Annotated in this window: 53 protein-coding genes and 1 tRNA gene; 21 read left to right on the forward strand and 33 right to left on the reverse strand. The window is 64.6% G+C overall.

Annotation, left to right across the window (positions count from 1 at the left end; genetic code table 11):
* Positions 1–171 precede the first annotated feature (171 nt).
* Together BTH42_RS26935 and BTH42_RS26940 are read left to right on the forward strand one after the other, a co-directional pair.
* Entirely contained in the window at positions 172–1,215 is a 1,044-nt protein-coding gene (locus BTH42_RS26935) for a rod shape-determining protein (protein WP_075304228.1), read from the forward strand.
* Between the two features lie 5 nt (positions 1,216–1,220).
* Positions 1,221–1,757, forward strand: a complete 537-nt coding sequence (locus tag BTH42_RS26940; protein WP_075304358.1) for an SLATT domain-containing protein — start codon at positions 1,221–1,223, stop codon at positions 1,755–1,757.
* Between the two features lie 153 nt (positions 1,758–1,910).
* Here BTH42_RS26940 and BTH42_RS26945 read toward each other — a convergent pair whose 3' ends face one another.
* Positions 1,911–2,621, reverse strand: coding sequence for a YceH family protein (locus BTH42_RS26945; protein WP_075304229.1), 711 nt, complete (start codon positions 2,619–2,621; stop codon positions 1,911–1,913).
* A 180-nt stretch (positions 2,622–2,801) separates the two neighbouring features.
* Positions 2,802–3,197 carry a PaaI family thioesterase gene (locus BTH42_RS26950; RefSeq protein ID WP_075304230.1) on the reverse strand — a complete coding sequence of 132 codons (396 nt, stop codon included), beginning with the start codon at positions 3,195–3,197 and terminating at the stop codon, positions 2,802–2,804.
* A 153-nt stretch (positions 3,198–3,350) separates the two neighbouring features.
* On the opposite strand from BTH42_RS26950, the gene BTH42_RS26955 reads away from it, so the two are divergent.
* The gene (locus tag BTH42_RS26955) at positions 3,351–3,581 is read left to right on the forward strand and encodes a BON domain-containing protein (RefSeq protein ID WP_075304231.1); all 231 of its coding nucleotides are present in this window, start codon (positions 3,351–3,353) and stop codon (positions 3,579–3,581) included.
* A gap of 76 nt (positions 3,582–3,657) precedes the next feature.
* Here BTH42_RS26955 and BTH42_RS26960 read toward each other — a convergent pair whose 3' ends face one another.
* Complete coding sequence (locus tag BTH42_RS26960; protein ID WP_075304232.1) at positions 3,658–6,051, reverse strand: phosphoketolase; 2,394 nt, start codon at positions 6,049–6,051, stop codon at positions 3,658–3,660.
* Positions 6,052–6,278: 227 nt separating this feature from the next.
* Between BTH42_RS26960 and BTH42_RS36135 the strand changes: the two genes are divergently transcribed.
* Together BTH42_RS36135 and BTH42_RS26965 are read left to right on the forward strand one after the other, a co-directional pair.
* Positions 6,279–6,407, forward strand: coding sequence for a hypothetical protein (locus BTH42_RS36135; RefSeq protein ID WP_256702309.1), 129 nt, complete (start codon positions 6,279–6,281; stop codon positions 6,405–6,407).
* A gap of 198 nt (positions 6,408–6,605) precedes the next feature.
* Positions 6,606–7,136 (forward strand): ankyrin repeat domain-containing protein, encoded by a 531-nt coding sequence (locus BTH42_RS26965; protein ID WP_075304233.1) that lies wholly within the window; start codon positions 6,606–6,608, stop codon positions 7,134–7,136.
* Between the two features lie 46 nt (positions 7,137–7,182).
* Here the strand turns inward: BTH42_RS26965 and BTH42_RS26970 are convergent, their stop codons facing one another.
* Both BTH42_RS26970 and gnd read right to left on the reverse strand, forming a co-directional pair.
* Positions 7,183–7,881 (reverse strand): HAD family hydrolase, encoded by a 699-nt coding sequence (locus BTH42_RS26970; protein ID WP_075304234.1) that lies wholly within the window; start codon positions 7,879–7,881, stop codon positions 7,183–7,185.
* Between the two features lie 13 nt (positions 7,882–7,894).
* A complete protein-coding gene (gene gnd, locus BTH42_RS26975; protein ID WP_075304235.1) occupies positions 7,895–8,941 on the reverse strand; it encodes a phosphogluconate dehydrogenase (NAD(+)-dependent, decarboxylating) in 1,047 nt (348 codons plus the stop codon).
* 355 nt (positions 8,942–9,296) lie between these two features.
* Between gnd and BTH42_RS26980 the strand changes: the two genes are divergently transcribed.
* The 3 genes from BTH42_RS26980 (at position 9,297) to BTH42_RS26990 (ending at position 11,562) form a co-directional block, all read left to right on the forward strand.
* Positions 9,297–10,640: a sugar efflux transporter gene (locus tag BTH42_RS26980; protein WP_075304236.1), complete on the forward strand. Its 1,344-nt coding sequence runs from the start codon at positions 9,297–9,299 to the stop codon at positions 10,638–10,640.
* 140 nt (positions 10,641–10,780) lie between these two features.
* Positions 10,781–11,419 (forward strand): alkyl hydroperoxide reductase, encoded by a 639-nt coding sequence (locus tag BTH42_RS26985; RefSeq protein ID WP_075304237.1) that lies wholly within the window; start codon positions 10,781–10,783, stop codon positions 11,417–11,419.
* 66 nt (positions 11,420–11,485) lie between these two features.
* Positions 11,486–11,562: transfer RNA gene (locus BTH42_RS26990), tRNA-Gln, on the forward strand.
* A 114-nt stretch (positions 11,563–11,676) separates the two neighbouring features.
* Here the strand turns inward: BTH42_RS26990 and BTH42_RS26995 are convergent.
* The 3 genes from BTH42_RS26995 to BTH42_RS27005 form a co-directional block, all read right to left on the reverse strand.
* A complete protein-coding gene (locus BTH42_RS26995) occupies positions 11,677–12,129 on the reverse strand; it encodes a universal stress protein (protein WP_075304238.1) in 453 nt (150 codons plus the stop codon).
* 54 nt (positions 12,130–12,183) lie between these two features.
* Entirely contained in the window at positions 12,184–12,369 is a 186-nt protein-coding gene (locus BTH42_RS27000) for a hypothetical protein (RefSeq protein ID WP_075304239.1), read from the reverse strand.
* A 127-nt stretch (positions 12,370–12,496) separates the two neighbouring features.
* A complete protein-coding gene (locus tag BTH42_RS27005) occupies positions 12,497–13,927 on the reverse strand; it encodes a transglycosylase SLT domain-containing protein (protein WP_372237292.1) in 1,431 nt (476 codons plus the stop codon).
* 507 nt (positions 13,928–14,434) lie between these two features.
* Here BTH42_RS27005 and BTH42_RS27010 point away from each other — a divergent pair.
* Entirely contained in the window at positions 14,435–15,391 is a 957-nt protein-coding gene (locus BTH42_RS27010) for a transporter (RefSeq protein WP_256702313.1), read from the forward strand.
* Positions 15,392–15,460: 69 nt separating this feature from the next.
* Here the strand turns inward: BTH42_RS27010 and BTH42_RS27015 are convergent, their stop codons facing one another.
* From BTH42_RS27015 to BTH42_RS27025, 3 genes are all read right to left on the reverse strand, one after another.
* Complete coding sequence (locus BTH42_RS27015) at positions 15,461–16,882, reverse strand: DUF2252 domain-containing protein (protein ID WP_075304360.1); 1,422 nt, start codon at positions 16,880–16,882, stop codon at positions 15,461–15,463.
* 157 nt (positions 16,883–17,039) lie between these two features.
* Positions 17,040–18,764 (reverse strand): SulP family inorganic anion transporter, encoded by a 1,725-nt coding sequence (locus BTH42_RS27020; RefSeq protein ID WP_075304241.1) that lies wholly within the window; start codon positions 18,762–18,764, stop codon positions 17,040–17,042.
* A gap of 296 nt (positions 18,765–19,060) precedes the next feature.
* Positions 19,061–20,617 (reverse strand): alpha/beta hydrolase, encoded by a 1,557-nt coding sequence (locus tag BTH42_RS27025; RefSeq protein ID WP_075304242.1) that lies wholly within the window; start codon positions 20,615–20,617, stop codon positions 19,061–19,063.
* Between the two features lie 118 nt (positions 20,618–20,735).
* On the opposite strand from BTH42_RS27025, the gene BTH42_RS27030 reads away from it, so the two are divergent.
* Positions 20,736–22,118, forward strand: coding sequence for an NAD(P)/FAD-dependent oxidoreductase (locus BTH42_RS27030; RefSeq protein ID WP_075304243.1), 1,383 nt, complete (start codon positions 20,736–20,738; stop codon positions 22,116–22,118).
* A gap of 49 nt (positions 22,119–22,167) precedes the next feature.
* Here BTH42_RS27030 and BTH42_RS27035 read toward each other — a convergent pair whose 3' ends face one another.
* Complete coding sequence (locus BTH42_RS27035) at positions 22,168–22,872, reverse strand: hypothetical protein (RefSeq protein WP_075304244.1); 705 nt, start codon at positions 22,870–22,872, stop codon at positions 22,168–22,170.
* Between the two features lie 233 nt (positions 22,873–23,105).
* Entirely contained in the window at positions 23,106–23,447 is a 342-nt protein-coding gene (locus BTH42_RS27040) for a DUF2628 domain-containing protein (protein ID WP_075304245.1), read from the reverse strand.
* A 257-nt stretch (positions 23,448–23,704) separates the two neighbouring features.
* Here BTH42_RS27040 and BTH42_RS27045 point away from each other — a divergent pair, with 257 nt between their 5' ends.
* The 3 genes from BTH42_RS27045 (at position 23,705) to BTH42_RS27055 (ending at position 25,558) form a co-directional block, all read left to right on the forward strand.
* Positions 23,705–24,025: a thioredoxin family protein gene (locus BTH42_RS27045; protein ID WP_075304246.1), complete on the forward strand. Its 321-nt coding sequence runs from the start codon at positions 23,705–23,707 to the stop codon at positions 24,023–24,025.
* A gap of 12 nt (positions 24,026–24,037) precedes the next feature.
* Complete coding sequence (locus BTH42_RS27050) at positions 24,038–24,457, forward strand: secondary thiamine-phosphate synthase enzyme YjbQ (protein WP_075304247.1); 420 nt, start codon at positions 24,038–24,040, stop codon at positions 24,455–24,457.
* A gap of 81 nt (positions 24,458–24,538) precedes the next feature.
* The gene (locus BTH42_RS27055; RefSeq protein WP_075304248.1) at positions 24,539–25,558 is read left to right on the forward strand and encodes a class I fructose-bisphosphate aldolase; all 1,020 of its coding nucleotides are present in this window, start codon (positions 24,539–24,541) and stop codon (positions 25,556–25,558) included.
* On the opposite strand, the gene BTH42_RS27060 is transcribed toward BTH42_RS27055, so the two are convergent.
* The 3 genes from BTH42_RS27060 to BTH42_RS27070 form a co-directional block, all read right to left on the reverse strand.
* A complete protein-coding gene (locus BTH42_RS27060; RefSeq protein WP_256702315.1) occupies positions 25,559–25,924 on the reverse strand; it encodes an alpha/beta hydrolase fold domain-containing protein in 366 nt (121 codons plus the stop codon).
* 89 nt (positions 25,925–26,013) lie between these two features.
* The gene (locus BTH42_RS27065) at positions 26,014–26,298 is read right to left on the reverse strand and encodes a hypothetical protein (protein ID WP_075304361.1); all 285 of its coding nucleotides are present in this window, start codon (positions 26,296–26,298) and stop codon (positions 26,014–26,016) included.
* Positions 26,299–26,435: 137 nt separating this feature from the next.
* Entirely contained in the window at positions 26,436–28,580 is a 2,145-nt protein-coding gene (locus BTH42_RS27070; RefSeq protein WP_178392245.1) for an ATP-binding protein, read from the reverse strand.
* A gap of 296 nt (positions 28,581–28,876) precedes the next feature.
* On the opposite strand from BTH42_RS27070, the gene BTH42_RS27075 reads away from it, so the two are divergent.
* Positions 28,877–30,535, forward strand: a complete 1,659-nt coding sequence (locus BTH42_RS27075; RefSeq protein ID WP_083654937.1) for an FAD-dependent oxidoreductase — start codon at positions 28,877–28,879, stop codon at positions 30,533–30,535.
* A 54-nt stretch (positions 30,536–30,589) separates the two neighbouring features.
* Positions 30,590–30,763 carry a hypothetical protein gene (locus tag BTH42_RS35635; RefSeq protein WP_178392246.1) on the forward strand — a complete coding sequence of 58 codons (174 nt, stop codon included), beginning with the start codon at positions 30,590–30,592 and terminating at the stop codon, positions 30,761–30,763.
* A 70-nt stretch (positions 30,764–30,833) separates the two neighbouring features.
* On the opposite strand, the gene BTH42_RS27080 is transcribed toward BTH42_RS35635, so the two are convergent.
* The 4 genes from BTH42_RS27080 to BTH42_RS27095 all read right to left on the reverse strand — a co-directional run bounded on the left by BTH42_RS27080 (position 30,834) and on the right by BTH42_RS27095 (position 34,504).
* Positions 30,834–31,010 (reverse strand): DUF2934 domain-containing protein, encoded by a 177-nt coding sequence (locus BTH42_RS27080; RefSeq protein ID WP_075304251.1) that lies wholly within the window; start codon positions 31,008–31,010, stop codon positions 30,834–30,836.
* A gap of 128 nt (positions 31,011–31,138) precedes the next feature.
* Positions 31,139–33,355: a glycogen debranching protein GlgX gene (gene glgX, locus BTH42_RS27085; RefSeq protein WP_075304252.1), complete on the reverse strand. Its 2,217-nt coding sequence runs from the start codon at positions 33,353–33,355 to the stop codon at positions 31,139–31,141.
* A gap of 232 nt (positions 33,356–33,587) precedes the next feature.
* The gene (locus tag BTH42_RS27090; protein WP_256702319.1) at positions 33,588–34,043 is read right to left on the reverse strand and encodes an RES family NAD+ phosphorylase; all 456 of its coding nucleotides are present in this window, start codon (positions 34,041–34,043) and stop codon (positions 33,588–33,590) included.
* 20 nt (positions 34,044–34,063) lie between these two features.
* Positions 34,064–34,504, reverse strand: a complete 441-nt coding sequence (locus tag BTH42_RS27095; RefSeq protein WP_178392247.1) for an antitoxin Xre-like helix-turn-helix domain-containing protein — start codon at positions 34,502–34,504, stop codon at positions 34,064–34,066.
* Between the two features lie 266 nt (positions 34,505–34,770).
* On the opposite strand from BTH42_RS27095, the gene BTH42_RS27100 reads away from it, so the two are divergent.
* Positions 34,771–35,208, forward strand: a complete 438-nt coding sequence (locus tag BTH42_RS27100) for a PRC-barrel domain-containing protein (RefSeq protein WP_075304363.1) — start codon at positions 34,771–34,773, stop codon at positions 35,206–35,208.
* Between the two features lie 161 nt (positions 35,209–35,369).
* Here the strand turns inward: BTH42_RS27100 and BTH42_RS27105 are convergent, their stop codons facing one another.
* The 8 genes from BTH42_RS27105 to BTH42_RS27140 all read right to left on the reverse strand — a co-directional run bounded on the left by BTH42_RS27105 (position 35,370) and on the right by BTH42_RS27140 (position 44,641).
* The gene (locus tag BTH42_RS27105) at positions 35,370–37,631 is read right to left on the reverse strand and encodes a xanthine dehydrogenase family protein molybdopterin-binding subunit (protein WP_075304254.1); all 2,262 of its coding nucleotides are present in this window, start codon (positions 37,629–37,631) and stop codon (positions 35,370–35,372) included.
* Positions 37,628–38,635, reverse strand: a complete 1,008-nt coding sequence (locus tag BTH42_RS27110) for a xanthine dehydrogenase family protein subunit M (RefSeq protein ID WP_075304255.1) — start codon at positions 38,633–38,635, stop codon at positions 37,628–37,630. The genes BTH42_RS27105 and BTH42_RS27110 overlap by 4 nt, the downstream gene beginning before the upstream one ends.
* On the reverse strand, positions 38,632–39,225 hold the full coding sequence (locus BTH42_RS27115; RefSeq protein ID WP_075304256.1) for a (2Fe-2S)-binding protein: 594 nt from the start codon (positions 39,223–39,225) through the stop codon (positions 38,632–38,634). Before BTH42_RS27115 ends, BTH42_RS27110 begins: the two co-directional genes overlap by 4 nt.
* A gap of 106 nt (positions 39,226–39,331) precedes the next feature.
* Positions 39,332–39,664 carry a hypothetical protein gene (locus BTH42_RS27120; protein ID WP_075304257.1) on the reverse strand — a complete coding sequence of 111 codons (333 nt, stop codon included), beginning with the start codon at positions 39,662–39,664 and terminating at the stop codon, positions 39,332–39,334.
* Positions 39,665–39,727: 63 nt separating this feature from the next.
* The gene (locus tag BTH42_RS27125) at positions 39,728–40,594 is read right to left on the reverse strand and encodes a glucose 1-dehydrogenase (RefSeq protein WP_075304258.1); all 867 of its coding nucleotides are present in this window, start codon (positions 40,592–40,594) and stop codon (positions 39,728–39,730) included.
* Between the two features lie 282 nt (positions 40,595–40,876).
* Positions 40,877–41,338, reverse strand: a complete 462-nt coding sequence (locus BTH42_RS27130; protein WP_075304259.1) for a response regulator — start codon at positions 41,336–41,338, stop codon at positions 40,877–40,879.
* A 443-nt stretch (positions 41,339–41,781) separates the two neighbouring features.
* A complete protein-coding gene (locus BTH42_RS27135; RefSeq protein ID WP_075304260.1) occupies positions 41,782–43,455 on the reverse strand; it encodes an ATP-dependent DNA ligase in 1,674 nt (557 codons plus the stop codon).
* A 7-nt stretch (positions 43,456–43,462) separates the two neighbouring features.
* Positions 43,463–44,641 (reverse strand): ligase-associated DNA damage response exonuclease, encoded by a 1,179-nt coding sequence (locus tag BTH42_RS27140; RefSeq protein WP_075304261.1) that lies wholly within the window; start codon positions 44,639–44,641, stop codon positions 43,463–43,465.
* A gap of 239 nt (positions 44,642–44,880) precedes the next feature.
* On the opposite strand from BTH42_RS27140, the gene BTH42_RS27145 reads away from it, so the two are divergent.
* From BTH42_RS27145 to BTH42_RS27160, 4 genes are all read left to right on the forward strand, one after another.
* Positions 44,881–45,783, forward strand: coding sequence for a YihY/virulence factor BrkB family protein (locus BTH42_RS27145; protein ID WP_075304262.1), 903 nt, complete (start codon positions 44,881–44,883; stop codon positions 45,781–45,783).
* A 139-nt stretch (positions 45,784–45,922) separates the two neighbouring features.
* Positions 45,923–47,761, forward strand: a complete 1,839-nt coding sequence (locus BTH42_RS27150; RefSeq protein WP_075304263.1) for a thiamine pyrophosphate-requiring protein — start codon at positions 45,923–45,925, stop codon at positions 47,759–47,761.
* A gap of 285 nt (positions 47,762–48,046) precedes the next feature.
* Positions 48,047–49,144, forward strand: coding sequence for a cell division protein ZapE (gene zapE / locus BTH42_RS27155; RefSeq protein WP_075304264.1), 1,098 nt, complete (start codon positions 48,047–48,049; stop codon positions 49,142–49,144).
* A gap of 239 nt (positions 49,145–49,383) precedes the next feature.
* Entirely contained in the window at positions 49,384–50,514 is a 1,131-nt protein-coding gene (locus tag BTH42_RS27160; protein ID WP_075304265.1) for a hypothetical protein, read from the forward strand.
* Positions 50,515–50,542: 28 nt separating this feature from the next.
* On the opposite strand, the gene tkt is transcribed toward BTH42_RS27160, so the two are convergent.
* The 4 genes from tkt to BTH42_RS27175 form a co-directional block, all read right to left on the reverse strand.
* A complete protein-coding gene (tkt, locus tag BTH42_RS27165; protein ID WP_075304266.1) occupies positions 50,543–52,627 on the reverse strand; it encodes a transketolase in 2,085 nt (694 codons plus the stop codon).
* A 312-nt stretch (positions 52,628–52,939) separates the two neighbouring features.
* Positions 52,940–53,485 (reverse strand): cupin, encoded by a 546-nt coding sequence (locus BTH42_RS27170; RefSeq protein WP_075304267.1) that lies wholly within the window; start codon positions 53,483–53,485, stop codon positions 52,940–52,942.
* A 124-nt stretch (positions 53,486–53,609) separates the two neighbouring features.
* Complete coding sequence (locus tag BTH42_RS35640; protein WP_178392248.1) at positions 53,610–53,786, reverse strand: hypothetical protein; 177 nt, start codon at positions 53,784–53,786, stop codon at positions 53,610–53,612.
* Between the two features lie 63 nt (positions 53,787–53,849).
* Positions 53,850–54,164, reverse strand: a complete 315-nt coding sequence (locus tag BTH42_RS27175; protein WP_075304268.1) for a hypothetical protein — start codon at positions 54,162–54,164, stop codon at positions 53,850–53,852.
* A gap of 193 nt (positions 54,165–54,357) precedes the next feature.
* Here BTH42_RS27175 and BTH42_RS27180 point away from each other — a divergent pair, with 193 nt between their 5' ends.
* Entirely contained in the window at positions 54,358–54,594 is a 237-nt protein-coding gene (locus BTH42_RS27180; protein WP_075304269.1) for a hypothetical protein, read from the forward strand.
* 30 nt (positions 54,595–54,624) lie between these two features.
* On the opposite strand, the gene BTH42_RS27185 is transcribed toward BTH42_RS27180, so the two are convergent.
* Complete coding sequence (locus BTH42_RS27185) at positions 54,625–54,870, reverse strand: DUF6723 family protein (protein ID WP_075304270.1); 246 nt, start codon at positions 54,868–54,870, stop codon at positions 54,625–54,627.
* Between the last annotated feature and the right edge of the window lie 290 nt (positions 54,871–55,160).

A 55,160-nucleotide genomic window follows, 5' to 3' on the forward strand; every position in this document is an offset into this window, starting at 1 on the left:
CCACCACTGCCCCCGCCCCGCGTTACGCCCCGCGCCGAAACTGCTATTCTTGCTGTCGCGCGGCCATCCAAGCCACCCCGACCGCCCAGGCCGCCCGCCACTAGCAGGCGGCTCATCCCGACAGCCATCCGGGCCGCCCCCGCGCCCGACTTCGCAAAGACAGGAATACGAATGTTCGGTTTTCTGCGCGGCTACTTCTCCAACGACCTCGCGATCGACCTCGGCACGTCGAACACGCTGATCTACATGCGCGGCAAGGGCATCGTGCTCGATGAGCCGTCGGTCGTGTCGATTCGCCAGGAAGGCGGGCCGAACGGCAAGAAGATCATTCTCGCCGTCGGTCGCGAGGCGAAGCAGATGCTCGGCAAGGTGCCGGGCAACATCGAGGCGATCCGCCCGATGAAAGACGGCGTGATCGCCGATTTCAACATCACCCAGCAGATGATCAAGCGCTTCATCCAGATGGCGCACGAGTCGCGGCTGTTCGCGCCGTCGCCGCGCATCATCATCTGCGTGCCGTGCGGTTCGACCCAGGTCGAGCGGCGCGCTATTAAAGAAGCCGCGCACAGCGCGGGTGCATCGCAGGTCTATCTGATCGAGGAACCGATGGCCGCCGCGACCGGCGCCGGGCTGCCCGTGTCGGATCCGACCGGCTCGATGGTGGTCGACATCGGCGGCGGCACCACCGAAGTCGGTGTGATCTCGCTCGGCGGCATCGTCTACAAGGGTTCGGTGCGCGTCGGCGGCGACAAGTTCGACGACGCGATCGTCAACTACATCCGCCGCAACTACGGGATGCTGATCGGCGAGCAGACCGCCGAGGCGATCAAGAAGGAAATCGGCTCCGCGTTTCCGGGCTCCGAAGTGATGGAGATGGAAGTAAAAGGCCGCAACATGTCGGAAGGGATTCCGCGCAGCTTCACGGTGTCGAGCAACGAGATTCTCGAAGCGCTGACCGATCCGCTGAATCAGATCGTGTCGGCGGTGAAGATCGCGCTCGAACAGACGCCGCCCGAACTCGGCGCGGACATCGCGGAGCGCGGCATCACGCTCGCCGGCGGCGGTGCGCTGCTGCGCGATCTGGACCGGCTGCTCGCGGAGGAAACCGGCCTGCCGGTGTTCGTCGCCGAGGCGCCGCTGACCTGCGTGGTGCGCGGCTCCGGCATCGCGCTCGAACGGATCGAGAAATTCGGCAGTTCGTTCTCCTACGATTGACGCGCATGCAGCCGACCAGCGAGACGACCGCCCTGCCCGCCTACACGCCGCCCGGCGACGAGACCGAACTGCTGCTGAAATGGATTCGTCGCGCGCGCGAATCGCAGATGAGCCATTACGACATGGCCGATCTGCTGTCGGCGCGCGCGCGCCGGCTCGGCTGGCTGGTGACGGTGCTGAGCGCGTTCGTCGGCACCGCGGTGTTCGTGTCGTTGAGCGCGCCGCCGATCTCGATCGAGATGCGGATTTTTGTGGGGCTCGTCAGCGTGGCCGCGGCGATCTCGGCCGCGTTGCAGACGTTTCTGCGCTACGCGGAGCGCGCCGAGAAGCATCGCGCGGCCGGCGCGCGTTATGGCGCGGTGCGGCGCCGGCTCGAAGCGGTGTTCGCCGGCGACCCCGACGCGCGCGACGGCCACTATCTGAGTTCGATCCGCATCGAACTGGACCGGCTCGCTGAAGATTCGCCGAACGTGCCGCCGTGGATTTTTTATCGGACGCAGCGCGCGTTGGCCGGAGGGCGGTCGCACAAGCGCGATGCGTGAAGCGTGAAGCGAAGCGATCGGGCGTGAGCGCGTCTTGGTCGGTAGTTGCGAGAGTTACTTGAGCGAGTGACACCGGTCACCCCAAGCACCCGGCCCGGAAGGCCCGGCACCGCCACGCCCTCCGCCTCGTCACCTCACGTCAGCGGCCGCCCTTCAGCTCGCCTCCCCGTCGTCCAGCGACATCCCCAGCTCGCTCGCCATCCGCCGCACCACCGCCTGCAAGCGGCTCACTTCATCGGCGAGACGCTTCTGCTCGGCCTTCAGCGCTTCGAACTCGGACAGCGGCACGCTGTCCGTATCGCCAGACGCGGCCGCGGACCCCGCGGCTTCGGCGACGCTCACCTCGCCGCACAGCAGATGCATCCAGCGATGCTCGCGCTCTCCCGCCATCCGCCCCAGCCGCACGACACGCGGCGGCTCGCTTTCGGCGAGTTCATCGAGAAACGCCTCGACCGACGAGATGTCGGCGAATCCATGCAGCCGCGCGCTGTTCAGGCGCAACTCGGCGGCGGTCTGCGGGCCGCGCAGCAGCAGCGTGGTCAGCAGCGCGATCGACTGCCCCGGCAGCCCCAGCACGCGGTTCATGTTGTGCTCGAAGCGCGGCACGCGGCTGCTGCTGCCTTCGTTGACGAGGCTCAGGCGCTTCAAGCCGTCGATCGCGGTCAGCACTTCGGCTTCGGTCGCGTTCATCACCGGCGCGCGGCCGGTTTTCTGGTTGCAGCCGAGCGTCAGCGCGTTCAGCGACAGCGGATAACTGTCGGGCACCGTGTGCTGTTTTTCGACGAGCACACCGAGCACGCGTCCTTCGAGCGCGGTCAGTTCGCGCAGCGGCGGGCGGGAGGAAGCGTCGGGAGTGGAGTTCATGGCGATGCGAGGTCTCGTTGAAGATGCGCGCGCCGTTCGCGGTCGGACGGCGCGTTCTGTTGGATCGGCACTATGATAAACGGCGCGGCGGCCACGGCGTGCTGGATGCGTCGCCCGGACGGGTTGCCGCGCTCGCCGGGCGGTAGCGCCCTTGCGCGGCGGACCCACGCTGCCCGCGCGTCACGCAGCCTTTACATACTTGAAGGTCCCCTGCGCGCTCGCGATCAACAGCTTGCCATCGACCCACGCCTCGGCGCGCGAAAAGAAAATCGAGCGGCCCGAGCGTTCGAGAAAGCCCTTCGCGGTCACCGACTGGCCGAGCCCCTTGTCGAGATAGTTGGTGGTCAGCGACAACGTGAAGCCGTGCCGCTCCGGCTGTCCGGCCGGCGCGAACAGGCCAGCGTAACCGGCGGCCGCGTCGAGCAGCGTCGCGATCGCGCCGCCTTGCAGCACGCCCTGGCGATTCAGCTTGCTCGCGTCGATGGCCATCAGCAGCTCCGCATAGCCGTCGCGCCATTGCGTCAGGCGCACGCCGAGCGATTCGAGAAACGGGTTGTCGATGGGGAAGTCGGACATGGTTCGGTTCTGGTTGCGAAAGGAACCGTGAGCATACCCGCGATCCCGTCGCGGCAGCGCAGAAGCTGGCACGCAAGGCGATGCCTGATGCGCCGGCAAAATCCGCCGCATCTGCTAGTGTTGGTGAATCACTGTCCGTTTTATGGAGCAGCCATGTCGTCCGCACGCTTTCCCGACGCGCAGATCGCCGCCGAGGCTTCGCGCCGCCTCGACTGGGACACCGCGGTGCCGGCGCACGCGGTACGCGTGAGCGTCGCGCAAGGCCGGCTCACGCTATCGGGCGAATTACAACGCGAGCAGCAGCGCGCCGCGATGCTCGAAGACGTGACGAGGCTATTCGGCGTCAGCGGCGTCACCGACCGCACGGTGATCAAAACCGGCTGACGCCCGCCCCGCACACGGCCGGTGATCCATCCGCCCGTGTGCGAAGCCCATGCACAGCACAGCTCAGCGCAGCCGCTCAGCCCTGCCACGTCCAGTTGCGAATCTCCTCCTTATCGATCCCCTCCGCGTGCGCATACGCGAGATGCTCGATCAGCTGACCGCGCAGCCATTCCTTCGTATGGTCGCCGACGCCGCGCAGCGACGCGACCCGGTCGATCACATCGATCGCGAGCGTAAACCGGTCGACTCCATTGACGATCGCCAGTTCGAGCGGCGTATTGATGTTGCCCTGCTCGCGATAGCCGTGCACGTGCATATTGCCGTGGTTGTGGCGGTTATACGTGAGCTTGTGCACCAGCGCCGAATAGGAATGGAAGTTGAAAATCACCGGTTTATCGGTCGTAAACAGCGAATCGAAATCGCGGTCCGACAGCCCGTGCGGATGCGCGCGCTCCGGCATCAGCCTGAACAGATCGACCACGTTGACGAAGCGGATCTTCAGCGTCGGGAAGCGCTCCTTCAGGATCTGCACCGACGCGAGCGCCTCCATTGTCGCGATATCGCCCGCGCAGGCCATCACCACGTCCGGCTCGACGCCCTGATCGGTCGATGCCCAGTCCCAGATGCCGATCCCCTTCGTGCAATGGATCACCGCCGCATCCATGTCCAGATACTGCAGATGCGGCTGCTTGTCCGACACGATCACGTTCACGTAGTCGCGCGAGCGCAGGCAGTGATCGGCGACGCTGAGCAGGCAGTTGCCGTCCGGCGGCAGATAGATGCGCACGACGTCCGGGCTCTTGTTGGTCACCACGTCGAGAAAACCCGGGTCCTGGTGCGTGAAGCCGTTGTGATCCTGGCGCCACACCAGCGACGTAATCAGCAGATTCAGCGACGGCACCGGTTGCCGCCAGTCGAGTTCGCGCTTGGCTTTTTCGAGCCATTTCGCGTGCTGGTTGAACATCGAGTCGATCACGTGGACGAACGCCTCGTAGGTTGCGAACAGCCCGTGCCGGCCGGTCAGCACATAGCCCTCGAACCAGCCTTCGAGCGTGTGTTCGCTGAGCATTTCCATCACGCGGCCATCGGGCGCGAGGTGGCCGCCGTCGGCGTCGCTTGCTTCGAGTTCGGCGAGCCAGGTTTTCGGCGACGCTTCATAGACCGCGTGCAGCTTGTTGCTCGCGGTTTCGTCGGGACCGAACAGCCGGAACGTCGACATGTTGTTGCGCATCACGTCGCGCAGAAACGTGCCGAGCACGCCGGTCGGCGACGTGTACGACGCCGCGGGCTTTTTCACCGCGACCGCGTAATCGCGAAACGGCGGCAGATCGAGCGCCTTGCACAGCAGCCCGCCGTTCGCGTGCGGATTCGCACTGATGCGCCGCGCGCCTTCGGGCGCGAGCGCGCGCAGTTCTTCGAGCAGCCGGCCTTTATCGTCGAATAGCGTGTCGGGGCCGTAACTGCGCAGCCACTCCTCGACCAGCTTCAAACTCTTGCGATTGGTGACCGGATCGAGCACCGGCACCTGGTGCGCGCGCCACGAGCCCTCCACCTTGTGACCGTCGACCTCCTTCGGCCCGGTCCAGCCCTTCGGCGAGCGCAGCACGATCATCGGCCAGCGCGGCCGGGTGGTGTCGTTGTTCTGGCGCGCGTGCTGCTGGATCGCGCGGATTTCGCCCAGGCACTGCTCGAGCGTCGCGGCCATCTGCTGATGCATCGTCGCCGGATCGTCGCCCTCGACGAAATACGGCTTGTGCCCGTAGCCGACCATCAGCGCTTCCAGTTCTTCACGCGCAATCCGCGCGAGCAGCGTCGGATTGGCGATCTTGTAGCCGTTCAGATGCAGCACCGGCAGCACCGCGCCGTCGCGGATCGGATTGAGGAACTTGTTCGAGTGCCATGAGGTGGCGAGCGGACCGGTCTCCGCTTCGCCGTCGCCGATCATCACGGTGACGATCAGGTCCGGGTTATCGAACGCGGCGCCGTAGCCGTGCGACAGGCAGTAACCGAGCTCGCCGCCTTCGTGAATCGAGCCCGGCGTTTCCGGCGTGCAATGCGAGCCGATGCCGCCCGGGAACGAGAATTGCCGGAAAAAGCGCCGCATGCCGGCTTCGTCTTCGCTGCGATCCGGATAGACCTCGGAGTAATGGCCTTCGAGGTAGCAATGCGCGAGGCTCGCGGGCGCGCCGTGGCCGGGCCCGGACAGGAAGATCATGTCGAGATCGAGCTTGCGGATCAGCCGGTTCAGATGCACGAGCACGAAGCTCTGCCCGGCGTCCGAGCCCCAGTGGCCGAGCAGCCGGTTCTTGATGTGCTCCGGTTGCAGCGGTTCGCGCAGCAGCGGGTTGTCGCGCAGATAGATCATGCCGACCGATAGATAGTTGCACGCGCGCCAGTAGCGATCCATGTTGCGCAGCGTGTCGGGGTCCAGGACTTGCGGCGGATTGGCTTGGGAACTTGCTTCGGCCATGGCGTCACTCCTCGTAAAGGACTGTCAGGCAGTTGGCGGAGATTGCGGCGCAAAAGACGGCCGCGCGGTGATCGATGGATGTCGATGGATGTATTAAGCTGTTTAAACCGGGTACGGCGGGCGATGCGGGCAGCGGCGGGAGCGCCGGCCTCGCGGCCTTCGACCCGCGCTGCCGCCGCGCTCCGTGCGCGTTCGTGTGAGTTCCTTGTATGGGGTCAATGGCCGCCATGTCGACATCTTCCAGTCCGCTCAAACAGTTCGTGACCGTGATCGTTGCTGCGCTGGTGCCATGCGTGGCGATCGCCGTGCTGATCGGCATCTTCGGGCTGCTGGCCAAGCTGTTCGGTCACGGCTGAAGCAGCATCGCGCCGCGCGGCTTGCGCGCGGGCACGGGGCAAACTGTGTATGCTCGCCGCGAGGTCCGCCGGCGCCCCTGGTTGTGCGCCTGGCCGCGCCGCCTCGGCGCGCGCCGCGCGCGATCGCGGGCGGTGGCCGTTTCGCGCTGTGGCGTCCATCGATGCCGTGGCTTTCGCATTCATCGCAAGGAGATTCCATTGACCGATCAAGCCGATAACCCGTCTTCTTCGCAGCCTGCCGTCGATTTGCAGGCGCTCGCGCAGGAAGTCTTCGATCTCGCGCGACGCGGCGACGCGACGATGCTCGCCGCCGTGATCGAAAAAGGCGTGCCGCCGAATCTGCGCAACGAGCGCGGCGACAGCCTGCTGATGCTCGCGAGCTACCACGGTCACGCGGACGCGGTGCGGACGCTGGTCGACCTCGGCGCCGATCCGAATCTGCGCAACGACGCCGGTCAGACGCCGCTCGCGGGCGCCGCGTTCAAGGGCTTCGACAAGGTGATCGAAACCCTGCTCGCGCGCGGCGCGGATGTCGAAGGCGCATCGCCCGACGGCCGCACCGCGTTGATGATCGCGGCGATGTTCAACCGCACCGCGATCGTCGATCTGCTGCTCGCGCATGGCGCCGATCCGCATGCGCGCGATGCGAACGGCGTCAGCGCCGCCGATGCCGCCGCGCGGATGGGCGCCGGCGATACCCAGGCGCGCCTGAAGGCGCTCGGCGCGTGATGCCGCGCGGTTGACCGAAGCCGCGCGCCCGACGCGCCGGTCGCCGCTACTTCTGCTGCGCGCCGCCCAGCAACCTGCTTACATCGATATCCGCCAGTTCGCCGATCCGCTCGACCGTCACATCGGCGGGCGGATTGCTGGCGATCTCTTTCGGATCGAACGCATAGTGTCCCTGGCGCGGAAACACGGTCGTCAGGCCGCCGCCCCACGCCTGCTTCATCGCGCTGAGAATGCGCAGCTTGTCGTCGACCATCACGTAGTGGCGCGCCGGATAGCACTCCATCACCTGATCGAGCATCAGTTCCTTGTGGATGTAGATCAGCACCCGTCCGTCGACCTCGTCCCATAAGCCCGAGCGCGATACCTTGCGCGGCTGGAACACCACGTCGCCATCGGACAGGATCACGGTCGGCCCGTACTGGCCGAGATGGCGCAGCGCATCGAGCGCACCGGGATACAGCCGGTTCGCGAACGGATATTCGATCAGGAACGACGACATCAGCAAGAGACGCGTATCGCGCGGATGCTCGGTCCGGTAGCGCTGCAACGCGCCGAGGTAGTCCGCGTAGCCGAGTTCGGTGCGCAGGTTCTCGAAGATCTGCCAGTAGCGCGCGCTGTTCTCTTCGCCGAACTCGCGCATCATGTGCGCGCGCAGATCCTGCAGCACGTGGTCGTTATCGAGCAGCGTGTTGTCGCAGTCGAACAGAAACACGACATCGTGCGGCGTGGCGGGGGTAGCGGGCATCGTGCCTCCTGATTTATGTCGGGTTCGTGGGACCTGGCGGCGGCGACGCCGGCTTTTCCGCGTGGCCGCCGAAATCGTGGCGCATCGCCGACAGCACACGATTGGCGAAGTCCGCATCCCCGCGCGAGCTGAAGCGCGCGAACAGCGCGGCGCTGAGGACCGGCGTCGGCACTCCTTCGTCGATCGCCGCGGCGACGGTCCAGCGCCCCTCGCCCGAGTCGGATACGCGGCCGGTGTAGTTCTTCAGCTCGGCATCGCTCGCCAGCGAACCGGCGATCAGGTCGAGCAGCCACGAGCCGATCACGCTGCCGCGCCGCCACACTTCGGCGATCTCGCCGAGATTCAGATCGTACTGATACAACTCCGGCCGGCGCAGCGGCGAGGTCTCCGCATCCGCTTCGCGCGCGTGGCGTCCGGCGTCCGCGTGGCGCAGCACGTTCAGGCCCTCGGCATAGGCGGCCATCAGTCCGTACTCGATGCCGTTATGCACCATCTTCACGAAGTGCCCCGCGCCTTGCGGGCCGCAATGCAGGAAGCCCTGCTCGGCGGTGCTGCCGGTGTTCGCCGTGCGGCCTGGTGTGGGCGCCGCCGAGCCGACGCCCGGCGCGAGCGTCGCGAAGACCGGTTCGAGCCGCTTCACGACTTCCGGCTCGCCGCCGATCATCAGGCAGTAACCGCGCTCGCGTCCGGCGACGCCGCCGCTCGTGCCGACGTCGACATAGTGAAGCTCGCGCGCGCCCAGTTGCTGGCCGCGGCGGATGTCGTCGTGATAGTAGGAGTTGCCGCCGTCGATCACGATGTCGCCCGGCTCGAGCAGCGGCACGAGTTGATCTAGCGTCGCGTCGACGACCGCGGCCGGCACCATCAGCCAGATCGCGCGCGGTTTGTCGAGTTGCGCGACGAGGTCGTCGAGCGATGCCGCGCCGGCCACGCCCTCCTGTTTGAGCCGCTCGACCGCGGCCGGCTGCACGTCGTAGGCGATGCACTGCTGACCGCCCTTCGTGAGGCGCCGCACCATGTCGGCGCCCATCCGTCCCAATCCGATCATGCCTAGCTGCATAGCTCGCTCCGGAAAATTGCGTGTCGCTGATGGATTCTGTGGTCGTTATGTTGCGGCGCTGTGGCCGCTCGATACGCGTTTGCTGCTCCTAAGCATAGGCGCTGCCGCGCGCGATTCGCCCGATGTGTCCGAAGCCGCCGCACTTTTTGCAGAGGCGTGGTGCGGCGTAAAGTTCCGCGCGACGAGACAGCGGCTCGCAAACAGATTTCAAACGTTGGCGGATTTGGGACGCCCCGTTGCGCCTTTACGCGCCCTTACTTCAGGTCGATAATGCCCCGGTCGTTCCGTCCCCGAACCACCGAGCCCCAAGCGTCCGCAGCGGCGCGCAGGCTGACCCCGACCCGACCACCGCCCCGTGTTGAAAACCGCGCGCTTTTTCGACCTGCTCAAAATCCCTGGCTTCAAGCCGCTGGCCGCCGCCACTCTGATGCTCGGAGTGGCGATGTCGTTTACCGCTCCGTATCTGTCGCTATTCGGCGTCGAACGCGCCGGCATGACGCCATTCCGGCTCGGCGTATTCATGACGCTGATCGCCGCGAGCGGGGTGCTCGCCAGTACGATCGCGGGCCGCTGGAGCGACCGCAGCGGTCAGCATCGACCGCTTCTGCTGGCCGCGCTGATCGCCGCCGCGCTCGGCTATATCTCTCTGTGCGTGGTGCGCGACTACCGGTTGTTGCTGGTGGTCGGCATCGTCTTTATCGGCGCCGGCGGCTCGGCGATCTCGATGGTGTTCTCGTTCAGCCGCGCCGCACTGCCCGCGCCGAACCCCGAGGAGCGCGTGTTCGCGAGCGCGACGCTGCGCACGATTCTGTCGGCCGCGTGGGTGTTCGGGCCATCGGTCGGCGCGCTGGTGCTCGCGGCGACCAGTTTCTACGGCCTCTTCCTGTTCGCGGCCGGGAGCTTCGCGGTCTGCGGGTTCATCGTCTGGCGCATGCGCGAGCCGCAAGGCCATCTCGGCGATCACACGGTCGAGGACACCGCGGCCGAGCCGTCCGCGTCGATCACCGTGCCGCCGTTGACCCAGCCCGGCGAGGACGCGCACGAGACCCTGCCGGTCGCGTCGGCCAACGACATCATGCGCGCGGTCGCCGCGCTGACGCTGCTCGGCCTCGCCGCGAACGCGACGATGATCGTGCTGCCGCTCTATATCGTGCACGGGCTGAACGGCACGCATCTGGATGTGTCCGTGATGCTCGGCCTGGGCGCGCTGACCGAAATCCCGATGATGCTCGCGCTCGGCGCGAAGTCGTCGTCGCTGCACAAGCCGAACTGGCTTGCCGCGTGCGCGGCCGTGCATGCGGTGTATTTCGTCGCGATGTCGCTGGCCGGCAACGTCGGGATGCTGATCCCGATGCAGATGCTCAATGCATTCGTGGTCGCCGTCACGTCGTGCCTCGGTATGACCTATGTGCAGGATCTGATGCCGCATTCGCCGGGTCGCGCGACCGCGCTGTTCTTCAACGCGGCGCGGGTCGGCTCGATTCTGTCGGGGGTGTTGTCGGGATTGCTGGTGCAGGCATTCAGCTATCGCGGCACGTTCCTGATCTGCGGCTTTCTCGCGCTGTGCGCGCTGGTGCTGTTCGCGGTTCCGGGTTATCGCTATCCGTTGATGTGGCGCGCAGTGAAGCGTTTTGCGGCGGCGCAATACGGCAAGCTGCGAGCGCGCAGCGGTGCACGGGTGACCGAGCGCAGCGAGTAACGGCACCGCTGCTGCGGTGCAGTGCGGTGTAATGATGCTCGCGCCGATGCGAGCGCCAGCGCGCCCTTTTTTGTTCGGACTTCTTTCAGTTCCTCGCACTTCGACATATAACCTTGTGCAGGGCCTTTGGGGGATCGACCATGCTAAGCATCAGTGTCCGGTCACAACTGCAGACGTACCTGCAAAACATCCGCAGACCTGTCGAATTGATCGTGTCCCCAGGCGACAGTCCGGCATCGGACGAGATGCGGATGATGCTCAACGAAATCGCGTCGTTGACGGACCGGGTGACGGTCGTCGAGGAGCCGCAGGACGACGACCGCAGGCCGTCATTCTCGATCAGGCAGGCGGGCGCAAAGCCCTGCATTCAGTTTGCCGCCACGCCGACCGGGCCGGAGTTTTCGTCGCTGGTTCTCGCGATCCTTCAGGTCGGCGGGCATCCGGTCATCGCCGACCGGACCACCATCGAACAGATTCGAACGCTGGAACGTGACTACCATTTCGAAACCTATATTTCGCTGTCGTGCGCAAACTGTGTGGACGTCGTGCAGGCGCTGAACATGATGGCGGTGATCAATCCGCGGATTCACACCACCACGATCGACGGCGGAATTTTTCGCAGCGAGGTATTGGCGCGCGATATCAGCGTCGTGCCGACGATCTATATGAACGGCGAAATGTTCGGCGAGGGGCGCAGCAGCTTTCAGGAGCTCGGCGCGAGACTTCAGGACATAGAAATGAGCATGAAGGCGGCGATGCATGCGGTGGGAAGACCGTAGCCGTTAAATTTTTTCGTGCGACCCTTTGCACTTTTTCAATCCTCTGGTAGGATCTCGCCCCTACGTAGGGGAGTCGCCAAGTTGGTTAAGGCACCGGATTTTGATTCCGGCATTCGAAGGTTCGAGTCCTTCTTCCCCTGCCACCCTCTTTCGCATGCGCTGAATTGATCTGGTTTAATTCAGCGCGTCAGTTGTTCCAGTCAGTTTTTCCAGCTGGGAACTCATTCGCTTGAGCGCTCCCGGTTCAGTTCTCCAACTCAGTTCTCATGCCGTGCTTTTTTCATCGTCGCCGGATCGCGCACGATGGTGACCGCGCACGGCGCGTAAGCGAGCACCTGGCGCGCGACCGAACCGATCAGCCAGCGATCGAACGGCGTATGTCCACGATGCCCCACCACGAGATGATCGATAGCATGGCGCTCCGCGTACAGCACGATCTCCTTCGCCGGCGGGCCGACCACTAGTTCGAACTCCACGGCGCTCGTCGAAGCGGCGAGCTTCGACTTGATGTCGTCGAGAATCGCGGTGGAGTGGCGCACCTCCAGATCGATCAGATCTTTTCGCTCGAGTTCTATCGCACCCCAGTCCGGCGTACGCGCGACGACGAGGACATGCAAGCGCGCGTCGAAACGCTTCGCGAGATCGACCGCGAAAGTGACCGCGTATTGCGCGGACGCCGAGCCGTCATAACCTACCAGCACGTTTTGCATGATCTGCTCCTGTGCGGTTCGAACCGGGCTGTGGCTTTGTCTGATGAATTGCGATCAGTTGTCGTCGCTTCTCGGCGGCAGATGCTCGTGAGGCACGGGCTCGGCCGCGTCGGCGTCAGGGAGGTCGTCCGGCGCGGGATTTTGCCGGCCTTTCGGATCGGGCTGGCGCGTGGTGCCGCCGGGATTTTGCGCGTGGTCGGCAGAGGTGCCGGTCGACTCAGCGGATGGTTTGGAAGGCATGATGGGCTCCTGCGCTGGTGAGTGCAGTTTCTATCATGATAGGTCGGGTGGTGGGTTTGGGTGGTGGGCGGTGTTGCGCAGCATATCGCTCGCTCCCGTCGGCGAAACGCCTTCGCGGCTATCCGCGTCACTGCACTTCTTTAATAGCCCGCTCCCTGATTGAGCGCGCCTCGGTTGCCAGACGATAGGCCGCATAGTACTTATAAATGTTGCGCACGTAGGTCGTCGTCTCAATGCCGATCCGCTCGGAGACTACCACCTCGACATTGTTGAACCATTTATCCGGATCAAGTCCGCGCATCTTTGCTTCGGTGCGCATTTTGGAAATGTTTCCCGGCCCTGCGTTGTAGCTTGCGAACGCGAACAGGGCACGATCGGTATCCGAGAAGTGTGCGTCCGGGAAGTACCTGGACATGAGTTGATCCATGTACTTGGCTCCGGCGTGGATATTGGCCTCCGTAATCGTGATGCTTCCCACATTGAGTTGCTTGCCTGTGGCGGGCATGATCTGCATGACTCCAATCGCACCAACCTGACTGCGCGCGTTCTGGTTGAGTTGTGATTCCTGGAAGCCCTGCGCTGCGAGCATTAGCGGATCAAAGTGGTATTGCGTGCCGTATTTCTCGAACAACGAGACGGTGTCGTGAAAACGCTTGATCTCGGCGGAATTCGTGTTGTCCGATACCTGCTTGATGAGCTTCATGTACTGCTTCAATCTGTATTCTGAAATGCCTTGCTTGTTGATAAAGTTCACGTAGAAATCCGCAATCGCTGCCTTCAGTTCCGGATTTTCCTTGCGGATCGCCCATCCGATATGTCCACCTTCCCGCACCGCAAGATTTTCATGGACCTTAACCTTCGGCAGGATCTGGGCCCATGTTCTGGCCTTCCAGTCGTCCACCACAAGAATCTGCAAGGTTCCTGCATTCAGCATCTCCATGGCGTCTTCGTCTTCAAGCGCGTCTGGCAGCATTACCAGACTCATCTGAGCCTTGCCGGCCTGGCGAAAACGCTCGTTTAGCGCCATCAGGCTTTCGTAGTAACTGCTACTACGACGGACATGCACGCTCTTCCCGGCAAGGTCGTCAACGGTGGCAAGCGCGGGTGATTTCGGGCCGGTAACCACGAGTTCGTTGACAGGCTTGGCGCTTTGCGCGACGACGAAATCCGCCTGTTTCATTCTCTCATCGGTCACGGTGAGGTTGCCTGCGGCGATGTCGCCCAAGCCCGCGGCCAAGTCCGGCAGCAAGCGGTCCCGCGTTACAGGAATGATCATGACCGTGATCGGGCGTTTGCCGAGTCGGTCTGAGTACTTCTTGTTGATATAGCGCTCGAAGTCACGCACCGTATCGGCAGTGACACCCCGCTCGCGGCCCCTGTCGCTGAAATAGAGGGTGCGGCTGAATGGTACCAGGACCCGAATTATCCGGCGCTTGACCATTGCATCAAAGTCGCCGGTCCAAGGTTTGTTCGTTAGGCTGAGTTGCCGGCCGGGAGCAAGCGGTTTTTCCGCGGGCGGCGTAACTGTTTGCGCGGTGGCAGCAAGGGCCGCCGTCATACCACTGCAGGGGATTCCCGCAAAAACGGCAATAAAAAGAATCAGGCGAATAATGAACATGACAAACCTCGCGCCATGGAGGTCGCTACAAGAATCGGCAAAGGCCGTATGACACGATTCGAGCCGCTTCTGTACAGGAGTTTGTCGAGTGTCGGTTCAGATCACTGTCCTTGTTATTTTCGGCGATGCTTACGCTGGCGCCGCCGCCGGCCAGAGCGGCCTTCACCCCGAATTGTTGAACGCAGCGTAGCCCGCGGAAGATTAGACAGCCTTGCACGTCGGTGGTTAAATTTTATATAGCTTGTCGAGGGCGCTTTGTCCAGCCTCACCTGTCTGCGCCTGCTTTTCGTCCTTGCTTGCGGCCATTGAGTCGGGGGTAAGCGAGCAACCGGATCTTCGGCTCAGGGGCGGCGACGGCTGGCCGGATCCCCCGGAGAATCAAGTGCAACCCGGGGGGCTGCCATAGGATTACGATTGCCATCAGCTGCACAGCCAAGGAGCGGCCCGATGATAATCGCTGCACGCTCGCAGCATCTTCTGATGAGCCGGCGTACGTCCCGTCGCTCGCTTTATCGAGCGAGTACGATCATCCTTCTGCTTTCGCCAGCATCCGTATCCGCACAAGAGCTGGAACCGCGCACCTACTCTGCGTCGCCTGTAGGAACAAATTTTCTTGTTCTTGGCTATACCTATCTGACGGGAAATGTCCTGACCGATCCGTCTCTCCCCATCACCAACGTTCAAGCCCGCTTTAACACCATGTCGATTAGTCATGTGCGCACATTCGGGCTTTTCGGCCACACGGCTTCGATGGCGTTCGCGCTTCCTTTTGCCCGCGGAAATCTCAGTGGCAACGTGATAGATGCCGCCACCGAAATTCACCGGGCCGGCGTGGGTGATCTGCGCACGCGCTTCGCATTCAACCTGATCGGCAGCCCGGCACTTTCCCCGGAAGAATTCACACATCGTGCTGCCACCGGTTCGCTAGGCGTCAGCCTGACTATGTCCGCGCCAACCGGCCAATACGTTCCCACTCGACTCGTGAACGTAGGTACAAACCGGTGGGCGTTCAAACCGGAAATCGGTATCTCGCAACCGGTGGGAAACTGGTTCTTTGAGGCTACCGCAGGCGCATGGTTTTTCACCCCTAACAACAATTTCTTTCGGGGAAACAGGCGTAGCCAGAATCCTCTTCTAACGTTTCAGTTGCATGGTGGATACGGATGGGGTCCGGGGTTTTGGGTGGCCGCTGACATAGGCTATGCAAACGGCGGTCGCACGAGTCTGAACGGCGTTTCCGATCAGGACCGACAGTCCAACTTGCGCTATGGATTGACGTTGTCTGCACCGCTTGATCGTCACTGGTCCGTTAAGTTTTCCCTGTCGAACGGGTTTGTCACGCGCGCGGGCGGAGACTACAAGCAAATCTCCTTCGCACTGCAGTACCGCTGGTTCACCCAATGACTTCCACGACATGCATTCGATCCGCGGCGGCGCACCGGGTCCGGACAGGCCGCTGAGGCAGCCTCCCAGCTAATCTTCGGTTTTAGCCGGAATTCGTCCCTCACGAATAGCGCGGACGAAATCGCGATAGTCGCGACGGTTCTGGGAACTATACTCAGTTGCGAACTCCGTGATCGCATCGTCGAAGGTCTGCCCGGAACCCGTGTACCCCGCGATTATCGCGGCATCGCCAGAACGAGCGTGTGCCCGGGCGAGCGCATGTGCGCACATCCGTGCGTATTGCCGCAACATTCCGGTGTCCCAATCTTCAATAACGACAGACATCTTCATATCGCGTAGCTGGCGCAGATAGAAATCGCGGCCATTTCTCCCACGCGTCCATCCAAGAAATACATCGCTAGCGGTCTGCATCAGGCGCTGCCCCGCGATTACCCGCTGGCCGTGATTAGGATGGAGGCTCTTGCCTGCATAAGGTTCCAGAACCGATGCTCGTGCCTCCTTCACTTGCAGGAATAACGGGTCGTGGTCAGAGGCCATGAACAAACCCACGGCGCACATCGTACCGACGCTGCCCACGCCGACCACCTTCAGCGCCAGATCGATGAGATGGAATCTGTCGAACAGGACGCGGACGTGCTCCGGCAGACTCTCGCGGTACGCGGCAATGGCTTCGGCGTATCCCGACTTAAGGCCGGGGGCCATTTCCTCTGTTGGGTGAAAGATCAGTGGTGGCTCGTCCTTGATCCTCGGCTGTGCGCCTTCCTGTGAGACGAGCTTCGGATACAGATGTTCGGGCACCTGTTTGCGCCGCGCCATTTCGATTCGGTCCGATATACGCTTGCGTGCCGCGTCGACGATCGCCTGATCGCCCGAACGGTCCTCGTATTTTTGCAGGTCAATCTTGTCGTACCAGACATCGAGCGCCCGCATTTGTGCGTAATCGTGCGTCCGCTCACGATACTCACGGACAAGATCCGTCGTCACGCGTGCGGTGTCGCTGGAAGGCAGCTCCAGATGCTGCGCTGCAATCACCACACTCGCTGCCAGCCGCTTGAGATCCCACTCGAACGGAGCGGGCAGAGTCTCGTCCAGGTCGTTAATGTCGAAGATGATATTGCGTTCCGGCGTCGCAAAGCCGCCGAAATTCATCAGGTGCGCGTCGCCGCAAGCCTGCACGCGTATCCCGCTTGTCGGCGTGGTGGCGAGGTCCGCGGCCATCAGAGCAGCCGCACCGCGAAAGAACGCAAACGGTGATGCGGACATACGCCCAAAGCGAACCGGAACAAGGCCCGGAAGGCGTCCCTCATTGGAGTCGTTTAGAAGTTCGATGGGATCACGGCGGTTCTTCGGAGGCTCCCATCCGGCCTGCGATTGCCGCAGGACCGAGTTCCGGATAGCGCGCCCCTGCGCCGCCCTTTCATCGGGTGTGCGGAAAAGATCAGTCCTCGCGTGTACATCGTGTGCGACGTGGTGTGAAACGGCCTTGTCCATCGCCTCCTCCATCTCGCGTGCTCTTTCCTCAACAGGTCCGTGTCACGAGGGCCCTGCAAGCTCGCATCCACAACTCGCAGCCAGCTTCAAACAGCAGTGTCCGGCAACGATATGAAGGTCGCGAATCGCGGATGATTCATTGCGCAACTTCGATGGTTTACGGCGCGATTCGCGTCGATCCGGCAGCCTCTTTCGGCAAACCGTGCCACGCGGCAAGCGCCTGTTCAAGATTGAGAAACATACGCTCGTGCCCTAGCGTCCTGCCGAGCTGCGCTTTCTCCACGAGCGCAAAAACTTCCGGGCTCAGGCCGACGAGCCATAACGTGATCCCTTGTTCCCGGTACTTCTTTTCGCCCTCGGTCAACATCTTCAACGCAGTAAATTCGAGGTCGAAGACGGCGCGCATGTCCAGGGCGACGACCTGAGGCCGTGCCTCTTCCACGAGCCGTGCAATCTTGTGACCGATGTTTGACGCATTGACAAAAAAGATCCGGCCCTCGGGCCGCAGGAGCAGCAGCCCGGGGAATGCTTCATCGTCCGGGTGCGTGGGGGACATCGGGCGGAACACGTTCGTGCCGCGCATGCGGCGAAGCACATGGACGGGCGGATCGGACACCTGATAGGCGAGCGCTACCAACGAGATGAGAATCGCGATCAGAATGCCGTTTAACGTCCCGAGCAGCACGACGCCCACGAGCGCCGCTAGTGCCCATACGAACTCAGTGCGCCTGACAGCAAGGATCGCGCGGAAATCCGCCGGCTTGAGCAGACCGATCGAATAGACGATCACCACCGCGGCGAGCGTCGCATGTGGCATCAAACCGATCAAAGGCGCTAGCAGCAGCATGGTGCCGAGGGTAACGGCAGCCGTCACGAGTTCCGCCAACTGGGAGCGCGCGCCTACGAGTCGGTTCACAGCCGTTTGGCTCGTTCCGCCTCCCGCGGGCATCGAACCCAATAGCGCGCCTGCCGCATTGCCGAGACCAGTCGCCACCAGTTCACGATTCGCAAGCGGTACGGGTTCTCCGCTCCGAACAAACGCTCGTCCTGAAGCAATCGTTTCAGTAAAACTCATCAGCGCGATGCCCACTGCTGCCGGCCAAAGCGCTGACATGAGGCCCAGGTCGGGCATGACAAACGAGGGCAGTCCCGTCGGAATATGGCCGACAACCCCAACGCCGTACCTTTGAAGACCAAGAAGGCCGACGCCAGCGATTCCGCCCGCCACTGCAATAAGCGGGGCCGGCGATTTAGGGTAAAACTGTTTAAGCGCTACCAGAATCGCAATCGTCGCGACGCCGACGACGACGGTCGCACCTGAAGCGTGAGGCAGCCCGGTGACGATCGCAGCCACATTATGAAAGAAGGAGCCCTTAACAATGTGAAGGCCGATTAGCTTGGGCAATTGATCGAGCACGATGACGATCGCAATGCCTCCCTTGAAGCCTGTCAGCACCGGTTCGGAAATGAAGTTCGCGACGAAACCGAGCTTGAGCAGCGCGGCGACAACAAGAATAAGCCCAACCAACAAGGTGAGCGTGGCCGTCGCAATAGCGAGCTGGCCTGCGCCACCGTCGGGGACCGCCTGGGCGAGCGCGGCCGCCGTCAGGATGGCCAACGTTGCGCTCGTGCTAACGCTGAGCGGCCTTGATGTGCCAAAGAGCGCATAGACCACCATCGGCACAAAGGCTGTGTAAAGCCCGACCTGGACCGGTAGACCGGCCACTGTCGCGTAGGCCATCGCTTTCGGCAACACGATGGCCGCCGCGGTGATGCCCGCAATGACGTCCGGTTTAACCCATGCCTTCTGATAGTCGCGTACCCACTCGAGAACGGGCACATGCAAACGGAGTGTGCGGTGTGACAAGGGATGGGCGCGCATGATGCGGTCCTCCGAGCGGAAAAACGCTGCTGACGGAACCAGGGATGGTGCGTTGCGCCGTCGACCGCGGTCTGCTGTTCGCGCGCTGGCCACTCGCGGCTCGGGGCGTTCCCGGGACTCCGCTTGCTTGCAGCTCCTCGGGACAGTGGACGTTCATATTCAACCACCGTGTGTCCGAGTCCGATTGACATCGATCAACGAACGTCGCAGTCGTCGCACCCGTGCCCGCGCGTCGAAGCTGCGGATTTCATCCGCATCCCATTCCGCCTACGCAGAGTTGCGCAGCGTCTTCCGGCTCACAGTGACCCCGCAAGACTGCGGACAAATTCCCCGATCTTCTCCAGAACGGGTTGCTGTTCCCCCGCGAACGGCCAGTGATCGGCGCCGCCAAGTTCAACGAATCGCGCCTGCGCGATGTGGCTGGCGAGATCCCTCCCGGCGCCGACGCGAACCGCGCGGTCGTCACGACGATGCAGCACCAAGGTCGGCACCGAAATTCGGCCCACGAGCTGCCGCACATCCATGTCGCGCAACGCCGCGAGCACTCCCCTGAGGGCTCCCGGGCTCGACGCGGCGCGCAGCAGCCCTGCCCACCAGGCTCTCGCCTGAGGATCGCCGGCCAGGCTTGGCGCGAATGTCTCAATGCCCGCAGGGCCGCCCCACACCGCGACGAGCTGCTGCAGCCACATGTCGTACTGATTCGCCTGAAGCGCGTGGGGATAGTCGTGCGTTGCGGTTCCCTTCGCCAACGACGCGAACAGAATGAGACCGGCAACCCGGTCGGGGTGATCGACGGTGAACCTGATGCATGCCGGCCCGCCCTCCGACGCGCCGAACAACACGACCCTTCGACTGCCGACGGCGTCCAGCACAGTACCGATGTCTTGCGCGGTCGCGTCGACATTCGGATTAAACCCGACCCGGTCGGAAAGCCCGACGCCGCGACGATCGAACAGGATGAGACGGCCCATCCCCGCGAGAGAAGACAGGAAGGCCCGGCACCGGGGCTCCTCCCACACCCGTTCGACGTGAGATACGAAACCGGGCAGCAGCAGCACATCGATGCGGCCCGCGCCGTAAGTCTGAAATGCGAGATGGACGCCGCCGCTGCTGACGTAGCGCGTCGACGGCAGGTCCCCGATCGGCGACGTTGAGCCTGCATCGAGCAGCGCGCGGGTTTCGGGTTCGGGAGCCACATTCAACTCGTCACGAAGGCGACGCGTCAGGGCCTCGAGGTGCCGCTGGGCCGTCGCCCGCTCTCCCGCGAGCAGAAGGTTGCGGACTAGGTGCCGGCCGTACACTTCGCTGAACGGGTCGAGCTCAGCAAGACGGCCGGCGTGCGCGGCCGCGGCCGCGTAGTCACCCGCAGCATTTTTGTCGTGGACCACTCGTTCGAGCGCCTGAATCACGCGGCCGCGCAACGCCTCGCGGCGAAAAAAAGCCCACTCGTCGAACTGCGGGCAGTCGCCCGGCGAAAAACCGTCGAGAAAGTCACCGGGATAATGGCGGCATGCCTGCTCGAACTCGCCGCGGTCGCACGCCTGCTCGAACAGTTGCGAATCCACCTGCAAAGTGATCGCCGCGGACCATCTCACCGTGGAGCGATCTATAGTAAGAGTGTCGTCGCCGAGCGCGTGCTGGAGGCGATGCAACAGGCGCCGCAGCCGCGCCCGTACAACCTCTTCACCGCCTTCCGGCCACAACATCGTGGCAAGGACATCGCGTCCGACCGCGCCCTCCGCTTCGGCCAGATAGACCAACAGAGCGAGCCCTTTGCGCAAGGGCAGCCGGCACAGCCGGTGATCCCGGCGAATCTCCGGAAATCCAAGCGTCCGCACGCTGAAAAGAGCCATGGCGAGGCGACCTTCAATGACGGCGCCCAGGGGACGCTCAGGGGACGGACCGATCCTACCATTCGCTGCAAACAACGGTAGCTGGACTTATCGGGGCGGATCGAACTGGAGGATTGCCATGAAGAAACTGGGTGAACATGCGATCGTGATCGGCGCGAGCATGAGCGGGCTGCTGGCTGCCCGCGTACTGTCCGATTTCTATACCGCCGTTACCGTGCTCGAACGCGACGCGTTTCCGGACGCGGATGCGCCGCGCAAGGGCGTGCCGCAAGGCCGTCATACCCACGGGCTGCTGGCGCGCGGCAGCGCGGTACTCGAGGAACTCTTCCCCGGATACAACAGCGAGGTCGTTGCGCAAAGCGGCGGCTTGATCGGTGATGTCGCCAACGATGTGATCTGGATCGGCCACAACGCGAGGCTTGCCAACAGCCCGAGCGAGCTGATTGGTCTGCTCGCCAGCCGTCCCGTGCTCGAAGGTCATTTACGCCGGCGCCTCATGGGGTTGCCGAACGTGCGCGCGATCGAAAATTGCGCGGTGCGCGCTCTTGTGACCGACCCCGTCCGAACAGGCGTGACCGGTGTGCGCATACATGCAGAGGGCAACGCGGAGGAGACCCTCAGCGCGGACCTCGTCGTCGATGCGACCGGCCGTGGCTCTTCCAGTGCGGCGTGGCTTGAAGATTTGGGCTACCCGCCTCCCGCCACGGAAAAGGTCGAGATCGGGATCAGCTACATGACTCGCACCTATCGACGTCAACCAACTGATCTCGATGGCAAGCACGGTATCGTTGTCGCCGGCAGTGCGCCCAACTGGCGCAACGGCGTGATGCTCGCGCAGGAAAACGATAGCTGGATCGTCAGTGCCGGCGGCTATCTTGGCGACGATGCGCCCGACAACGACGAGGGCTTTCTCGCGTATCTTGCGACGTTGCCGACCATGGAGATTCACGACGTTATCGCAAGGGCGGAGCCTCTAACCGCTTACAGGCGCTACCGCTACGCGTCCAACCTGCGTCGGCGGTACGAGAAGCTCGCACGTTTCCCCGCGAATTACGTCGTTTTCGGCGATGCGATCTGCAGCTTCAATCCTGTCTACGGGCAAGGCATGACGGTCGCGGCAGAGGAAGCGCTGGCGCTACAGCGGTGCCTGCGGGCGGGATCGAACGATCTTGCGCGTCGATTCTTCGGAGCGGCCGGGAAAATCGTCGATATTCCGTGGGACATTGCGGTTGGCAACGACCTGCGCCACCCACAAGTCGAGGGCGCCCGCCCGCTGATGCGGCGTTTCATCAACTGGTACATCGGCAAACTTCACGTTGCAGCGACACGCGACAGCACGCTGGCGACAGCGTTTCTGGAAGTCGTCAACCTGATGATGCCGCCGTCGTCGCTGCTCAGCCCCGCGGTTGCCAGGCGGGTCTGGCTGGGCAACCGGGGGCCTGTGTTATCGGCTCCCTCGCCTTCAATCGAAGCAGGCACGCGCAATCGCGCATCGTCCTGACCGGGTATCACGGTGTTGGTGGGCGCAGGCGTCTACCCTGCGCTCGTCACTATCCCGCGCGACGCCAACGCCCCGAATGCGGACACACGTCCACTGGCGCGCCGTTCAACCAAAGCTGCTCGTCCTCGGGCGCAACGCAGTCCGCTTCGACGACATCAAACACAACCCCCAGCGGCTGCGCGACCCGCGGCTCTTCGATCGAAAGCTCCCAGGTCAGAAACACCTGAATGCAATCGCGATCGGAGGCGAAGTCGGCTTCGTCGAAAGCACTCGCGCCGCGCGGCACGACGCCATGAGGCTGACACGGATCGAACAGGAGTACCGTGCCGCGAGTGAGCGGTACACGAACGCCGCTAGCGGGAAAAAACACATCCAGCCCCTTGTCCTCGCTCAGAAAGAGATTGCAGAACGCCGCGCCGCCGTACTGGTTGCCATCGTGGTGATACCTCGCGCCCCGGCAGGCCATCAGTGCGACGTCACTGGCGGCAAGTACCTGCGGGATGCCGAGAGTGGCAGTCCAATCGGATACGGCCCGCACGCAACGTGTGTAGTCCGGCCAACGCATCCGCGCTCTAGCCAGAGGCAACGTATCGACGTCGCCCGGCTCCAGAACCACGTTCGACGCGATCTCCCGGTCCCAATCGGCAAGCAGACGAACAGGCGGCGCCGGGACGTCGACCACGCCTGATAACACGACCTCGCTCACGCGCCGGCTGCGGAGCGTTTCGCCGCTATGGAACCAGGAAGTCAGCATAGGTGATCCAGCCCGCGCGGATAAGCCGCGCAAAAACGAAGTAAGAGGGTTTTGCCGCGGCGAAGTCTACTACGAGGTTCACGCACCGAAGTTTCCGTTAAAAACGCACATGCGACCATCTCATTAGGATAACTTTTCTTATCATAAGGCATGTGTTTTGCCGACAAACTCACGCTTATGAAAACGCGCCGAGCCCCCAGATGACGACGGCGATAATCGCACCCGGCACCACGCTATCGATTCCCGACACCGGCATCGCGACGACCCGGCAGGTTTTCACCGACCACCCGATAACCCTGTTGCTCCAACGTCCACCGATGCCATCGGTTCCCATACACCCCACACCCAACGGCAAACAGAACGGAGAGCAAAAACCCGATCAAATCCGCGGCCTCGCCCCACAATCCCATGCCGAGAAAAATCACGTTGATGGCGAGCATCACGAACGCGGCGAACCACATCCGCTTCGATAGCGCCCAGATAAAACCAAGCAGACAAGCGCCCCAACTAAACCCTGTCGCGACCGCGACGGCCTGCTGTTGCTGTGGATGTTGCAGATAGATCGGTGTGCCCATTTTTCTCGCCGGATTCCTTTCGATAGTGTCAGGCGCGGATTGAGCGCCTGAAGTGCTTTTAACATGCGACCGCGTCAGGCCGATGAGTCAAGGCCGATGAGCGTGCGATACCTCGCGATACCGCCGTCCCCGTCCATGACGACCCGCAGCATAGCTGCTACCCTTGCTGAATATTCAGGCGCGAAACGCCGTGCAAGCAGGAACAGCGACCGCACGCGCGCGCCGTCTACCCAAACCCGACTTGCCCCGGAGCCCGCATGGCCACCGCCACCCCGTATTCGTCCACCGCCCCCACCCGCGCCGAACTCGATGCACTGCCCGGCGTCACCGTCGTCGAATTCGGCACGAACTGGTGCGGCATCTGTCAGGGCGCGCAGGCATCGATTGCCAAAGCGCTCGCGCCGCACGCCGCCCTCCGGCACCTGAAAATCGAGGACGGCCCCGGCCGCCCGCTCGGCCGCTCGTTCAAGGTCAAGCTATGGCCGACGCTGGTGCTGATGCGCGACGGCGCCGAAGTCGCGCGCGTGGTCCGGCCGACGCGCGCTGAAGATATCGAGGACGCATTCGCGTCGCTCTGATTCGCCTCCATCATGCGCCAGGCTATCCATCATCTGAGCGTTCAGGCCCGCACCCGCGGCCTGGTCGAATTTACCGACGAGGTCCGTCGCTTCGTCGCCGAACAGGGTATCCGTACCGGTCTGCTGACACTGTTCTGCCGTCATACGTCGGCGTCGCTGCTGATTCAGGAGAATGCGGATCCATCGGTACGGCGCGATCTCGAACGCTACTTTGCGACGCTCGCGCCGGAGGACTCCGCACGCTACGAACACGACACCGAAGGCCCCGACGACATGCCCGCCCATCTACGCACCGCGCTCACGCAAGTGCAGTTGTCGGTGCCGGTCGAACATGGACGGATGGTGCTCGGCACATGGCAGGGGCTCTATCTGTTCGAGCATCGTCAGCACACGCAGCCGCGCGATATCGTGCTGCATCTGCTCGGTGAATAAACCCGTCACACGCATCACACGAAGGAACCCGCCACCGACTTTCCACCGCACACCGGTCCCGACCGAAAGGGAGCACTTCTCATGGACACCCGTAGCGAGCTGCAAGCCACCGTCGACGCAATGGTTCAACCCGGCAAGGGTCTTCTCGCCGCCGACGAGAGCGGCCCGACCATCGCCAAACGCTTCAAGACGATCGGCCTCGAATCGACCGACGAACATCGCCGCGCGTACCGGAACCTGCTGCTCACCACACCGGGGCTCGGCGAGTTCGTCAGCGGCGTGATCCTCTATCAGGAGACGCTCGGCCAGAAAGCCGACGACGGCACGCCGTTCCCGCAACTGGCCGCCGCCAACGGCGTGGTGCCCGGCATCAAGGTCGATCTCGGCAAGGTGCCGCTCGCGCTGTCGCCCGGCGACGAAATCACCGAAGGACTCGACGGGCTCGCGAAACGCTTCGTCGACTACAAGCGGCAAGGCGCGCGCTTCGCGAAATGGCGCGCGGTCTACAACATCACCGCGACCCTGCCGGGCCGCGCGGCGATCGAAGCGAACGCGGAATCGCTCGCGCGCTACGCGGCGATCTGCCAGGAAGCCGGCATCGTGCCGATCGTCGAACCGGAAGTGCTGATGGACGGCGACCACACGATCGGCCGCTGCGCGGAAGTGACCGAGGAGGTGTTGCACGAGGTGTTTCATGCGCTACACCGGCATCGCGTGGTGCTCGAACACATTCTGCTGAAGCCGAGCATGGTGCTGGCCGGCGCGGAGCATCAGCAGCAATCGAATACCGCCGACATCGCCACGGCCACCATCCGGGTACTCAAGCGCACGGTGCCGGCGGCGGTGCCCGGCATCGTGTTCCTGTCCGGCGGGCAGTCGCCCGAGGAAGCGACCGCGAATCTCGACGCGATGAACCGGCTCGGCCCGCTGCCGTGGAATCTGAGCTTCTCGTATGGGCGCGCGTTGCAGGAGCCGCCGTTGAATGCGTGGCGCGGTCAGGCCGGCAACGTCAACGAAGCGCAGCAGGCGTTGCTCAAGCGCGCCCGGCTCAATGGCGCGGCCGCGCTCGGCAAATACGACGCGTCGATGGAAAAAGACTGACTACGTCACCCTCTCCCCAAACACCGCCCGCTGCGCAGACGCGATAAACGCCTGCGCATCGCGGGCCGCTTGCACGGCCCCCGTCAGCCCGAAAAACTCGTGCGTCGCGCCCTGATAGTTGCGATGCTCGACCGCGACGCCGGCCTCGCACAGTTTCATCGCCAGCGTTTCGCCGTCCGAGCGCAGCGGATCGATGCCGGCCGTCACGATCGCGGTCGGCGGCAGACCGGCGAGGTTGGCGCTCGCGACATCGAGTAACGGGCTCGTCAGATCGGCCTCGCTATCGATCAGGTTCTGCATGAACCACAGCATCATCGCCTTGTTCAGCGGCTTCGCGTTGCGGTTCTCCTCGTAGGAGATCGACACACGCGAAAAAGCGGTTGCCGGCGCGCGCCGATCGTCCCGATCAGCGCATCGCCGCAACCGCTTTTATTTTCAGTCAGCGCAGCGCGAAACTACTGCCCCTTCGTATCGCTGCTCGCATTCGCGCCCGGCATGTTGGTGGTATCGGTCGCGGACTTGGTCGACTTCGAATGCTTCTTCTGATGCTGTTTCCCCTGGTGGGTCATACCCGATGTCGCCGCCCCGGCATCGCCGCCCTCGCGTGTCGAGGTCGCGGCATTACCGTTCGGGTCGTTGCCGGCGGGGCCGCCCCCGCCCCCACCGCCGGCGCCCTGCGCGAGCGCCAGCGACGAAGCTGCAAGCAAGCTGGAAACGAGCACTGCGTGTCTGATCTTCACGATCGTCATGTCGATTCTCCTGGGTGTCGAAAGTATCGGAAGGACGCCGGCGCGCGCTGACTCGCGTGCGCCTATCCCAGCGATATTTCAGCAAGGGCTGTGCCGCGGGAAAGCCGCGCGCCCGTCAGGAATCAACATCAGGTCTGGCACGCGACCAGCGCGTGCAGTTCGTCGATATTGAACGGCTTCGCGAGAATCGCGATTCCGAGCCGCCGTGCGCGTTCGAGTTCGTCCGCGTAGCCGGTCATCAGCGCGATCTTCTGCGACGGCCACGCGCTGCGCACTTTCTCGGCGAGGTCGATGCCGTTCAGCTTGCCCGGCATCTGGATGTCGGACAGCACCAGCTCGAAGCGCGCGCCGCCGTTCAGCACGTCGAACGCCTGATCGGCGGTCGGCTCGTGGCGCACCTCGCAGCCGAAGGTTTCGAGCACCGCCGTCACGCCGGCCGCGACGTCCTCGTTGTCCTCGACCAGCAGCACCGCGCTGTTCGGCGTCGCGACCGCGCGCGGCGCCTCGACGCTCGCACTCGCGCCGCGCGGGATATGACGCGGCAGAAACAGCCGCACCGTGGTGCCGCTGCCCGGCACGCTGTCGATCTTCGCGGTGCCGCCGGCCTGCTCGCACATCGACAGCACCTGCGCGAGTCCGAGCCCGGTACCCGAGCCGCGCAGCTTGGTCGTAAACAGCGGCTCGAATGCGCGCCGCGCGACCGCCTCGGGCATTCCCTCGCCGTCGTCGGAACAGGCGATCAGCACGTATTCGCCGTCCGGCAGCAGCGTATCGCTGCTCACCAGCCGGTTGTTCTGGCAGCGGACCACGAAGTGGCCGCCGCGCGGCATCGCATCGCGCGCGTTCATCGCGATGTTCATGATCGCGAATTCGAGGTCGGTCGGATCGGCGAGCACCTGCCACAGATTGTCCGGAATCCTCAGCGATAGCTCGACCGTGTCGCCGAGCGCCGCGCCGAGCAGCGGCGCGGCCGCCGGCAGCCAGCGCGACAGATCGACCTGTTCCTGCTTGAGCGGCTGCTTGCGCGCGACGCTCAGCAACTGACGCGTCAGCGTTTCGGCGGAGGTGGTCGCGCGCTCGACCGCGAGCACTTCTTTTTCCAGATTGTTGTAGTGCTTCAGGCGCGCGAGTTCGGTATTGGCCGACACCACCATCAGCAGATTGTTGAAGTCGTGCGCGACGTTCGCGACCAGGTTGCCGAGCGCGCCCATCCGCTGCAATTGCCGGCTCGATGCCTCAGCGGACAGCCGCATCGCGACCTCGCCCTGCCAGCGCTCCCACGCGCGCCGCTCCGCTTCGAGCTGACGCAGCGAGTAAAACACCAGCAGCCAGATCGCGATGCACGGCACCGCGGTCAAGCCGGCAATCATCAGAAAATGGCTGCGCCAGCCGGCCACGATCGACGAAATCGCGTACGCGCTCATCACATACAGCGGGTAGTCGCCGACCCGGCGAAACGCGAGCAGCCGCTCGATGCCGTCGACGCTCGACTTCAACCGCACGTGACCGAACAGCTGTTTGTCGCGCAACGCGGAAGTAAATGCGCTGTTCGACGCCGGCCGCGCGCCCTGCGGCCAGGCCGGATAGCGCACCAGCAGATTGCCGTCCTGGCGATACAGCGCGAGCGTGAGCGACGGATCGTGATTGGTCAGATCGCGATAAAAGCGCGAAAAGTACTCGTTGCGCAGCGCGACACTCACCACGCCGAGAAACTGGCCGTCCGCGCCGGAGCGGCCGGTGGTGGTCGTGAACACATCGGTCTTTGACAGCGGCCCGAACATCGGCAGCGAAAAATACGGCTGCGGCCGCATCGCTTTCGCGGCAAGAAAATCTTCGCGCTGGGCGTTCGAAATCCTCGGCGCCGGATACGCGAGGCTCGACGCGAGCAGATCGCCGTTCGCGCCGAGCAGCCCGATCGACGACACCTGCGGAAAATCGCCGCCGATATCGCGCAGCCGATCGTGCAACTCGCCCTCGCGCGCGCGGATCTGCGCGTCGTCGGCATGGCCGAGCAGGTCGATGATGCGCGAGGCCATCTGGCGGTTCAGGTCGAGCACCTTGACGGCCTGCTCGTCGGCGACCCGCGCGAGCCGGTCGATCATGTTGTTCGCGTCGGCGATCCGGCGCTGGTAGTCGAAATAGCCATAGCCGGCGAGGCAGGCCAGCGGAAACACGATCGACACGACCAGCACGATGAGCAGCATCCGGCGCGTCGCGGCGAAGTTGCGCGATGGCATCGGTAAATCGACTGCAACTCGTTCTGCACGCTGCACGGTCCGCCACTCCATCAGATTGCTTACATTCGCGGAAGTCGCGCCGGCAAGTTCGCGTCCGGCTGTTCGCTCGCTAATTCCCTTATCTCGAAATTTACCGCACTTCCGGCGATGTTCCCAAGCGGCTCGACGCCCGGCAACGCGCGCCGCCGCGGCGGCCGAGCCGGCGCGGGTCGGGCCGATCCGGGCACGGCGATTGCTGCCGCATTGCTGTTCCCCCACAGCCCGCCCCGAGTACCCGCTCGACGCCGTAACGCGGCGCCGGCGGCCGGTTTATCCGCACGCGAGGAATCACCATGTCCACGACTGCCCGCCGTGTCGCCCGGCTATCGCAACTGCGCACGGACCGTGCCGAGCGCGTCGAGGTCGACGGCACACCGATCCTGCTGGTGCGCGACGGCGACACCGTGCACGCATATTCGGCCGACTGTCCACACGCGGGCGCGCCGCTCGAAGAAGGCGCGCTGTGCCACGGCCGGATCATCTGTCCATGGCACAAGGGCACGTTCGACGTCGCGACCGGCAGCGTGCTGGAGCCGCCGCCGCTGCTGCCGCTCGACCGCTATCCGGTGACGCTCGACGGCGACGACGTGCTGGTCTGCGCGCAGAAACTGCCGCCGCCGCAGCCGGACGCAAATGCAAACGCAAGCGCTAGCGCAAACGCGAGCTCGCAAACGCAGGCCGGCGCCGCTGGCGAAACCCCGCACTTCGTCGTGATCGGCGCGGGCGCGGCCGGCGCCGCCGCGTGCGCGGCATTGCGCGAGTGCGGCTTCGCGGGCCGTATCACGCTGATCGGCGACGAACCGCACGCGCCGTACGACCGCACGTCGCTGAGCAAATTCGTACCGTCGTTCGAGATGGCGCCCGCCGACGTGCCGCCGCTGCTGCCGCCCGACTGGCTGCAAACGCACGGAATCGAGCGGCTGGTCGCGAAGGTCGCGCGGCTCGACGTGCCGGCGCGCACGATTCATTTCGAAGCCGGCGCGACGGCCCCGACGCAAGCCATCGAGCCACTGAAATACGACACCGCGCTGCTCGCCACCGGCAGCGTGCCGAAAGTGCCGGACATCCCCGGCCGCGATCTCGGCGGCGTGCACGTGCTGCGCCATCTCGACGACGCGGCCGCGCTGGTCGATGCGCTCGGCGACGACGCGACGCAGACCCGCGTCGCGATTCTCGGCAGCAGTTTCATCGGCCTCGAAGTCGCGTCCGCGTTGCGCAAGCACGGCGTGCCGGTCACCGTGATCTCGCCCGCCAAAGTGCCGTTCGCGAAGCAGTTCGGCGAACGCGCGGGCCAGATGTTTCGCGCGCTGCACGAAAGCAATGGCGTGCGGTTCCGGCTCGGCACCCAGGTCGTCTCGCTCGAAGGCGACGAAGGCAACGTGCATGCGGTGATGCTCGAAGGCGGCGAGCACGTCGACGCTGACGTCGTGCTGCTCGGCACGGGCGTCACGCCGGCGACCGGGTTCGTCGACGGACTGCCGTTGCAGAAGGACGGCGGGATCGTCGTCAACGCGGGAATGCACGCCGCGTGCGGGCTCTACGCGGCCGGCGATATCGCGGTGTTCTCGCTGCACGAGAATCAGGAGCCGGTGCGCATCGAACACTGGCGGGTCGCGCAGCAGCATGCGCGGATCGCCGCGCAGAACATGTGCGGCGCGCGCAATCGCTACAACGACGTGCCGTTTTTCTGGACCTATCACTTCGGCAAGAACTTCGGGTATCTCGGCCATGCGAGCGAGTGGGACGAGATCGTCGTCGATGGCGATCTCGACCGGCACAGCTTCATCGCGCTGTACGTGCGCGACGGCAACGTCGACGCGGTGCTCGCGTGCGAACGCGAAGCGCTGACCGCGCGTTTGAGCGATGCGATGCGCGGCGGGCTAACGCGCGCCGATGCGCTCGCGATGATCGGCGAGCATGCGCGGCAGGCGTCGCCAGCGGCCGGATCGTGACGGCGGGAACCGTCACCGCGCTTAATTCAACCAGCACCAGGAGGAACCGTTGCCATGACGACCAACAAGGAAAAGCATCCGAATTCGGAAAAGAGCGAAAAGCAGATCGACAAAGAGGTCGAGGACAGCTTCCCGGCCAGCGATCCCCCTTCCACCGGAGGCACGACCAAGATCGTTCCGGAAGAGGACAAGAAGAAAACCGGTAAGGACAAGTCCGCCGGCAGCTAGAGGCGTGGCGGCGCGGCGCCGGCGTGGCGCCGCCCGGAGCCTTCGGCGCTGCGCAAGCGTCGAGCGACGCTTACTTCATCGTGTCGCCCGACACCGGCCCGCTTTCGACCGGCGGCGCCTCCTTCTCGATCTCGCTGCGCGCCCGCTGCCAATACTGCTCGGGCGTGCCCTTCGGTTCGTCCGCCTGTTGCCACAGGTAATACGCGCGAGTGCGGATCTGTTCTTCGACGCTCGGTTCCTGTTCCATTTGCTCACCCCTGGCTGGCTATACGCGGATGCGCGGCGGTCGCGAAACGGACCGCGCGGGCGCAGCGTTATGGACAGCGAAGCAACCGTTGTTCCCGGGTGCGCGGGTGTTACGACGCGTTGATGTGCTTATGAACTCGCCGGCGTTTCCCCTTCATCAGAAGTCAGCTGTTCTTCGAGCCGGTCGAATACGCGCTGCGTCGCTCGGCTCGGCGCTTCGAGCGCGAACAGCAGCAGCGAGCGGCCCGTCACCTGATACTCGTCGCCGGCGCTAAATTGCGGCAACTCGGCACGCACCGGCATGTTGGTATCGACGAGGCAGGTCCACACCTCGCCCTCCGGAATGTCCGGCAGCGTGAAATTGACCACGTCGTGATGCGCGTTGAACACCAGCAGCAGCGTCGCGTCCGACGCGAGCCGGCGAATTCCGCTCGCCTGCGCGCGGCCGTCGATCACAAGGCCGAAGCAGCGCATCGCCGAATCGTCCCACTGCTCGCCGCTGATGTCGCTGCCGTCCGGCGACAGCCAGCGGGTATCGGTCACGTCGAGCGTTTCGTTGTATTCGCCGGTCAGGAAGCGGCCGCGCCGCAGCACCGGCAGCCGATGCCGCAGCGTGGTCAGATTGCGCACGAACTCGGAGAGCGCGCGGCCGTCGTCGTCGATCGCGTCCCAGTCGACCCAGCTGATCTCGTTGTCCTGGCAATACGCGTTATTGTTGCCCTGCTGGGTGCGGCCGAATTCGTCACCGGCCAGCAGCATCGGCGTGCCTTGCGCGAGCAGCAACGTGGCCAGCAGATTGCGTTTCTGGCGCTCGCGCTGCTGGTGGATATCGGCGTCGTCGGTCGGGCCCTCGGCGCCCATGTTCCACGATTTGTTGTCCGAATGACCGTCGCGGTTCTCCTCGCCGTTCGCTTCGTTGTGCTTGTCGTTGTACGAGACCAGATCGTTCAGCGTGAAGCCGTCGTGCGCGGCGATGAAGTTCACACTGGCCCACGGGCGCCGGCCGCGATGATTGAATTTGTCGCCCGATGCGGTGAGCCGCGTCGCCAGATCCGCGACCTTGCCTTCGTCGCCCTTCCAGAACTCGCGCACGGTGTCGCGAAAGCGGTCGTTCCATTCGGCCCAGCCCGGCGGGAAGCCGCCCACCTGATAGCCGCCGGGACCGCAGTCCCACGGCTCGGCGATCAGGCGCACGCTTTCGAGCACCGGGTCCTGGCGGCAACTGTCGAGAAAGCCGCCGCCTTCGTCGAAGCCGTGATCCTCGCGGCCGAGGATCGTCGCCAGATCGAAGCGGAAGCCGTCCACCTTCATTTCGGTGACCCAGTAGCGCAGGCTGTCGGTGACCATCTGCAGCACGCGCGGATGCGACAGGTTCAGCGTGTTGCCGGTGCCGGTGTCGTTGATGTAGTAGCGCGGCTCGTCGGGCATCAGGCGGTAGTACGACGCGTTGTCGATGCCCTTGAACGAGATCGTCGGGCCGCGCTCGTTGCCTTCGGCGGTGTGGTTGTAGACCACGTCGAGAATCACTTCGAGGTCGGCCTGATGAAAGCGGTCGACCATCTCCTTGAACTCGCCGACCGAATCGTGCGACGACGCGAAGAAACGCGGATCGGCCGCGAAAAAGCCGATCGTGTTGTAGCCCCAGTAGTTCGTCAGACCTTTGTCGAGCAGATAGCTGTCGTTGACGAAGGTCTGAATAGGCAGCAGTTCGACCGATGTCACGCCAAGACCGCGAATGTAGTCGAGCACCGGTTTCTGGCCGAGCCCGGCGAAGGTGCCGCGCAGGCGTGCGGGCACATCCGGATGGCGTTTGGTGAAGCCGCGCACGTGGGTTTCGTACAGGATCACGCGCTCCCACGGCAATGCGTTGCGCTCCGGGTGGGTCCACGAGAAGTTCGCGTCGACCACCTTGCACTTCGGCACGAAGGCGGCGCTGTCGCGCTCGTCGAACGACAGGTCGCCCTCTTCCGAATCGAGCGTGTAGCCGAAGATTTCGGGCGCCCATTTCAGTTCGCCGATGTGCGCCTTCGCATATGGGTCTAGCAGCAGCTTGTTCGGGTTGAAGCGGTGGCCGTTGTGCGGTTCGTACGGGCCGTGCACGCGGTAGCCGTAGACCGCGCCCGGTTTCAGATTCGGCACGAACACATGCCAGACCTCGTCGGTGTATTCGGGCAACTCGATGCGCTCGATCTCGTCCTGACCGGTCTCGTCGAACAGACACAGTTCGACCTTGGTCGCGTGCGCGGAGAACAGCGCGAAATTGACGCCGATGCCGTTCCATGTCGCGCCGAGCGGAAAAGGCGTGCCTTCGGAAATGCGCGTCGCGTAGCTGGTTTGGGCTGGCATAGGGGTTCCTGTAGCGGCAAAAGGCGCGTGTCCGCGAGTGGGTGTTTTCCAGTGTAGGCAGTCCCGGGCGGCGCTGGGGGATGCGGCGCGGAGCCGGGGCGAGCCGGGTTGGGTAGCAAGTGGCGGGCCTGGGGGAGCAGGCGAAGAAGACGCTGGGAGGAAGTTGGGCGCTACGGGTACGAACCGCGAATTCGATTGGCGACGAGTTTGCGCGGTGCGCCGGCGAGTTTCGTCAAGCGCCCTTTGTCACCGAGCGGCGCAGCAGCCGCGGATCGGTCAGCCATTCGTCGCGCGTCCCCGGCGTGATCAGCGCGAAATCCGGGTGATTGGGATTGAGCAGGTAATTGGTTTCCGCGGGAACGACCGCGCTCGGCACAGCTAGAACGGCACTGGTCCGCTTTTGCGTCCATGCTGCTCCCACCCGCTGCAATTCGGTTCGCGCAGTGAGATCGCGCCAGTCGCGAGGCAAGCTCGCCGGATCAAGGCGTTCTACGATCTCTTCCGGGATGTGGGCCGGAATCATCAGATAGCGCGCCCGCAGTGGCGCATCTTGCACCAGCATTTCGAGCAACGCGAGCGATTGCGTCTGCGCGGTGTACACCATCGCAATGCCTTTCGGATTCCACCGGCCGCCGTACAGACGTGCGCCCTCCCCTGAAAAAGCGCTATCCGCATAGCGTTCGGTCACGACCCGCCAAGCCGTCAACATCATGCGAACACGCCATGCTCGATACGTCCCAGCGTATCCATCACGCTTTCGGTGCCGATGTCGGTATCGATCAGGCTCAGCGGCGTGGCGTCCGCGAGGGCACCCACCGGCGTCTTGAGCCAGGCGAGGGCTGTGCCGAGATCTTCGAACACTTCGGCGGCGCGCGCGACAACCCGTGCGAGTCGCAGCAGCTTGGCCGACTCTTCGCGACTCAGCACGCCTTCGCGTTTGCGACGCGCAAGTGTGCGCTCGGGAATGTCGAGCGCCTGCGCCAGTTCTGCCTGGGAAAGTCCGATCGATTTGAGCATTGCGTCGAGAGCCTGCGACGAGATGCCGTGACGGACCACATCGACCCATTCGAGCCCGGACCGGGGGGGATGTGGCAACACGGACCGGCCGCCCAACAGTGAATCCGCAGAGATTTTCTCGATGACGTTCACGGTTTTACCTCCTGCCATTTGGCATCTAGTTTATAACAAAATGGCAGTGAACGTCATTGGTGGTCCGGGACGCGTTCTGCTCGTCCCATTCGCGCTATCCGGGCAGAACCGGGGCACGCGGGTCGCAGGAAACCCCGCGGCACGCAATTTGCAGCTACATCACCAGCGGACGCAATTGCCTGCGTTGCAAACATCCGTCCGCGCAGCACATGGCACCCATGACAGGCGCAACCACTACAACAGGGAGAAAAAACATCATGCGCAACATGCACACGACACTCCACTCCAAACCGCGGACCACGCTGTCCAGCACCGTCGCGGCACTGCTCGCCGCGGTCACGCTGAGCTCCGCGCTCAGCGTCTGCGGCAATGCGTTCGCGCAAGGCGCGCCGCAGGCGATCACCGAGCGGCGCACCGACGTCGTGCAACTCGGCAGCGGTTATCGCGCGTCGAAGCTGACCGGCGCGGACGTGTACAACCGCAACAAGGACAATATCGGCACGCTCGACGATCTGATCGTGTCGCCCGGGTCGGATCACGGCACGTACGCGATTCTGTCGGTCGGCGGCTTCCTCGGAATGGGCAAGCACCTGGTGGCCGTCCCGTTCAACGATCTGCAGATCACCGACCGCCGCATCGTTTTACCGGACGCAACGAAGAAGTCGCTCGAAGCGTTGCCTGAGTTTAAATACGCGCCGAGTTGAGTGTTGCGGGCTCACGCCGCCACGCAAACGCATAGCGGCCTCGCCTCAGCACGGTAGCGCAGCGCTATCGGCAGCACTATCGGTAGCACTACAGCGTGGCCGCGTTGAAGCATTGCAGCGTTAATGCATTCAACGCGGCCTTCCGATGCTCTCCGGCGCGATCAACCCAGCAGCTTATCCGGCGTAATGGGCAGATCGCGGATGCGTTTGCCGGTCGCATGCCAGATCGCATTGCACACGGCCGCGGCCACGCCCACCACGCCGATTTCGCCGACACCCTTCACCCCGAGCGGATTGACGATGTCATCGCGCTCATCGACAAACAGCACGTCGATCGCATGGATATCGGCGTTCACCGGTACGTGGTACTCCGAAAGATTGTGGTTCATCTGCCGGCCGAGCGCGTGATCGAACTGGCCGTGCTCGTGCAGCGCCATGCTGATCCCCCACACCACGCCGCCGGCGATCTGGTTGCCCGCAGTCATCGGATTGACGATGCGCCCCGCCGCGATCGCGCTGACCACCCGCGTGACCCGCACGGTGCCGAGCGCTTCATCGACGCGCACTTCAACGAATACCGCCGAATGCGTGCCCATCGAATACGCCTGCTGTTTTTCATGCGGCTTCACGCTGACCTGCTCTTCGAGTTCGATAAGGCCTGCGCGCTCCAGTAACGCTCCGATCGCGATCGAATCATCCGCACCATTGCCGCACACCAGCTTGTCGCCGGCGCGGCGAATATCATCATGCCCCGCCGCCGCGAAGCCGACGCCGCCATGTTCACGTGCAAGTTCGATCAACCGGTTATGCAAGCGCGTGCAGACCGCATCGACCGCGCTGCCTACCGACGACACCGTCCACGACCCACCCTCGATCGGCGCTTTCGGCAAGCGCGTGTCGCCGAGTTCGAAGCTCACATCGGCGAGCGGCACGCCGAGCGCATCGGCGGCGATCTGCGTCATCGCGGTGTAGGTGCCGGTGCCGATATCGGCGGTCGAACTCGACACCTTCACGTGACCGTCGCGGCTCAGCACCGCGCGCGCGGCTGCTTCGTTCTGCATCGCGTCCCATGCGCCGGTCGCCATTCCCCAACCAATCCATTCGTGGCCTTCGCGACGCGCACGCGGTTCGAGCGGACGGCTCGCCCAGCCGAAGCGCGCGGCGCCCTCGCGATAGCATTCGCGCAGCGCCTTGCTCGAAAACGGCAGATTCTTGTTCGCGTCGCGCTCCGCATAGTTGAGCACGCGCAATTCGAGCGGATCGATATGGAGCGCGGCGGCCAGTTCGTCCATCGCCACTTCCAGCGAAAACAGCCCCTGCGTCGCGCCGGGCGCGCGCATGTCGGCCGGTGTCGGCACATCGAGCTTGGCGACCTTGTAGCCCATCGAAACGTTATCGCAGCGGTACAGTTGTCCCGCCCAATTGACCACCACGTCGCAGTAATCTTCGTACCGCGAAGTTTCCGCGACCGCCTCGTGAATCACCGCCTGCAAGCGACCATCGGCCGACGCACCCAGCGCGACCCGCTGCACCGATTGCGGCCGATGCGCGAACGTGAACATCTGCTGGCGCGTCAACGTCAAGCGCACTGCACGCTTCAATTCGCGCGCGGCCATCACCGCGAGCGCGAGATGATATTGCGGCCTCAGTCCCGAGCCGAATGCGCCGCCCACGAACGGTGAAATGACCTGCACGTCATCGTCGCGCAGACCGAACACGCGGGTCAGATAGCTCTTCGTATTGACGACGCCTTGGGTCTTTTCATAGACGGTCAGGCGGCCTTGCGCGTCGGGCACCACCGTGCAGCCGTGCATTTCCATCGGGTTGTGATATTCGGCTGGCGTGCTGTAGAACGCATCGACGCGCACCGCGGCAGAAGCCAGCGCGCGACGCGGCTCGCCGCGCTCGGGTGGCGGCGGATCGAAACCGCCCTTCTCGGTGGAGGGCGGCGCCGCGCTCATCAACGCCGCGTCGAGATCGGTCTGGTGCGGCGCGGCCTCGTACTGCACGCGCACCAGCGACCCCGCATAGCGCGCGAGTTCGAGCGACTCGGCCACCACGAGCGCGACCGGCTGGCCGCTATACCAGATACGTTCGTCCCACAACGGCCTAAGCGGCGTGCCGCCGGGCGCAATCTGATCCTTGAAGACGGCAGGGTCCGCCGGCAGGTCCGGACGCTTGCGATGCGTGAGCACCAGCAACACACCGGGGAGCGCGTCGGCGGCCGACGTATCGATCGACACGATCCGCCCACTCGCAATCGTCGCCGACACGATAAAGCCGTATACGAGACCATCGGCCGCGAACTCGGCCGCGTAACGCGCGGCGCCGGTCACTTTGAGGCGGCCATCGACGCGCGAATGCGGCACGCCGGTCGCGCGCCGCGACGCGCCCTGCGGTGGCAAATTTTCGGCACGGTTCATCGCGCGGCCTCCTCGAACGAACGTTGTGTGGCTTCGCCGAACGCGCGCACGATTACATGCGCCGCGAGTTCGATCTTGAACGCGTTATCGCGCCGCGCGCGTGCGCCGTGCAGCAGCGCGGCCGCGAAATCGCCGACGCTTTGCGCGGTGAGCGGCTTGCCGCGCAGTTGCGCTTCGGCCGCCGGATCGCGCCATGGTTTGTGCGCGACGCCGCCGAGCGCGCAGCGCGCATCGACCACGTGACCGGCTTCATCCAGCTCGACGCCGACCGCCGCCGACACCAGCGCGAACGCATACGACGCGCGATCGCGCACCTTCAGATACGCGTGATGCGCGGCAAAGCCTTGCGGCGGCAATTCGATCGCGGTGACCAGTTCGTCGGCACGCAGATTGGTATCGATCTCTGGCGTGTCGCCGGGCAGCCGGTGAAATTGCGCGAACGGCAGCGTGCGTGCGCCGTCCGGGCCGAGCAGATGAACCGTCGCGCCGAGGGCCGCGAGTGCGACGCACATATCCGACGGATGCACGGCGATGCAGTGTTCGCTCGCGCCGAGAATCGCGTGAATGCGGTTCAGCCCGTTCAGCGCCGGACAACCGCTGCCGGGTTCGCGTTTGTTGCACGGCGTGCCGGCATCGTAGAAGTAATAGCAGCGCGTGCGTTGCAGCAGATTGCCGCCGACGGTCGCGACATTGCGAATCTGCGCGGACGCGCCGGCAAGAATCGCTTTCGCGAGCAGCGGGTAACGCGTGGTGACGGTCGGGTCATAAGCCAACGCGCTATTGGTCACGAGCGCGCCGATTTTCAGGCCGCCGTTCGCGCAGGCATCGATAGCTTTGAGCGGCAAGCGGTTGATGTCGACCAGCACGGCGGGACGCGCAACATCCTCGCGCAACAGATCGACCAGGTTCGTGCCGCCCGCGATAAACGCGGCAGTGGGATTCGCGCGGTGCCGCGCGAGCGCGTCCTGCAAAGCATCGGCGCGCGCATACGAGAAGCGGTTCATGGCTGCGCTCCCGATGAATTGACGCTCGCGGTGCGCTGCTCGTCCTGAATGTCGCGCGTATCGTCGTCAAACCCGGCGACCTCGACAATCGCCGCGACGATGTTCGTATACGCGCCGCAGCGGCACAGGTTGCCGCTCATCTGCTCGCGCACGTCGTTCGCGCAGTGCACGTGCGCTTCTTCGAGCATGCCGAGCGCTGAACAGATCTGGCCCGGCGTACAGTAGCCGCACTGAAACGCGTCGTGATCGATAAACGCCTGTTGCAGCGGATGCAGCGTCGCGCCGCTCGCCAGCCCCTCGATCGTCCTGATCGACGCGCCGTCGTACACCACCGCGAGCGCGAGACAGGTATTGATCCGCTGGCCATCGACCAGCGCGGTGCACGCGCCGCATTGGCCGTGATCGCAGCCCTTCTTCGTGCCGCTCAGTTGCGCATGTTCGCGCAGCAGATCGAGCAACGTGGTCCACGCTTCGACCTCGAAGCGCCGCGTCTCGCCGTTGATCTCGAACGTCACTGCGTGGGTTGCCGGTGGGTTGTCAGACTGCGCCGGCGTCGACGGCGGCGCGGCTTGAGCATCGGGAGTAAGCATCGTAGGTCCTCCTTATCATCGAGCGCGCAGCCGCGACATGGCCGCACGCGTCACGCGCTTCACGCGCTTCACGCGCGGTCAGCCGCAAACCGCCGCCGCATTGCACTCACTGCCCGGTCCCGCCCGCGGGCTCGGACGACGCGCCTTTCATCCGCTTATGGCTCGGCGTTGCGTGCTGCTTCGTTACCCGGCCGTTGCCGCCGCCGGCGACGCCGTTGGTCGCGCCGCTGCCCTCGCCGACCGAGCCGTTTGCATTGTTCGCGCTGGTGGAGTCCGGCGTGCGCGATTCTTCGAGGCCGGCGCCGCCTTTAGCGCCCGCTTTGCTGCCTTGGGTGGTCGGGCTCGAACCGGTCTGCGCGTTCACGCTCGGCGCGAAACCGAAAGCACAGCAGCCGGATACCAGCGCCGCAACGAGTTTGATGGACAGATCGATCTTCATGGCACGCTCCCTGATCGCGTTATAAGAAATGGACTTCCACGAAATAAACTTCCATTCGCTACCCTAAATAATCGGTGCGCCGCCAGTTACCGCAATTGTCGCGCCCGAGATATAGCTGGCCTCGTCGGACGCGAGCATCACGTAGGCGGCGGCCAGTTCCGCCGGCTGACCGGGGCGCTTCATCGGCACCTGCGAGCCGAAGTTCTCGACCTTGTCGGGCCCCATCGTCGATGGAATCAGCGGCGTCCAGATCGGTCCGGGCGCCACGCAGTTCGCGCGAATGCCGTTCTCCGCGAGTAGTTGCGCGAGACCGCCGGTGAAGTTCTGGATCGCGCCTTTGGTGGTCGCGTACGCGATCAGCCCGGGGTTCGGCTTGTCGGCATTGATCGACGACGTATTGATGATCGTGCCGCCCGGTTTCATATGGCGCACCGCCGCACGCGTGATTCTGAACATCGCGCCGATGTTGGTATCGAAGGTTTTGTCCCATTCGTCGTCGCTGATTGCATCGAGCGACGGGTAGCTCATCTGGTACGCGGCGTTGTTGACCAGCACGTCGAGCCGGCCGAACGCCTCGATCGCCTTGTCGACGATCGCATTGCAATGCTGGCGGTCGCGGATGTCGCCCGGCATCAGCACGGCCTTGCGGCCCGCGTCCTCGACCCAGCGCGCGGTCTCGCGCGCATCGTCGTCCTCGTTCAGATAGGCGATCAGCACATCGGCGCCTTCGCGCGCGAACGCAATCGCGACCGCGCGGCCGATCCCGCTATCGCCGCCGGTGACGATCGCCGCCTTGCCGGTCAGACGCCCCGAACCTTCGTAGGTTTTTTCGCCGTGATCGGGCTGCGGATTCATCGCGGCCGTGCGGCCGGGTGTCTGCTCCTGCTGCTGTTGCGGAAATGGCGGGGATGGACGTGGCGCGTCGCTCATAACGGATCTCCTGGTTGCGAATGAACGTGAAGGGAAGTAGACGGCGCACGCAAACGCGCGGCGTTACGACCTGTTCAGCAACTGGTGGACCCGCGTAAGAAGCCGCGCGACGCGGCAATAGATGACAGCAATGTGACGGCAAGCTGACCGCAACTTGACGTTGTGTTGGCATCGACGTGAAGTCGACCCGGCGCAAGAAATTCGCCGCGAAAAGTATTTACTAAGAGCGTGGTTCAAAAGCGCCGCAAGCGCCCGGAGAATCCGAAGAATCCAAAACGCCCGTTATGGCGGCCCCGCCGCATGCAACGCCGCCGCCGATTCGAGCACGCGCAACAGCCGCTCCGGCGTCAACGGCTTCGCGCAGTGCGCGTCGAAGCCCGCGGCCTTCGCGAGCGTACGGTCGTCGCGCGATGCAAACGCGGTACATGCGACCAGCAACATATGGGACGTCTGCGGATGCGCGCGCAGCCGCCGCGCGAGTTCGAGACCGTCGAGGCCCGGCATCTTGATGTCGAGCACCACCGCGAACGGCTGCCAGTCGCGCGCGGTGTCGCACACCGCAAACGGATCGTCGAGCGCGCGGCATTCGAAGCCGTCGGCGGTGAGCAGCATCTGCAACGCTTCGGCCGCCTCGCGGTAATCGTCGACCACCAGCACCCGTCGATGCGCGGCCATCGCATATTGAATCGGCCGCCACACGAGTACGTCGTCGCTACTGTCGACGTTGTCGTTGAACAATGTCATTTTTTCTCGCCCTTTTACATTCGCCCTGAAGGGCATCTCGCGCCACGCGCGCAAGATTCGATCCCATTGCGTCTGCCTGACTACGACAAATCAGCCGTTATTCCCACTCGAACCAAATCACCACACGGCCAGTACGGAATTCCCGCATCCAGGCATGTTCAACCTGAGATACGGAACTCGAATGGCCAGTTCTTCACGGCGTTTGAATGGCGGCGCTTGCGATCCGCTGACTGCGCGGTATCGATCAACGCTCTGTCCTCGTGCTGTGCGCCCCGTTGACGGGCGTCGCACGATGTCGGTATTGCAACGGACTGAGGGGATGACGCAATGCAGGCCGCGAGCGCTCTCACTGGCGCGAATCGATCACGCGGTCATAACCAAAAGAATAAGCGACGATGCGGAGAAAAAAATGCCCTATATGTTAGGGGTTTGTGCTCTGCGGGTTATCCCGCACGATCGTCGATAAAGCCTTTTAACATGGCCAGCGTATCCGCGTCTTCGATGCGTTTATCGGTGCGCCAGCGCAGCATGCGCGGAAATCGCACCGCGACGCCGGACTTATGGCGCGGACTCGCCTGAATGCCTTCGAAGCCGATTTCGAACACCAGCGTCGGTGTAACGCTGCGCACCGGACCGAATTTATCGACAGTGGTTTTGCGTACCACTGCATCGACCCGGCGCATCTCTTCATCGGTGAGTCCTGAATAAGCCTTTGCGAAAGGCACCAACGTGCGCACGCCATCGGCTTCGTCCCACACCGCGAATGTGAAGTCGGTATAAAGACTCGCGCGGCGGCCATGACCGCGTTGCGCGTAAACAAGTACTGCGTCTACCGCATAAGGCTCGATCTTCCATTTCCACCAGGTGCCCGACGCCTTGGTGCGGCCGACGCCATACATCGACGCACACTCTTTCAGCATCAGTCCTTCGACACCCCGCGCGCGACTTTCGTCGCGCAACGCCGCGAGCGCAGGCCAGTCCGCACCCGCCACTCGCGGCGACACGCGCAGCAGACCACGCGCGAGCGTGCCGTCGATCGCACCGGCGAGCGCCTCCAAACGCGTGCGCCGGTCGGCCAGCGGCGTCATCCGCAAGTCGTGGCCGTCCGCTTCGAGCAGGTCGTAAGCGAGCAGCGCGGCCGGCGAATCCGCGAGGATCTTGCGCGTCAGCGTCTTGCGCGCAATGCGCGGTTGCAGCCGCGCGAACGGCAATGGCGCGGCCGCGCCCGGCTCCCATGCGAGGATTTCGCCGTCGATCACGCAGCCATCCGGCAACGCGTCGCCGAGCGCGGCGACCTCCGGAAAACGTTCGGTGATCAGATCCTCGCCGCGCGACCACAACCACACGCGGCCGCCGCGTTTGACGAGCTGCGCGCGAATACCGTCCCACTTCCACTCGATCAACCAGTGCGCGGGATCGCCGAGCGTGTCCGGCTCGGCCTGCAACGGATGCGCGAGAAAGAACGGATAGGGCAAACCGAGATCGCTATCGTGTCGAGACTCGCCCGGCTGCGCGGCGTCGTCGTTAAGCGGTGCGATCAAACGCAGATAGCGCGCCGCGTCGGGTTTCTGTTGCGAGTCGGTCCAGCCGACCATCCGTTGCGCGATCCGCTTGTGATCGACGCCCGCGACTTCAGCGAGCGCCCTGACCACCAGTTGCCGCGCGACGCCGACCCGGAAGCCGCCGCCGATCAGCTTGGTCAGCAGAAAGCGGCCGCTCCAGTCGAGTTCGTCCCAGTAATCGAGCAGCCGCGTGCGCAACTCATCCGGCGGCAGACCGCGCAAGGTGAGCATCCGCTGCTCGATCCATTGCGTCAGGCCCAGCTCCGAGCTGCGCTGCGCGGGCGGCAGAATGTGCGCGATGGTCTCCGCGAGATCGCCGACCGCGTGATACGACTCCTCGAACAACCACTCGGGCAGACCCGCGCGTTCGCGCGCGATCTCGCTGAGCAAACGCGTGGGCACCAGTTGACGCGGCTTGCCGCCGGCGAGGAAATACGCGGCCCACGCGGCGTCTTCGGGCTCGGCGACCGAGAAGTAGCTGGTCAGCGCGGCGAGCTTGTCGTGGGTCGAGGTGGTCGCGTCGAGCGCGGTGTAGAGCGCGGCGAAGCGTTTCATCGTGCGCTCATGGCCGGTTGTCCGCGCTTAATTCGTCGCTTGCGCGGGTTGCGTCGGTTGCACCGCCTGCGCCAGTTACGCCGGGTACGCTCGCGGCCGGTGCTTCGTCGGCGCCGGCCGCATCGGCTTCGACCGTGTCGTCGCCGTATTGCGTGTCGAACGCGCCGGCCTGCAGGCCCTGTTCGCCCAGCCAGCGCACCATCGGTTCGACCGAGCCATGCGTGACGATCACGCGCGCGGCGCCGGTTGCGCGAATCGCGCTTTGCAGGCCGGGCCAGTCCGCGTGATCGGACAGCACGAAGCCACGATCCACGCCGCGCCGGCGGCGCGCGCCGCGCAGCCGCATCCAGCCCGACGCGAACGCATCGCTATAAGTACCGAAGCGCTTCAGCCATGCACTATTCTGCGCGGACGGCGGCGCGACGATCAGCGCCTGTTTGAACACCGCCTTGTCTTTGGACGGTATCCCGGCGACCAGACCGACCGGCGGCAAACACACGCCCGCGTCGCGATACGCGCGGTTCAGCGGCTCGACCGCGCCGTGGCAGAAGATCGGCCCGATGCCCGCATCGACGCTCGCCAGCACCCGCTGCGCCTTGCCGAACGAATAGCAGAACAGTACCGACGCGCGTCCTTCGGATGCGTTATGACGCCACCATGAATCGATCGAATCGAACACGCTTTGCGGCGGATCCCAACGATAGATTGGCAGTCCGAACGTCGACTCGGTGATAAAGGTATCGCAGCGTACCGGCTCGAACGGCGCACAGGTCGGATCGGCTTCGAGCTTGTAGTCGCCGGACGCGACCCACACCTCGCCCGCATGTTCGATCCGCACCTGCGCGGAACCGAGCACATGGCCGGCCGGATGCAGCGACACGCGCGTCGCGCCGATCGCGAGCGGCTCGCCGTAGTCGAGCGTCCGCAACGCGATGCCGGGCAGTCGCGACAGCAGCACGTTCGCGCCCGCGCGCGTGGCCAGATAGCGGCGATGGCCGAAGCGCGCGTGGTCGGAATGCGCATGCGTGATCACCGCGCGCTCGACCGGCCGCCACGGATCGATGTAAAAATCGCCGGCCGGACAATACAGTCCCTCCGGTCGCGCGACGACCAGATCGGCTGAAGGCGCGTCACGCTGGGAGGCCGGGTGCGGCTCACGGTTGCGATGATCTTGCGGCTGCTCCATCGGGCTGTCTTCGGCAAGCGGTTAAGAAAAGCGCGCACGATGCGGCGCGGGGAACGGGCCATGATGCGGGCCATGAAGCAGGCCATGAAGCGGCCCATCAAACCCGCAGTCAAGCAAACTGCATGCCGCCCGGCGCCTGTTCCTGCATGGCCGCATTCGTGCTTTACGGTATATAACCCAATCAGGCGTGTCGAGAGCGGCTGCGATCCGGCAGCGCGCGGCGCGCGGCGCGAGGCCCCATGCGGATTCTGCTCGACGAGCATGCGCTGTATATCGCCAGGCACCCCGGCCGTTTCATCCTGCAAACGCTGAAGGCGTTTCGCGCGAACCAGGGGCTGCTGCTGGCGGGCGCGGTCGCGTATTACGCGCTGCTGTCGATCGTGCCGCTGCTGATCCTGATCGTGATCGTGCTGTCGCGGGTGCTGCCGCAGCAACTGATTCTCGACGCGCTGAGCCATCTGCTGCGCTGGCTGGTGCCGGGGCAATCGAATGCACTGGTCCGCGAACTCGCCAATTTTCTGCAGCATCGCGCGGTGATCGGCTGGGTGTTGCTGCTCACAATGATCTTCTTCAGTTCACTCGCGTTCACGGTGCTGGAAAACGCGATGTCGCTGATCTTCGTGCACCGGGTCGTCGTGAAACGCCGCCACTTCCTGGTGTCGGCGCTGCTGCCTTACTGCTACATCCTGTTTCTCGGCCTCGGGCTATTGATCGTCACCGTCGTGTCGAGCGCGCTGCAAAGCTTCGGCACGGTGGGCCTCGAAATGTTCGGGCTGCATCTGTCGTTTCACGGTATCTCACGCGTGCTGCTATATCTGCTCGGCTTTGCCGGCGAAATCTTCGTGCTCACTTCGGTGTACCTGGTGATGCCGGTCGGCCGGCCGTCGCTTAAACACGCGCTGATCGGCGGCGTGGTGGCCGGCGTGCTGTGGGAGGTCACGCGGCATGTGCTGGTCTGGTACTTCGCGACGCTATCGCAGGTCAGCATCGTGTACGGCTCGCTGACGATGGCGATCGTGATCCTGCTGAGCCTCGAATGGCTCGCCACGTTGCTGCTGTTCGGCGCGCAGGTCATTTCTCAATACGAGCGCTTCGGCCATGAGCCGATAGACGCGCCGCAGCCTTCGATCACCACCGAATAGCGTCCGGCAAGCGATTCGCAAGGTACAGCCCTTGCTCGACCCAAACGGATACAAACCAGCGACACAAACCAGCGACACAAACCGACACGGGCCGGCGCTCGCGCGCGGCCGCAGCGGACGCAATCGAGGAGCGAGGATCATGGCTGAAACCGTCGGCGATTTCATCATCGAACGGCTACACGCATGGGGCGTGCGGCGCATTTACGGCTATCCGGGCGATGGCATCAACGGCGTGTTCGGCGCGCTCAGTCGTATGCAGAGCGAAGCAAAAAAGCGCCACAAAGATACCGATCAGCCGGGCCCGATCGAATTCATTCAGGTCCGTCACGAAGAAATGGCCGCTTTCATGGCGTCCGCGCACGCGAAATTTACCGGCGAACTGGGCGTGTGCATCGCGACCTCCGGACCGGGCGCATCGCATTTGCTGACGGGACTCTACGATGCGCGGATGGATCATATGCCGGTGCTCGCGATTACCGGTCAGCAGGCGCGCGCGGCGATCGGCGGACACTATCAGCAGGAACTCGATTTACCGGCGATGTTCAAGGACGTCGCCGGCGCGTTCGTCGGCATGGCGATGGTGCCCGCGCAGGTGCGCCATCTGGTCGACCGCGCGGTGCGGATCGCGCTGGCCGAGCGCGCGGTGACCGCGCTGGTGCTGCCGAACGATCTGCAGGATCTGGAGTACGAAGCACCGGCGCGCAAGCACGGCACGCTGCATTCGGGCATCGGCTACGAGCGGCCGCGGGTCGTGCCGGCCGACGAGCAGTTGCGCGAGGCGGCCGAAGTACTCAACTCGGGCCGCCGGGTCGCGATTCTGGTCGGCGCCGGCGCGCTGCACGCAACCGACGAAGTGATCGCGATCGCGGAGAAACTCGGCGCGGGCGTCGCCAAGGCGCTGCTCGGCAAGGCCGCATTGCCCGACGATCTGCCGTTCGTGACCGGTTCGATCGGCCTGCTCGGCACCAGGCCGAGCTACGACATGATGACCCATTGCGATACGTTGCTGATGATCGGCTCGGGCTTTCCGTACTCCGAATTTCTGCCGAAGGAAGGCGACGCGCGCGGCGTGCAGATCGACATCAAGGCCGACATGCTGAGCCTGCGTTATCCGATGGATGTGAATCTCGTCGGCGATAGTGTCGAGACTTTGCGCGCGCTGCTGCCGCTGATCGAACAGAAGAAGGACCGCGCGTGGCGCGAGCGGATCGAACGCTGGACCGGCGAATGGTGGAAGACGCTCGACCAGCGCGCGCTCGAACCCGCGAAAGACGGTGTCAATCCGCAGCGCACCGTGTGGGAGCTGTCGAAGCGGATTCCGGCGAACGCGCTCGTCACCAGCGATTCCGGTTCGGTCGCGAACTGGTATGCACGCGATCTGAAAGTGCAGCGCGGAATGATGTGTTCGCTGTCGGGCGGCCTCGCGTCGATGGGCGCGGCGGTGCCCTATGCGATCGCCGCGAAGTTCGCGTATCCGCAGCGGCCGGTGATCGCGCTGGTCGGCGACGGCGCGATGCAGATGAACAACATGGCCGAGCTGATCACGGTCGCGAAGTACTGGCAGGGCTGGAGCGATCCGCGCTGGATCTGCATGGTGCTGAACAACGGCGACCTGAACCAGGTCACGTGGGAGCAGCGCGTGATGGAAGGCGATCCGAAGTTCCAGGCATCGCAGGACATTCCGTCGGTGCCGTACCACCGCTTCGCGGAGATGATCGGCCTGAAAGGCATCTACGTCGACGATCCCGAACAGCTGGGCGCCGCGTGGGACGATGCGCTGTCCGCGAACCGGCCGGTCGTGATCGAGGTGAAGGCCGATCCGAACGTGCCGCCGCTGCCGCCGCACATCACGATCGCGCAGGCGAAGGCCTTCGCGCAGACCTTGCTGAAGGGCGACCCCGACGAGGGCAACGTGGTCGTCGAAACCGCTAAGCAGGTGCTCGGCGCGGTGCTGCCGGGGCATCGCGACAAGAGCTGACGGCGCGCGGCACGGGGGTGCCGCGCGAGTCGCCGCGTGTGCGGCCGGCCACGGTCCGGCGCGCACGTCGCTGGTAGAATGGCGCGCACTCGTGGGGCGGTTCGATGCGCGTCGATTACCTTGCCATTCGCAGGCGACTGATCTGAATACGCGACGCATTGCAGCGTTCGATATGCGCCCCGTGGTCCCGTTACGTCAGCCGCTCTGTCATGTTCACACCCGCCCTCGCCGCTCGCGCGCGCATCACCGTTCACTTCACGCCGTCATCCAACGGCGCTCCCGCCGATGCTTGACGAAGCCCGCATCACTCATGCGCTGGCCGCGCGCGGCATCGCCCCCGATCCTCGTCAACGCGAAGCGATTGCGGCGCTGGCCGCATTGCTCGGCGCGCAGCAGCACGCTCGGCGCGCATGGTCGGGCAATGCGTTCGCATCGCAAGGCGTCTATTGTCACGGCCTGCCGGGGCGCGGCAAGAGTCTCGTCGTCGATACGGTGTTCGAGCTTGCGTCATGCCGCAAACGGCGTCTGCATTTCCACGAATTCCTGCGCGAGATGAATCGCCGGCTCGTCACCGCGCCGCGCAGCGACGACCGGCTCGGCGACGTGTCGAAGCAATGGCTCGACGGCATCGAGCTGCTGTGCTTCGACGAATTCCATGTGCACGACATCGCCGATGCATTCCTGATGGGCCGTTTTCTCGATACCGCGATTGGACTGGGCACCCGTATCGTGCTGACCTCGAACTACGCACCCGACGATCTGTTGCCCGACCCCGAGTTTCACGAGCGTTTCCTGCCGACCATCGCGCAGATCAAACGCTGCTTCACGGTGATCCATTTCGACGGCGCGCGCGATTACCGCTTCGGCGGCGAGGCGGCCGAGGTGCCGCGTTTCTTCGCGCCGCTCGATACGTCGAGTGAAAGCGCGTTGCGCGCTATTTTCGCGAGCCACGAGTCCGGCGCGAAGCTCGAAGCGGTCAGGTTGAGCGCGGCGGGCCGGCCGCTCGACGCACGCGCGGCCGGCAGCGCGTTGTTGTGGGCGGACTTCGAAGAGCTATGCGTGGTGAGCCGCTCGCATCTCGACTACCTCGATCTGGCCGAGCAATGGCACGGGCTGATCGTCGATCAGCTGCACACGGACGTGCTGCGGCAGTCGCATACGCTGCAACGGCTGATCTGGCTGATCGATATCTTCTACGACCGCAAGCGCGCGTTGTTCATCGTGTCGGACCGGCCGCTCGAAAGCGCGTTGAGCGGGCTCGAAGGCGCGCACGATCTGTCGCGCACGCTGAGCCGGCTCGCGGAAATGCAGTCACGCACCTATCGCAGCACGCTCGAAACCACCGCTCACGACGACGCGGCGGAGCACACCGCGGACGCATAGCTCCCGCCTTCAGCGCGGGGACGACCCGCTGGCAAGATTCGCGCAAATCTTGCAATGCGGCTGCAAATCCTGCCAACGCGTTTTGCGCTCGCGGAGCCAGCCCCTCTGCTGTCAAACCGCGTTGCGCGAACCACCGGTAGGCCTCGCAAGCCGCCCCACCGCTCGCGCGGGAATGGCATCTGCTACCGCGACCGCAGACTCCATTCCTCAGCGGATTACCCGCCGCTCGCGCCCAATCCATGCTCAGAACCGCCTCTGTCGCGGCCGCCGTGTGCGCCGCCTGCCTCACTTCCGCCTGCGTGCATATCGGCCCGTCGCGGCTCAAAGCGGACCAGGTCGACTACGCCCGCGCGCTCGGCGACGCGAAGAAGCGCGAGATTCTCGCCGCCGTAATCGGCTTGCGTTACGGCGACGCGCCGGCGTTCCTGACCGTCAGCAGCATCATCGCCGCGTACACGTTCGACACGACCGGCGGCGCGACGCTGAACGCGGGCTCGGGCAGCATGCCGAACTATGCGCAGGCGGCCGCCAGCGTGTCCTATTCGAACCGGCCGACCTTCACGTTCACGCCGACCACCGGCGAAGCATTCGCGTCCGCCTATATCCGGCCGCTCGCGCCGTCGCTGGTCTTGCCGCTCGCGGAGGGCGGCGTGCCGATCGATCTGCTGCTGCGGATCACCGCGCAATCGATCGGCGGACTGCAGAACGGCAACGCGCTCGGCGGCGAGAACAGCGCGGGCGCGCCGGGCTTCTTCGAATTGATCCAGGCGCTGCGCCGCTTGCAGCTGGCAGGAGAACTGAATATCGAAACGCGTCAGATCGATGCGGGCCCCGCTAGCAAGGCGGCCGGCAAGAGCGGCAACGATGCGGCCGCGACCGCGCAACTCGGTGTATTCCTGACGATCGGCGCGACCAATAGCGGCGAGTCGCCGCGTACCGCCGCGGATGTCGCGCGCGTGCGCAAGCTGCTGCATCTGTCGCCGAAGACGCGCAGCTATGAGATCGTCTACGGGCCGTCGTCCGGCTACCGCAACGGCGAGCGCATCACGATGGTCACACGCTCGGTGCTCGGTATCCTCAGCGATCTCGGCGCGCAGGTACAGGTGCCGCCCGAACGGATCGCCGACGGTTCGACCAAGCCGACCGTCGGGCTGATCGGCGGCGAAACCCGGCCGACCATCATCATCCATTCCGGTCAGCGCGCGCCCGCCGATGCGTATGTGTCGATCGCGTATGGACCGTCGGTGTACTGGGTCGAGCGCAACGACTTCGATTCGAAATACGCGTTCACCGTCGTGCAGAATCTGATGGCGCTCGCCGAGGCCGACACCAGCAGCAAGGCGCCGGTGGTGACGATCCCGGCGAATTGACGCGCTCGCGCGGCGGCCCGGCGCTCGCTCACTCCGCCCCGCCGCCGCCCTTCACCCGCGCGATCTGCTGCTTCGCCGCCTCGTATACAGCCTCCGGCGTGAAGCCGAATTTCTTTTTCAGATCGGCGAGCGGCGCGGACGCGCCGAACGTATGCATGACGACCTGCGCGCCGAGCCGGCCGGTATAGCGATCCCAGCCGAGCGACGCGGCCTGCTCGACGGCGACGCGTGCATGGATGTCGGGCGGCAGCACCGACTCCTGATACGCCGCGTCCTGGCGCTCGAAGATGTCCCACGACGGCATCGACACGACCCGCGCGGCGACCCCCTCGCCTTTCAGCTTCTCGTACACGTCGGTGCAGATCGACAGCTCGCTGCCGGTCGCCATCAGGATCACCTGCGGTTTCTGGCCGTCGGGCGCATCGGCGAGCACGTACGCGCCGCGCTTCACGCCGCTCGCCGCCGCATAGCGGCTGCGGTCGAGGGTCGGCAGCGGTTGGCGCGACACCACGATGCACGCCGGCCGATGCGGCTGCGTGAGCGCGACGCGCCACGCCTCGGCCGCTTCGTTCGCATCGCCGGGACGCAGCACCGTGAGCCCCGGCACGCCGCGCAGCGACGCCAGCTGCTCGATCGGCTGGTGGGTCGGACCGTCTTCGCCGACGCCGATCGAATCGTGCGTGAATACGTAAATTGCCGGCACTTCCATGATCGCGGACAGCCGGATCGGCGGCTTCATATAGTCGCTGAAGATCAGGAAGGTCGAGCCGTACGCGCGCAGATTCGACAGCGCGAGGCCGTTGACCACCGCGCCCATCGCATGCTCGCGAATGCCGAAGTGCAGATTGCGACCGCCGTAGTTATCCGCCTCGAAGCTGCCGGCGCCCTCGAATTTCAGGTTGGTTTTGGTCGACGGCGACAGGTCGGCCGCGCCGCCGATTATCCACGGCACCCGCGCGGCAATCGCATTGAGCACCTTGCCCGACGATTCGCGCGTCGCGATTCCTTTCGGGTCCGCGTCGAAACTCGGGATGTCGCTGTCCCAGCCGTCCGGCAGTTGATGCGCTTCGATCTGCGCGAATTCCTGCGCGAATTGCGGATACTGCTTCTGGTAAGCGTCGAATTTCGTTTGCCATTCTTCGCGCGCCGCCTTGCCGCGCGCGCCGATCCCTTGCGCGAAACGTTCGTGCACGCCGTCGGGTACGTAGAAGAACTTATCGTCGGGCCAGCCGTATGCGCGCTTGGCGGCCGCGACTTCATCGACACCGAGCGGCTCGCCGTGCGCGGACGCCGTGTCCTGCTTGTGCGGCGCGCCCCAGCCGATGATGCTGTGAACCACGATCAGCGTCGGCCGGTCCTGCACGCTCTTCGCTTCGACCAGCGCCGCTTCGAGCGCGGCCGCGTCGTTCGCGTCGTCGACGTGCAGCGTGTGCCAGTTATAGCCGCGAAAGCGGCTCTCCACGTTGTCGCTATACGCGAGGTCGGTATGGCCTTCGATCGTCACGCGATTGCTGTCGTAAATCCAGATCAGGTTCGACAGCTTCAGATGACCCGCGAGCGAGGCCGCTTCATGCGAAATCCCTTCCATCATGTCGCCGTCGCCGCACAGCGCATACACGCGATAGTCGAATACCTGGGCGTCCTTCTGATTGAAACGGTTCTCGTACCAGCGCGCGGCCATCGCCATCCCGACACTGTTGCCGAGCCCCTGGCCGAGCGGCCCGGTGGTGGTTTCGACGCCGGTCGTCATCCGGTACTCCGGGTGGCCCGGCGTTTTGCTGTCGATCTGGCGGAAGTGTTCGATATCGTCGAGCGACACCGCGGGTGCGCCGGTCGGCTTGCCGTGCGCGTCGACCGCCTTCACGTTGGCCAGATGCAGCAGCGAATACAGCAGCATCGACGCATGCCCGACCGACAGCACGAAGCGGTCGCGATTCGGCCACAGCGGCTCGTCCGGGTCGTAGCGCAGATGGTTCTGCCACAGGTGATAGGCGACCGGCGCGAGCGCCATCGGCGTGCCGGGGTGGCCGGAATTGGCTTTCTGCACGGCGTCCATCGACAGCGTGCGGATCGCGTTGATGCACAACTGGTCGAGGGCGGGATCGTTTTGCATAAGACGCTCCTTGTTCGGCAATGCGGAAGATCGCGGGATGGCTGCGCGGCGTGTGTGCGGCGCGCGGCGCGGCGCGGTAGTTCGGCTGGCATTCGCGTAATGGAGGGGCGCACGCGAGAGCGGTGTGACGCACGAGCGGAACCGTAGGCACTGAAGCTCAGAGGCCGCTCAGGCCTGCGCCTGCCAAAAAAAATTCGCGGTAAAGCCCACCGATGATGCGCTCTTGCGCGCGACTCTGCACGCCAGCGGGCAGCGACTGGACGACTCGCCAACGCCAATGACAATGTCAACGACAACGTCAACCGCGCCGGCTCAAACCGCCGGCAACCAATGCTCGATCACCGGCCCATGCTTGCCGTCGATCGGATCGAGCGGCGGAAACGGCAACGCGAGCATCGCGTCGAGTTCCTGCGGCGTCAGCGCTTCGCGGCGGATATCCCACTGCTGCCCGGCCGGATAGCCGGCCACCACCTGAAAATGCCGTTCGAACGATTGCAGGCAATGGCCGGTGCCGGCCGGCAGCAGCAGCACGTCGCCCGCGCGCAGCGTCACCACGCGCCCGCCCGGACCGCCGACGATCACCTCGGCGCTCGCCGCGGTCACGCCGAGCACTTCATGCGCGGTCGCGTGGAAATGATGGAAATCGAAGATGCTGTCGCGCCATTGCGCGGGCCACGTGTTGCGCTCGAACAGGATCTCGAACGCGGCGGCCAGATCGCCGCTGGCGGGCGCGAGCGCGTGCCGGTAGATGACGACCGGCAGCTTGCGGTTGTTCGGCACCCAGTCGCGCGGCTCGAGCATGAACGCTTCGTACTCGGTCTGCGCGGCATCGAAGCCGTGTTTCGAATCGTTGAACATGGTTGACTCCTGGCTGGTGGGCGCCCGTGGCGCGTCCGCGCGCCGGCCCCGCTGCTGCAAGGCCGCGCGTGCGCCGCGCCAACCACGCGCGAGGCTGGTGATTCTGGTGGCGTCGCGCATCGGGCTAGCCGCCGCCGATGCCTTGCAGCACCTTGCCGGTGCCGCCGCAGACCGTGCACTGCCGGCCCTCGACCTGGCCGGTGCCGCGGCACGCGCGGCAGATGTCCTCGCCCGCGCCGGGCGCGTCGGGCGGTGCTTCGTCGCCGGGATTCAGCGGTTCGGGTGGGTCGTTCGATTGCATCCGGATTCTCCTGGGTGTGCTGAGGGTTTGGCGCGCGGCGGGTGCGCGACGCATCGCGGAGCATCAACTCCCGCCCGCCTCCTTGCGATGCGACTCGCGCCCGCCGCCGCCCGGCGGCTCCGCGTGCTGGCCGGTGCCGAGCGGCACTTCGGCGCCTTGCCGGGCCGGCTCGCTCGAGCGCGGCGGATTGGTCGCGCGGTCCACGCCGGTTTGCACGACCGGTTCGATCCCAAGCGGGCTCGGCTCGACGTAGTGCGTGCCGCTCGGCCTGTTGCGGGCTTTCACTTCGTCGGACAGCTCCGGGGTGTCGCGCCGCTCGCGGGCGGGCTCGCGCTCTGTCGGCTGGGTCTGCGCGTCTGTCGGTTGGCGATCCTGCATCACGTTCTCCTTCTCCTCGTGGTACTGGCATCTGTTCTACGCAGCAACATTCGCGCCTTCCGGATGACCCGCGAAGACCGGCGACCGCCGCCGACGGGCATGGCCGTTGCGGCATCGCAGTCAGCAACACCGCCCGCTGTCTTTGTAAAAAGGGAATACCCGCTGCAGCATCTGAAAGGAGAAGGAGAACGCCATGAGCATCACGACGATTCGCGTGTCCGATACCGAGGTGCAGGTCGAGCGCACGCTGTACACGTTCGCGCAAAAGAGCGACGCCGATGCGTTCCAGAGCTGCCTCGTCGACGGTCACGTCGACACCTGCTATCGCGAGCATCCGCCGCTGTCCGCACGGCCCACCGTGCCCGACGAACACCCGGACGATCCGGCGCGCGGCAGCACGATTTCGCCGTCGCTGGGCGGCATGCCGTGAGCGCTCCTGAGCGCTGCGCCCGCGCGCCGCTCAGCTCTCCGGCGCCGCGCGATCGGCCGCGACGATCTCGCGGCCATACGCGATCGCCGCGCGCCGCGCTTCGTCGGCCGTCGCGAACGGGCCGATCTCCGGCGCGCCGTCGAACGGAAACAGAATCTTTCGATCAGCTTTCCTGACTACTTTCAGTCCACCGATATAACGGCCGTCGCCTGTTCCGTGATAGCTGGCGAAAATCTCGAAGTCGTCGTCAGCCACGTCGGCCTTGTGTCGCGCCATATGCGTTCCTCGCTGGATGCCTTTTGTCGTGCGTTGTGCGTCGCGAAGCGCCGCGCGCACCGAGGTTCCGGCGCGCGCGCTGCGTCATCGAACACTAGCGGCGAGCAATAGACGTTCCACGCGACACACATGCACGCGGGCACGGCATGCGGGTTGCGCAAGGCAATAGAGACTTTCTGGAGATCACGATGGATTTACCGCATCCGAAGTGCGCCGCGCGCGCACCGTTCGAGCTGATCGCGTTACTGCACGATCGGTTGTTGCGACTGCACGTGCCGGTGCCGCCCGAA

This window comes from Burkholderia sp. SRS-W-2-2016 (genome assembly GCF_001931485.1).
GTDB lineage: Bacteria > Pseudomonadota > Gammaproteobacteria > Burkholderiales > Burkholderiaceae > Paraburkholderia.

What these genes read in the sequence shown, in the direction of transcription:
- BTH42_RS26950 (WP_075304230.1), bottom strand. Translation starts at nt 3,197, where the DNA reads ATGTCCGACTTCCCCATCGACAACCCGTTTCTCGAATCGCTCGGCGTG.
- BTH42_RS26945 (WP_075304229.1), bottom strand. Translation starts at nt 2,621, where the DNA reads ATGAACTCCACTCCCGACGCTTCCTCCCGCCCGCCGCTGCGCGAACTG.
- BTH42_RS27125 (WP_075304258.1), bottom strand. Translation starts at nt 40,594, where the DNA reads ATGAGCGACGCGCCACGTCCATCCCCGCCATTTCCGCAACAGCAGCAG.
- BTH42_RS27185 (WP_075304270.1), bottom strand. Translation starts at nt 54,870, where the DNA reads ATGGCGCGACACAAGGCCGACGTGGCTGACGACGACTTCGAGATTTTC.
- BTH42_RS27045 (WP_075304246.1), top strand. Translation starts at nt 23,705, where the DNA reads ATGGCCACCGCCACCCCGTATTCGTCCACCGCCCCCACCCGCGCCGAA.
- BTH42_RS35640 (WP_178392248.1), bottom strand. Translation starts at nt 53,786, where the DNA reads ATGCAATCGAACGACCCACCCGAACCGCTGAATCCCGGCGACGAAGCA.
- BTH42_RS27025 (WP_075304242.1), bottom strand. Translation starts at nt 20,617, where the DNA reads ATGGCTCTTTTCAGCGTGCGGACGCTTGGATTTCCGGAGATTCGCCGG.
- BTH42_RS27000 (WP_075304239.1), bottom strand. Translation starts at nt 12,369, where the DNA reads ATGCCTTCCAAACCATCCGCTGAGTCGACCGGCACCTCTGCCGACCAC.
- BTH42_RS27075 (WP_083654937.1), top strand. Translation starts at nt 28,877, where the DNA reads ATGTCCACGACTGCCCGCCGTGTCGCCCGGCTATCGCAACTGCGCACG.
- BTH42_RS26940 (WP_075304358.1), top strand. Translation starts at nt 1,221, where the DNA reads ATGCAGCCGACCAGCGAGACGACCGCCCTGCCCGCCTACACGCCGCCC.
- BTH42_RS27160 (WP_075304265.1), top strand. Translation starts at nt 49,384, where the DNA reads ATGCTCAGAACCGCCTCTGTCGCGGCCGCCGTGTGCGCCGCCTGCCTC.
- BTH42_RS27180 (WP_075304269.1), top strand. Translation starts at nt 54,358, where the DNA reads ATGAGCATCACGACGATTCGCGTGTCCGATACCGAGGTGCAGGTCGAG.
- BTH42_RS27145 (WP_075304262.1), top strand. Translation starts at nt 44,881, where the DNA reads ATGCGGATTCTGCTCGACGAGCATGCGCTGTATATCGCCAGGCACCCC.
- BTH42_RS27050 (WP_075304247.1), top strand. Translation starts at nt 24,038, where the DNA reads ATGCGCCAGGCTATCCATCATCTGAGCGTTCAGGCCCGCACCCGCGGC.
- BTH42_RS27015 (WP_075304360.1), bottom strand. Translation starts at nt 16,882, where the DNA reads ATGGACAAGGCCGTTTCACACCACGTCGCACACGATGTACACGCGAGG.
- BTH42_RS26935 (WP_075304228.1), top strand. Translation starts at nt 172, where the DNA reads ATGTTCGGTTTTCTGCGCGGCTACTTCTCCAACGACCTCGCGATCGAC.
- BTH42_RS27175 (WP_075304268.1), bottom strand. Translation starts at nt 54,164, where the DNA reads ATGCAGGATCGCCAACCGACAGACGCGCAGACCCAGCCGACAGAGCGC.
- BTH42_RS27140 (WP_075304261.1), bottom strand. Translation starts at nt 44,641, where the DNA reads ATGGAGCAGCCGCAAGATCATCGCAACCGTGAGCCGCACCCGGCCTCC.
- BTH42_RS27020 (WP_075304241.1), bottom strand. Translation starts at nt 18,764, where the DNA reads ATGCGCGCCCATCCCTTGTCACACCGCACACTCCGTTTGCATGTGCCC.
- BTH42_RS27010 (WP_256702313.1), top strand. Translation starts at nt 14,435, where the DNA reads ATGATAATCGCTGCACGCTCGCAGCATCTTCTGATGAGCCGGCGTACG.
- BTH42_RS26985 (WP_075304237.1), top strand. Translation starts at nt 10,781, where the DNA reads ATGCTAAGCATCAGTGTCCGGTCACAACTGCAGACGTACCTGCAAAAC.
- BTH42_RS27080 (WP_075304251.1), bottom strand. Translation starts at nt 31,010, where the DNA reads ATGGAACAGGAACCGAGCGTCGAAGAACAGATCCGCACTCGCGCGTAT.
- BTH42_RS27035 (WP_075304244.1), bottom strand. Translation starts at nt 22,872, where the DNA reads ATGCTGACTTCCTGGTTCCATAGCGGCGAAACGCTCCGCAGCCGGCGC.
- BTH42_RS27130 (WP_075304259.1), bottom strand. Translation starts at nt 41,338, where the DNA reads ATGACATTGTTCAACGACAACGTCGACAGTAGCGACGACGTACTCGTG.
- BTH42_RS26995 (WP_075304238.1), bottom strand. Translation starts at nt 12,129, where the DNA reads ATGCAAAACGTGCTGGTAGGTTATGACGGCTCGGCGTCCGCGCAATAC.
- BTH42_RS27105 (WP_075304254.1), bottom strand. Translation starts at nt 37,631, where the DNA reads ATGAACCGTGCCGAAAATTTGCCACCGCAGGGCGCGTCGCGGCGCGCG.
- BTH42_RS27170 (WP_075304267.1), bottom strand. Translation starts at nt 53,485, where the DNA reads ATGTTCAACGATTCGAAACACGGCTTCGATGCCGCGCAGACCGAGTAC.
- BTH42_RS27110 (WP_075304255.1), bottom strand. Translation starts at nt 38,635, where the DNA reads ATGAACCGCTTCTCGTATGCGCGCGCCGATGCTTTGCAGGACGCGCTC.
- BTH42_RS27055 (WP_075304248.1), top strand. Translation starts at nt 24,539, where the DNA reads ATGGACACCCGTAGCGAGCTGCAAGCCACCGTCGACGCAATGGTTCAA.
- BTH42_RS27120 (WP_075304257.1), bottom strand. Translation starts at nt 39,664, where the DNA reads ATGAAGATCGATCTGTCCATCAAACTCGTTGCGGCGCTGGTATCCGGC.
- BTH42_RS27040 (WP_075304245.1), bottom strand. Translation starts at nt 23,447, where the DNA reads ATGGGCACACCGATCTATCTGCAACATCCACAGCAACAGCAGGCCGTC.
- BTH42_RS26955 (WP_075304231.1), top strand. Translation starts at nt 3,351, where the DNA reads ATGTCGTCCGCACGCTTTCCCGACGCGCAGATCGCCGCCGAGGCTTCG.
- BTH42_RS27030 (WP_075304243.1), top strand. Translation starts at nt 20,736, where the DNA reads ATGAAGAAACTGGGTGAACATGCGATCGTGATCGGCGCGAGCATGAGC.
- BTH42_RS27150 (WP_075304263.1), top strand. Translation starts at nt 45,923, where the DNA reads ATGGCTGAAACCGTCGGCGATTTCATCATCGAACGGCTACACGCATGG.
- gnd (WP_075304235.1), bottom strand. Translation starts at nt 8,941, where the DNA reads ATGCAGCTAGGCATGATCGGATTGGGACGGATGGGCGCCGACATGGTG.
- BTH42_RS27135 (WP_075304260.1), bottom strand. Translation starts at nt 43,455, where the DNA reads ATGAAACGCTTCGCCGCGCTCTACACCGCGCTCGACGCGACCACCTCG.
- tkt (WP_075304266.1), bottom strand. Translation starts at nt 52,627, where the DNA reads ATGCAAAACGATCCCGCCCTCGACCAGTTGTGCATCAACGCGATCCGC.
- BTH42_RS27115 (WP_075304256.1), bottom strand. Translation starts at nt 39,225, where the DNA reads ATGCTTACTCCCGATGCTCAAGCCGCGCCGCCGTCGACGCCGGCGCAG.
- BTH42_RS35635 (WP_178392246.1), top strand. Translation starts at nt 30,590, where the DNA reads ATGACGACCAACAAGGAAAAGCATCCGAATTCGGAAAAGAGCGAAAAG.
- BTH42_RS26970 (WP_075304234.1), bottom strand. Translation starts at nt 7,881, where the DNA reads ATGCCCGCTACCCCCGCCACGCCGCACGATGTCGTGTTTCTGTTCGAC.
- zapE (WP_075304264.1), top strand. Translation starts at nt 48,047, where the DNA reads ATGCTTGACGAAGCCCGCATCACTCATGCGCTGGCCGCGCGCGGCATC.
- BTH42_RS26960 (WP_075304232.1), bottom strand. Translation starts at nt 6,051, where the DNA reads ATGGCCGAAGCAAGTTCCCAAGCCAATCCGCCGCAAGTCCTGGACCCC.
- BTH42_RS27005 (WP_372237292.1), bottom strand. Translation starts at nt 13,927, where the DNA reads ATGACGGCGGCCCTTGCTGCCACCGCGCAAACAGTTACGCCGCCCGCG.
- BTH42_RS27100 (WP_075304363.1), top strand. Translation starts at nt 34,771, where the DNA reads ATGCACACGACACTCCACTCCAAACCGCGGACCACGCTGTCCAGCACC.
- BTH42_RS36135 (WP_256702309.1), top strand. Translation starts at nt 6,279, where the DNA reads ATGTCGACATCTTCCAGTCCGCTCAAACAGTTCGTGACCGTGATCGTT.
- glgX (WP_075304252.1), bottom strand. Translation starts at nt 33,355, where the DNA reads ATGCCAGCCCAAACCAGCTACGCGACGCGCATTTCCGAAGGCACGCCT.